The 56218-nt window shown below is 66.5% G+C and carries 55 protein-coding genes and 1 riboswitch (1 of these 56 only partly in view); of the genes, 25 read left to right on the plus strand and 30 right to left on the minus strand.

Going from position 1 to position 56218, the window contains the following annotated elements; all coding sequences use genetic code 11:
• Positions 1-138 precede the first annotated feature (138 nt).
• From OCK02_RS12150 to alr, 3 genes are read right to left on the minus strand one after another with little or no spacing between them, the layout of a single operon-like run.
• Complete coding sequence (locus OCK02_RS12150; RefSeq protein WP_263813279.1) at positions 139-585, minus strand: hypothetical protein; 447 nt, start codon at positions 583-585, stop codon at positions 139-141.
• A gap of 40 nt (positions 586-625) precedes the next feature.
• Positions 626-1876: a D-amino acid dehydrogenase gene (locus OCK02_RS12155; RefSeq protein ID WP_263813280.1), complete on the minus strand. Its 1251-nt coding sequence runs from the start codon at positions 1874-1876 to the stop codon at positions 626-628.
• Between the two features lie 47 nt (positions 1877-1923).
• Entirely contained in the window at positions 1924-3060 is a 1137-nt protein-coding gene (alr, locus tag OCK02_RS12160; RefSeq protein WP_263813281.1) for an alanine racemase, read from the minus strand.
• 124 nt (positions 3061-3184) lie between these two features.
• Here alr and OCK02_RS12165 point away from each other — a divergent pair, with 124 nt between their 5' ends.
• On the plus strand, positions 3185-3646 hold the full coding sequence (locus tag OCK02_RS12165; RefSeq protein WP_230805005.1) for an Lrp/AsnC family transcriptional regulator: 462 nt from the start codon (positions 3185-3187) through the stop codon (positions 3644-3646).
• A 26-nt stretch (positions 3647-3672) separates the two neighbouring features.
• On the opposite strand, the gene OCK02_RS12170 is transcribed toward OCK02_RS12165, so the two are convergent.
• Positions 3673-5466, minus strand: coding sequence for an ABC transporter ATP-binding protein/permease (locus OCK02_RS12170; RefSeq protein WP_263813282.1), 1794 nt, complete (start codon positions 5464-5466; stop codon positions 3673-3675).
• 384 nt (positions 5467-5850) lie between these two features.
• Here OCK02_RS12170 and OCK02_RS12175 point away from each other — a divergent pair, with 384 nt between their 5' ends.
• The 3 genes from OCK02_RS12175 to OCK02_RS12185 all read left to right on the plus strand — a co-directional run bounded on the left by OCK02_RS12175 (position 5851) and on the right by OCK02_RS12185 (position 8533).
• Positions 5851-6702 (plus strand): MetQ/NlpA family lipoprotein, encoded by an 852-nt coding sequence (locus OCK02_RS12175; protein ID WP_263813283.1) that lies wholly within the window; start codon positions 5851-5853, stop codon positions 6700-6702.
• A gap of 87 nt (positions 6703-6789) precedes the next feature.
• A complete protein-coding gene (locus OCK02_RS12180) occupies positions 6790-7896 on the plus strand; it encodes a methionine ABC transporter ATP-binding protein (RefSeq protein WP_263813284.1) in 1107 nt (368 codons plus the stop codon).
• The gene (locus tag OCK02_RS12185; RefSeq protein ID WP_230805013.1) at positions 7877-8533 is read left to right on the plus strand and encodes a methionine ABC transporter permease; all 657 of its coding nucleotides are present in this window, start codon (positions 7877-7879) and stop codon (positions 8531-8533) included. Before OCK02_RS12180 ends, OCK02_RS12185 begins: the two co-directional genes overlap by 20 nt.
• Positions 8534-8567: 34 nt before the next feature.
• On the opposite strand, the gene ccoS is transcribed toward OCK02_RS12185, so the two are convergent.
• Genes ccoS through ccoN form a run of 7 tightly spaced genes read right to left on the minus strand, consistent with a single transcriptional unit; the run spans position 8568 to position 13272 of the window.
• Entirely contained in the window at positions 8568-8750 is a 183-nt protein-coding gene (gene ccoS / locus OCK02_RS12190; RefSeq protein ID WP_263813285.1) for a cbb3-type cytochrome oxidase assembly protein CcoS, read from the minus strand.
• A gap of 46 nt (positions 8751-8796) precedes the next feature.
• Positions 8797-9585: a DUF2189 domain-containing protein gene (locus OCK02_RS12195; protein WP_263813287.1), complete on the minus strand. Its 789-nt coding sequence runs from the start codon at positions 9583-9585 to the stop codon at positions 8797-8799.
• A 40-nt stretch (positions 9586-9625) separates the two neighbouring features.
• Positions 9626-9814: a hypothetical protein gene (locus OCK02_RS12200; RefSeq protein ID WP_230805019.1), complete on the minus strand. Its 189-nt coding sequence runs from the start codon at positions 9812-9814 to the stop codon at positions 9626-9628.
• Positions 9811-10713 (minus strand): cytochrome-c oxidase, cbb3-type subunit III, encoded by a 903-nt coding sequence (ccoP, locus tag OCK02_RS12205; RefSeq protein ID WP_263813288.1) that lies wholly within the window; start codon positions 10711-10713, stop codon positions 9811-9813. Before ccoP ends, OCK02_RS12200 begins: the two co-directional genes overlap by 4 nt.
• Positions 10704-10874: a cbb3-type cytochrome c oxidase subunit 3 gene (locus tag OCK02_RS12210; protein WP_263813289.1), complete on the minus strand. Its 171-nt coding sequence runs from the start codon at positions 10872-10874 to the stop codon at positions 10704-10706. The genes ccoP and OCK02_RS12210 overlap by 10 nt, the downstream gene beginning before the upstream one ends.
• Before the next feature lie 4 nt (positions 10875-10878).
• Positions 10879-11610 (minus strand): cytochrome-c oxidase, cbb3-type subunit II, encoded by a 732-nt coding sequence (gene ccoO, locus OCK02_RS12215; RefSeq protein ID WP_263813290.1) that lies wholly within the window; start codon positions 11608-11610, stop codon positions 10879-10881.
• Positions 11611-11613: 3 nt separating this feature from the next.
• Positions 11614-13272 carry a cytochrome-c oxidase, cbb3-type subunit I gene (gene ccoN, locus OCK02_RS12220; RefSeq protein WP_263813291.1) on the minus strand — a complete coding sequence of 553 codons (1659 nt, stop codon included), beginning with the start codon at positions 13270-13272 and terminating at the stop codon, positions 11614-11616.
• A 320-nt stretch (positions 13273-13592) separates the two neighbouring features.
• Here ccoN and OCK02_RS12225 point away from each other — a divergent pair, with 320 nt between their 5' ends.
• The gene (locus tag OCK02_RS12225) at positions 13593-14165 is read left to right on the plus strand and encodes a DUF1349 domain-containing protein (protein WP_263813292.1); all 573 of its coding nucleotides are present in this window, start codon (positions 13593-13595) and stop codon (positions 14163-14165) included.
• Between the two features lie 39 nt (positions 14166-14204).
• Here the strand turns inward: OCK02_RS12225 and OCK02_RS12230 are convergent, their stop codons facing one another.
• Entirely contained in the window at positions 14205-14642 is a 438-nt protein-coding gene (locus OCK02_RS12230) for an OsmC family protein (RefSeq protein ID WP_412178814.1), read from the minus strand.
• A 202-nt stretch (positions 14643-14844) separates the two neighbouring features.
• Between OCK02_RS12230 and OCK02_RS12235 the strand changes: the two genes are divergently transcribed.
• The 6 genes from OCK02_RS12235 (at position 14845) to OCK02_RS12260 (ending at position 22660) form a co-directional block, all read left to right on the plus strand.
• The gene (locus tag OCK02_RS12235; RefSeq protein ID WP_263813293.1) at positions 14845-16335 is read left to right on the plus strand and encodes a transglycosylase SLT domain-containing protein; all 1491 of its coding nucleotides are present in this window, start codon (positions 14845-14847) and stop codon (positions 16333-16335) included.
• Between the two features lie 127 nt (positions 16336-16462).
• Positions 16463-17023 carry a DUF924 family protein gene (locus OCK02_RS12240; RefSeq protein WP_263813294.1) on the plus strand — a complete coding sequence of 187 codons (561 nt, stop codon included), beginning with the start codon at positions 16463-16465 and terminating at the stop codon, positions 17021-17023.
• Between the two features lie 155 nt (positions 17024-17178).
• Positions 17179-19668 carry a mechanosensitive ion channel family protein gene (locus OCK02_RS12245; protein WP_263813295.1) on the plus strand — a complete coding sequence of 830 codons (2490 nt, stop codon included), beginning with the start codon at positions 17179-17181 and terminating at the stop codon, positions 19666-19668.
• A gap of 129 nt (positions 19669-19797) precedes the next feature.
• Positions 19798-20061 carry a hypothetical protein gene (locus OCK02_RS12250; protein ID WP_263813296.1) on the plus strand — a complete coding sequence of 88 codons (264 nt, stop codon included), beginning with the start codon at positions 19798-19800 and terminating at the stop codon, positions 20059-20061.
• A 331-nt stretch (positions 20062-20392) separates the two neighbouring features.
• A complete protein-coding gene (locus tag OCK02_RS12255; protein ID WP_263813297.1) occupies positions 20393-21220 on the plus strand; it encodes a response regulator in 828 nt (275 codons plus the stop codon).
• Between the two features lie 117 nt (positions 21221-21337).
• Positions 21338-22660 (plus strand): diguanylate cyclase, encoded by a 1323-nt coding sequence (locus tag OCK02_RS12260; protein ID WP_263813298.1) that lies wholly within the window; start codon positions 21338-21340, stop codon positions 22658-22660.
• Positions 22661-22722: 62 nt separating this feature from the next.
• Here the strand turns inward: OCK02_RS12260 and OCK02_RS12265 are convergent, their stop codons facing one another.
• Positions 22723-23736, minus strand: a complete 1014-nt coding sequence (locus tag OCK02_RS12265) for a GlxA family transcriptional regulator (RefSeq protein WP_230805043.1) — start codon at positions 23734-23736, stop codon at positions 22723-22725.
• 287 nt (positions 23737-24023) lie between these two features.
• On the opposite strand from OCK02_RS12265, the gene OCK02_RS12270 reads away from it, so the two are divergent.
• Complete coding sequence (locus OCK02_RS12270) at positions 24024-24620, plus strand: GNAT family N-acetyltransferase (RefSeq protein ID WP_263813299.1); 597 nt, start codon at positions 24024-24026, stop codon at positions 24618-24620.
• Between the two features lie 144 nt (positions 24621-24764).
• On the opposite strand, the gene OCK02_RS12275 is transcribed toward OCK02_RS12270, so the two are convergent.
• Positions 24765-24995: a hypothetical protein gene (locus OCK02_RS12275; RefSeq protein ID WP_263813300.1), complete on the minus strand. Its 231-nt coding sequence runs from the start codon at positions 24993-24995 to the stop codon at positions 24765-24767.
• A 117-nt stretch (positions 24996-25112) separates the two neighbouring features.
• On the opposite strand from OCK02_RS12275, the gene OCK02_RS12280 reads away from it, so the two are divergent.
• Positions 25113-25292 (plus strand): hypothetical protein, encoded by a 180-nt coding sequence (locus tag OCK02_RS12280; protein WP_263813301.1) that lies wholly within the window; start codon positions 25113-25115, stop codon positions 25290-25292.
• Positions 25293-25423: 131 nt separating this feature from the next.
• Entirely contained in the window at positions 25424-26344 is a 921-nt protein-coding gene (locus OCK02_RS12285; protein WP_263813302.1) for a LysR family transcriptional regulator, read from the plus strand.
• A gap of 9 nt (positions 26345-26353) precedes the next feature.
• On the opposite strand, the gene OCK02_RS12290 is transcribed toward OCK02_RS12285, so the two are convergent.
• The 9 genes from OCK02_RS12290 to OCK02_RS12330 all read right to left on the minus strand — a co-directional run bounded on the left by OCK02_RS12290 (position 26354) and on the right by OCK02_RS12330 (position 36694).
• Positions 26354-29098, minus strand: coding sequence for a cation-transporting P-type ATPase (locus OCK02_RS12290; protein WP_263813303.1), 2745 nt, complete (start codon positions 29096-29098; stop codon positions 26354-26356).
• 182 nt (positions 29099-29280) lie between these two features.
• Positions 29281-31320 (minus strand): ASKHA domain-containing protein, encoded by a 2040-nt coding sequence (locus OCK02_RS12295; protein ID WP_263813304.1) that lies wholly within the window; start codon positions 31318-31320, stop codon positions 29281-29283.
• Positions 31321-31516: 196 nt separating this feature from the next.
• A complete protein-coding gene (locus OCK02_RS12300; RefSeq protein WP_263813305.1) occupies positions 31517-31864 on the minus strand; it encodes a hypothetical protein in 348 nt (115 codons plus the stop codon).
• A gap of 5 nt (positions 31865-31869) precedes the next feature.
• The gene (locus OCK02_RS12305) at positions 31870-32835 is read right to left on the minus strand and encodes a methyltetrahydrofolate cobalamin methyltransferase (protein ID WP_263813306.1); all 966 of its coding nucleotides are present in this window, start codon (positions 32833-32835) and stop codon (positions 31870-31872) included.
• Positions 32836-32920: 85 nt separating this feature from the next.
• Positions 32921-34015: a methylenetetrahydrofolate reductase gene (locus OCK02_RS12310; protein ID WP_263813307.1), complete on the minus strand. Its 1095-nt coding sequence runs from the start codon at positions 34013-34015 to the stop codon at positions 32921-32923.
• 3 nt (positions 34016-34018) lie between these two features.
• Positions 34019-34594 (minus strand): methylenetetrahydrofolate reductase C-terminal domain-containing protein, encoded by a 576-nt coding sequence (locus OCK02_RS12315; protein ID WP_230805056.1) that lies wholly within the window; start codon positions 34592-34594, stop codon positions 34019-34021.
• On the minus strand, positions 34587-34889 hold the full coding sequence (locus OCK02_RS12320) for a virulence factor (protein WP_230805057.1): 303 nt from the start codon (positions 34887-34889) through the stop codon (positions 34587-34589). Before OCK02_RS12320 ends, OCK02_RS12315 begins: the two co-directional genes overlap by 8 nt.
• Before the next feature lie 179 nt (positions 34890-35068).
• A complete protein-coding gene (locus tag OCK02_RS12325; protein ID WP_263813308.1) occupies positions 35069-35899 on the minus strand; it encodes a formyl transferase in 831 nt (276 codons plus the stop codon).
• 135 nt (positions 35900-36034) lie between these two features.
• The gene (locus tag OCK02_RS12330; protein WP_263813309.1) at positions 36035-36694 is read right to left on the minus strand and encodes a DUF1638 domain-containing protein; all 660 of its coding nucleotides are present in this window, start codon (positions 36692-36694) and stop codon (positions 36035-36037) included.
• A gap of 17 nt (positions 36695-36711) precedes the next feature.
• Between OCK02_RS12330 and OCK02_RS12335 the strand changes: the two genes are divergently transcribed.
• Positions 36712-36870 (plus strand): entericidin, encoded by a 159-nt coding sequence (locus tag OCK02_RS12335; RefSeq protein WP_183798228.1) that lies wholly within the window; start codon positions 36712-36714, stop codon positions 36868-36870.
• 68 nt (positions 36871-36938) lie between these two features.
• Here OCK02_RS12335 and OCK02_RS12340 read toward each other — a convergent pair whose 3' ends face one another.
• The gene (locus OCK02_RS12340) at positions 36939-37637 is read right to left on the minus strand and encodes a corrinoid protein (RefSeq protein WP_263813310.1); all 699 of its coding nucleotides are present in this window, start codon (positions 37635-37637) and stop codon (positions 36939-36941) included.
• Positions 37638-37942: 305 nt separating this feature from the next.
• Between OCK02_RS12340 and OCK02_RS12345 the strand changes: the two genes are divergently transcribed.
• From OCK02_RS12345 to OCK02_RS12360, 3 genes are all read left to right on the plus strand, one after another.
• A complete protein-coding gene (locus OCK02_RS12345; protein WP_263813311.1) occupies positions 37943-39517 on the plus strand; it encodes a trimethylamine methyltransferase family protein in 1575 nt (524 codons plus the stop codon).
• Between the two features lie 107 nt (positions 39518-39624).
• Positions 39625-40320 (plus strand): ferredoxin, encoded by a 696-nt coding sequence (locus OCK02_RS12350; protein ID WP_263813312.1) that lies wholly within the window; start codon positions 39625-39627, stop codon positions 40318-40320.
• A 273-nt stretch (positions 40321-40593) separates the two neighbouring features.
• A complete protein-coding gene (locus tag OCK02_RS12360) occupies positions 40594-41337 on the plus strand; it encodes a phosphodiester glycosidase family protein (protein ID WP_263813315.1) in 744 nt (247 codons plus the stop codon).
• A 23-nt stretch (positions 41338-41360) separates the two neighbouring features.
• On the opposite strand, the gene OCK02_RS12365 is transcribed toward OCK02_RS12360, so the two are convergent.
• From OCK02_RS12365 to OCK02_RS12390, 6 genes are all read right to left on the minus strand, one after another.
• Complete coding sequence (locus OCK02_RS12365; RefSeq protein WP_263813316.1) at positions 41361-41702, minus strand: hypothetical protein; 342 nt, start codon at positions 41700-41702, stop codon at positions 41361-41363.
• A gap of 274 nt (positions 41703-41976) precedes the next feature.
• On the minus strand, positions 41977-42996 hold the full coding sequence (bmt, locus tag OCK02_RS12370) for a betaine--homocysteine S-methyltransferase (RefSeq protein ID WP_263813318.1): 1020 nt from the start codon (positions 42994-42996) through the stop codon (positions 41977-41979).
• Positions 42997-43343: 347 nt separating this feature from the next.
• Complete coding sequence (locus OCK02_RS12375) at positions 43344-44393, minus strand: quaternary amine ABC transporter ATP-binding protein (protein ID WP_263813319.1); 1050 nt, start codon at positions 44391-44393, stop codon at positions 43344-43346.
• Positions 44386-45294 carry an ABC transporter permease gene (locus OCK02_RS12380; RefSeq protein WP_263813320.1) on the minus strand — a complete coding sequence of 303 codons (909 nt, stop codon included), beginning with the start codon at positions 45292-45294 and terminating at the stop codon, positions 44386-44388. Before OCK02_RS12380 ends, OCK02_RS12375 begins: the two co-directional genes overlap by 8 nt.
• Positions 45295-45558: 264 nt before the next feature.
• Positions 45559-46557, minus strand: a complete 999-nt coding sequence (locus tag OCK02_RS12385; protein ID WP_263813321.1) for an ABC transporter substrate-binding protein — start codon at positions 46555-46557, stop codon at positions 45559-45561.
• A 767-nt stretch (positions 46558-47324) separates the two neighbouring features.
• Positions 47325-47468, minus strand: a complete 144-nt coding sequence (locus tag OCK02_RS12390; RefSeq protein WP_230805081.1) for a hypothetical protein — start codon at positions 47466-47468, stop codon at positions 47325-47327.
• 227 nt (positions 47469-47695) lie between these two features.
• Here OCK02_RS12390 and OCK02_RS12395 point away from each other — a divergent pair, with 227 nt between their 5' ends.
• From OCK02_RS12395 to cobN, 7 genes are all read left to right on the plus strand, one after another.
• Positions 47696-49183, plus strand: coding sequence for a cobyric acid synthase (locus tag OCK02_RS12395; RefSeq protein WP_263813322.1), 1488 nt, complete (start codon positions 47696-47698; stop codon positions 49181-49183).
• A 156-nt stretch (positions 49184-49339) separates the two neighbouring features.
• A complete protein-coding gene (locus OCK02_RS12400; protein WP_263813323.1) occupies positions 49340-51217 on the plus strand; it encodes a peptidoglycan-binding domain-containing protein in 1878 nt (625 codons plus the stop codon).
• 105 nt (positions 51218-51322) lie between these two features.
• Positions 51323-51633: riboswitch (cobalamin riboswitch) on the plus strand.
• A 43-nt stretch (positions 51634-51676) separates the two neighbouring features.
• Positions 51677-51853, plus strand: a complete 177-nt coding sequence (locus OCK02_RS12405) for a CbtB domain-containing protein (protein ID WP_230805088.1) — start codon at positions 51677-51679, stop codon at positions 51851-51853.
• A gap of 12 nt (positions 51854-51865) precedes the next feature.
• Positions 51866-52666 (plus strand): CbtA family protein, encoded by an 801-nt coding sequence (locus OCK02_RS12410; RefSeq protein WP_263813324.1) that lies wholly within the window; start codon positions 51866-51868, stop codon positions 52664-52666.
• On the plus strand, positions 52666-53193 hold the full coding sequence (cobU, locus tag OCK02_RS12415) for a bifunctional adenosylcobinamide kinase/adenosylcobinamide-phosphate guanylyltransferase (RefSeq protein ID WP_263813325.1): 528 nt from the start codon (positions 52666-52668) through the stop codon (positions 53191-53193). The genes OCK02_RS12410 and cobU overlap by 1 nt, the downstream gene beginning before the upstream one ends.
• A gap of 4 nt (positions 53194-53197) precedes the next feature.
• Complete coding sequence (gene cobW / locus OCK02_RS12420) at positions 53198-54250, plus strand: cobalamin biosynthesis protein CobW (protein WP_263813326.1); 1053 nt, start codon at positions 53198-53200, stop codon at positions 54248-54250.
• Positions 54251-54549: 299 nt separating this feature from the next.
• Positions 54550-56218 carry the 5' end (the start) of a cobaltochelatase subunit CobN gene (cobN, locus tag OCK02_RS12425; RefSeq protein ID WP_263813327.1) on the plus strand. Its footprint extends 2687 nt past the window's final position, so 1669 of the gene's 4356 nt are visible here — the first part of the coding sequence; its start codon is at positions 54550-54552; the stop codon falls past the right edge of the window.

Consider the following 56218-nt stretch of genomic DNA (forward strand, 5'->3'; position numbering starts at 1 on the left):
ATGGAGTAAAGACATGAAGAAGCTGATTGCCGTATTGAGTGCGTTTCTGCTGGTCGGTACCGCCGCGCCAGTATCCGCGGTTGCCGATGATCCGGTCGCCCGTTTCCTCGAGAGGATCACCCGCAACAACAAGGCCACCTATGCGAGAGGCGATCGCGACGACGATCGCAAGAGCGGCTGGAACTCGCGGCGCGACAGCAACAGTTCCTCGAACTCGTCACGCAACTCGAATTCCAACTCCAACTCCAACAAGAGTTCGAACTCCAGCTCGAATTCGAACTCCAATTCGAGTTCGAACTCGAACTCCAATTCCAGCTCCAACAAGAGCTCGAATTCCTCGAGCAATTCCAGCTCCAACCGCTCGTCCAACTCTTCGAGCAATTCGAGTTCGAACCGTTCTTCCAACTCCTCCAGCAATTCGAACTCGAACAGTTCGTCGAACTCCTCGAGCAATTCGAGCTCGAACTCTTCGTCGAATTCGTCGAGCGACGATTGACGGTGGTCGCCTGCCTGGCAGCCCGGGAGGGTTGCCCTGCCGTCTCCCACGCTGTCGGGCGCGGGGGGCGGTCTCGCGGTGCCGGTCACCGCGCCGTCCTGGCCGGACGGCCGCGGCCGCTGCTTGCCCTCAGTATCGGGAAAGCCCGAGGTCGGACGTCTCGATGTCCGGCTCGCGGCCGCTAATGAGGTCGGCGAGCACGCGGCCGGAGCCGCAGGCCATGGTCCAGCCGAGGGTGCCGTGGCCGGAATTGACGTAGAGGTTCGGGAAGCGGGTGGCGCCGATGATCGGAGTGCCGTCGGGCGTCATCGGCCGCAGGCCGGACCAGAAGGTGGCCTTGGACTGGTCGCCGGCGCCGCCGAAGAGATCCTCGACGGAATGCGCAAGCGTGGCGCGGCGAGCCTGCGGCAGGTCGTCGCTGAAGCCGGCGATCTCGGCCATGCCGCCGACGCGGATGCGGTCGCCGAGCCTCGTGATGGCGATCTTGTAGGTCTCGTCCATGATGGTGGAGACGGGGGCGCGGCTCTCGTCGACGATCGGCACGGTGATCGAGTAGCCCTTGACCGGATAGATCGGCGCCGTCAGCCCGAGTGGTTTCAGCATCGCCGGCGTGTAGCTGCCGAGCGCCACGACGAAAAGGTCGGACTGGACGAAACCGTCGGCGGTCACGACGCCGGTGATCCGGTCGCCGGTGCGCTTCAGGCCGCGGATGTCGACGCCGTAGCGGAAGGTGACGCCGAGGGCTTCGGCATGGTCCTGCAGGCTGTTGGTGAACTTGAAGCAGTCGCCGGTCTCGTCGTTGGGGAGCCGCAGGCCGCCGACGATCTTCTCTTTCACCCCGGCAAGCCCCGGCTCGGCCTTGACGCAGCCGGTGGGATCCAGCACCTCGTAGGGCACGCCGTCGGCGCGCAACACCTCGACGTCCTTGCCGATGCCGTCGAGCTGCTTCTGCGTGCGGAACAGCTGCAGCGTGCCCTGTGTGCGGTGGTCATAGGCGATGCCGGTCTCCTGCCTGAGCGCGATCAGGCAGTCGCGGCTGTATTCGGCAAGCCGCACCATCCGGCCCTTGTTGGTCGCATAGCGCGCGCTCGTGCAGTTTGCGAGCATCGCCATCATCCAGCGCCAGGTGGCGGCATCCGCCATCGGCCGGATGATCAGCGGCGCGTGCTTCATGAACAGCCACTTGACCGCCTTCTGCGGGATGCCGGGGGCCGCCCAGGGCGAGGCATAGCCCGGCGAGATTTCGCCGGCATTGGCAAAGCTCGTCTCCAGCGCCGGCCCGGGCTGGCGCTCGAGGACGGTCACCTCGTGGCCGGCTCTTGCGAGATAATAGGCGGAGGTCACGCCGATGACACCGGCGCCGAGAATGGTGATCTTCATGCTTGCCCCATCAGATGCGGATGCGTGTGCGGAATGCGGATGCGATGTCAGCGATAGTCGCGGTGATAGCGATCGCCGAGCGAGGTGAGGATCTCGTAGGAGATGGTGCCGGCGTCGGCGGCGATCGCCTCCAGCGTCTGGTGCGGGCCGATCAGTTCCACCAGGCTTCCGAGCTTCAGCGTGCCGGCGGGCAGGGCGCCGATGTCGAGGGTGACGCTGTCCATCGACACGCGCCCGACGATCGGCAGGCGAACGCCGTCGAAATAGGCCGCTCCCCTGTGCCCGAGGCTGCGCGGCAGGCCGTCGGCATAGCCGGCGGCGATCGTCGCAAGCCGGGTCTCTTCCGTCGTCACATGCGCGCCGCCATAGCCGACGCGGGTGCCGGCGGGCACGGTGCGGGTCTGGATCACGCGCACGTCGAGCCGCACCACCGGCTTCATGGGGTTGTCGATCGCATCCGTCGGCATGCCGCCATAGAGGGCGATGCCGGAGCGCGCCAGCGCCCCGTGGAAATCGACGCCGAGGAAGACGCCGCCGGAATTGGCGAAGCAGAGCGGAAGGCCGGGGAAGAGGGCGGAAGCCTGCCTCATGGCGGCGAGCTGGTCGCTGTTCTGGACGTCCCCGGACGCGTCGCCGCTGGCAAGGTGGCTCATCAGAAACAGAAGGTCGAGGCGGTCGCGCAGGGCGTCGTCGGCGGCAAGCGCTGACGCCTCTTCCGGCGGCAGGCCGAGCCGCGACATGCCGGTGTCGACCTGTAGGACGGCGGGCAGGCTATGGCCGCGCATCGCTGCCGTCTGCGCCCAGTTGCGGGCCTGTTCGAGGGAATTGAGGACCGGGACGATCCCGGCATCGGCGCAGCCTTCCTCGGCGCCGGGCTGCAGGCCGTTGAGGACGAAGATGCGGGCGCCGTCGACGAATTGCCGGAGCCGGTGCGCCTCTGCGACATGGGCAACGAAGAAGTCGCGGCAGCCGGCATTGCGGAGCACCGGCGCGACGCGGGCGACGTCGAGGCCGTAGGCGTTCGCCTTGACGACGGTTGCGACCGGCACCGGGGCGGTGCGGGCGCAAAGGTAGCGATAGTTCTCCCGCAGGGCATCGAGGTCGATCGACAGGGTGCCCGGAGCGCCGTCCCGGCCGAGGGCCTCGATGGCGCGATTGATGGTTGCGATGGAATGTGTGTTCACGGCCCTGCTCCAGCTTCCTCCTGAGGCTATTGAAACGATCGGGCACTTTTCTTCGAATTGTCGCTCTGATATTTCAATTCTGGCCATTTTATCGAATTTTATCCGAACGATTGAGAGAAACTGCATGAAGGGCCTGGACGCGATCGACCGCAACATCATCCGGCTCTTGCGGCTGGACGCGCGCATCACCAATGCGAAGCTGGCGCAGGAGGTGGGGCTGTCGCCCTCTGCCTGCCTGCGGCGCATCGGGCTGCTGGAACAATCGGGCGTGATCCGCGGCTATACGGCGCTGATCAGCAGCGCGGAAGGCGAGAGCCCGATCGCGGTGATCATCAACATCACGCTGGAGCGGCAGACGGAGGAACACCTGAACCGCTTCGAGAATGCGGTGCGCCGGCACCCGGAAATCCAGGAGTGCTATCTGATGACCGGCGGATCGGACTATCTGCTGCGGGTGGAGGTGGAAAGTGCAGGCGAATTCGAGAGGATCCACAAGGAGATCCTGGCGAAGCTGCCGGGGGTCCTGCGCATCCATTCGAGCTTTTCCATCCGCAACATCCTGTCGACGCGCCTGCCGCCGCGCTGAGGCGACGGGGGAGGCGCAGGCGGCGTTCAGGCCGTGGTGCCCTCCAGGCTCTTGTCGGGCCGCGCCGCCAGCCGTTCGGCGGGCCTCGTATCCTTGATCAATTGCAGCCTGCGGGAGAACAGGTTTCGTTCCGGGACCGGGCGACCGATGCTGATCACGGTCGCGTCCTCCAGATCGTCCTGGAGAATGGCGAGCACGCGGCGAAGGCATTGCGGCTCCATCGCCTCCAGCACCTCGTCCATCACGATCCAGCGCGGCCGGTGCAGCAGGATGCGGGCAAAGGCCAGCAGGCGCTCGTCGTCGTCGCTCAGTTCCCTGTCCCAGCGGGCCTCGGTATCGAGCATCGGCACCATGCGCTGCAGCCCGACCCTGGAAAGCGCGTCGGCCAGGTCCTCGTCGCTGAAGGTGTTGCCGTGGGGGTAGGACAGGACTTCCCTGAGCTTGCCCGGCGGCATGTAGGGCGTGCGCGGCAGGAAGGTGATCGATTGGTCCTTCGGCAGGCCGACCCGACCGCTGCCGAGCGGCCAGAGCCCCGCCATCGCACGGAACAGCAGCGTCTTGCCGATGCCCGGATCGGCGGTGATCACGACCCGTTCGCCGGCCTTGATCTCGACGTGCGGCTCCTCCAGCCGCGTGCGCCCGCTGGGCGAGACGACGTCGAGCCGGTCGATGGTCATGTGGTTGGCGTCGTTGAGGACGAACTCGATGTGGCCCTCCGCCTCGTTCAGCGCGTCGGTCTCCAGAAGGGCGCTGCGGAAGGCGGTGACGCGGTGCAGGGTTGCGCGCCAGTCGGTGATTGCGCCGATATTGGCGACGAACCAGCGCAGCGACGAATGCACCTGGTTGAAGGCGCCCACCGCCATCATCAGTCCGCCGAAGCTGATGTGCCCCGAGAAATAGACGGGTGCGGCGACGAGGATCGGCGCCACCACCGTGACCCAGCCATAGCTGTCGACCACCCAGGAGAGGTTGATCTGCGCCCGGAAGATGTTGCGCATCGCCGTGAGCACGGAGCCGAGGTCGTTTTCCAGCTTCTGCCGCTCGCCGGTCTCCCCGCCCCCCAGCGAGATGGAATCGATGTGCTCGTTCACCCGCATCATGGTGAAGCGCAGGGCGGCCTCGCGATTGTAGCGCTCGCTGTTGAGCGCGATCAGCGGGCGGCCGACGCGCCAGCTGAGCCAGGAGGCGGAGCCGGCATAGATGATGGCCGCCCATACCATGTAGCCGGGAATGTCGAAGACCCGGCCGCCGATGTGAAACGCGAAACCTTCCGAGAGCGACCACAGGACGCCGACGAAGGAGACGAGAAGGATCGACGACTGCAGCAGGCCGAAGGCGAGGTCGGTGGTCAGGTCGGCGAGGTGTCCGGCGTCCTCCTGCATGCGCTGGTCGGGATTGACGCCGATCGCCCCGGCATTGGCCAGCCGGAAGGCGCGGCGCGGCAGCATCCATTCGCAGATCAGGTCGCGGGTCAGCCCTTCGCGCAGCTTCAGCCGGAAGCGCTGGTTCAGCCATTGCTGGGATATGTTGAGAAGCAGCATGCCGCCGGCAATGGCGGCGAAGATCTGGAGCTGGTGGAAGAAGGCATCGAGATTGCGTCGTTCGATGGCATCATAGAAGGGCTGGTTCCACTGGTTGAGGACGATCTGGCCGAGGGCGGTAAAGACGACCACGAGGAAGCTGCCGGCGGAGATGATGAGCAATGTCTTGAAGACGGGCGAGGCGTGGAAGATGCGCCTGATCACCGCCAGCTGCTTCCAGAGGCTTTCTTCCGCCACCGGCGGGGTGGCGCTGCCGTTCCGTGCGGTGACACTGGCCATCTTGCATTCCTTCCTTGCAGGGGCACGCCGCCCAGACTCGCCTGCGAGGAAGGGGCGGTTCGGATACTGGAACACCGTCGACGGCAAACGGCAAGGCCGGCTGGACGCATCGTTCTGACTTGTGATGACGCATCGTTGTGACTTGTGATGGGGCGAGGGCGACGGCCCGTGCGTTGGCCTTTCATGCGGGCCGCATCCACGAAATCCACCGGAATGGTGGAAAATTCCCTTGAAATCACTTCCGGGCGAAAGCTATTTCCGCAGGCCATCTGCCTAAGAAACGACCGGACGTTGCCTTATGTGTGGGCATTTGCGATCTAACGAAGGCGAAACAAGCGGGCGATCCTCCCAACGGCCCGCACCACCAGCGAAAGCAGGAAGCTCATGACCAACGTCCTCTCCCAAGCCCTCGATCGTCTTCACGTCACCCGCCGCGCCGGGCTGTCGGCGCTCCTCGCCGCCACGGCGGCAGTCTTGCTTTCGTCGGCGATGCCGGGGCCGGCGTCCGCCGAGGACAAGACGACGGTCAAGGTCGGCATCATGAGCGGCGAAGACGAGGACATCTGGCGTGTCGTGGCCGCCGAGGCCGGGAAGAAGGGGCTGACCGTCGAGGTCGTCACCTTCAACGACTATACCCAGCCGAACGAGGCGCTTGAGCGCGGCGAGATCGACGCCAACGCCTTCCAGCACGGGCCGTATCTGGAGAACCAGATCCAGGCGCACGGATACAAGATCGTTGTCGCCGGCTACACCGCCGTCTGGCCGATCGGCGTCTATTCCAAGAAGCTCGCCAGCGTCGCCGACATCGGCGAGGGCGCCGTCATCGGCGTGCCGAACGATCCGTCCAACGAGGGCCGCGCGCTGCTGGTCCTGCAGGACCAGGGCGTGATCAAGCTCAGGGACGGGGCGGGCATCCTGGCGACGATCGCCGACATTGCCGAGAACCCGAAGAAGGTCGAGATCAAGGAACTCGATGCGGGCATCGTCGGCCGCTCGGTGGATGATCTCGATGCCGCCGTCGTCAACACCGACTGGGCGCTGAAGAGCGGCCTGACGGTGGAGAACCGCATCGCCCAGGAGAAGATCGCGGACAATCCCTACCGCAACTTCATCGCCGTGCGCGAGGCCGACCAGAGCGCGCCGTGGGTGAAGACGCTCGTCTCCTCCTACCAGAACGATACGGTCAAGGCGGAATTCGACCGCGTCTACAAGGGCACCGGTACCGCCGCTTATTGACCTGAACCGCCCTTGCGGTTGAACATCCGACGGCCTGCGGCCCGCCCGCGGGCCGTCGTGCCATGCGGATGGCAGAAAGGAATATCTATGTCTTCCCAGACCCTGTCGGCCGGTTCGTCGGCAGAGAGCGGCAACGGCCAGGAAGCCGTCGTCCAGCTGACCGACGTGCGCCGGCATTTCGGCGAGACCCCGGCGATCGACGGCGTATCGCTGACGGTGCGCAAGGGCGAGATTCTCGGCCTGATCGGCCGCAGCGGTGCCGGCAAGTCGACGCTGATCCGTTGCCTGAACGGGCTGGAGCGGCCGGACAGCGGCTCGATCAGGATCGAGGGGCGCGAGATCACCGGCCTGAGCGAGCCGGAGCTGCAGCCGGTGCGCCGCCGCATCGGCATGATCTTCCAGCATTTCAACCTGTTGTCGGCCAAGACGGTCGAGGAGAACGTCGCCCTGCCGCTGAAGATCGGGGGCTGGAACCGGGAGAAGCGGCTGGCGCGGGCGGCCGAGCTTCTCGACCTGGTGGGCCTTTCCGGCAAGGCGAAGAGCTATCCGGCAGCGCTTTCCGGCGGCCAGAAGCAGCGCGTCGGCATTGCCCGCGCGCTCGCAGCCGGCCCGGCATTGCTGCTCTCCGACGAGGCGACCTCGGCGCTCGACCCGGAGACGACGGCGTCGATCCTGGAGCTTCTGAAGGATATCAACGCCAGGCTGGGGCTCACCATCCTGCTCATCACCCACGAAATGGAGGTGATCCGCACGATCGCCGACCGGGTCGCGGTCATCGATGCCGGGGTGATCGTGGAGGAGGGGCCGGTGTGGTCGGTCTTCGCCGATCCGCAGACGGAAACGACGCAGAACCTCCTGGCCGGCGTCCGGCCGGGGCTGCCGCAGTCCGTCGCAACACGGCTCTTGCCCGGGCCGGCCGGTGGCGATACCGGCGAGACGGGTGCCGGCGAGACGATCCTCGGCGTCGATCTTTCGGGGCCGGAGGCGGCCACGCTGCTGTCCGGGCTGTCGTCCGAACTTTCGGGCGGCTTCCGGCTGATCCATGGCGGCATCGACGATATCCAGGGCCAGCCGGTCGCGCGGTTCTTCATCGGTATCCCGTCCACGGCCGGCACTGCTGCGCAGGCCATCGCCTATCTCGAGCGCCGCGGCGCCAAAGTGGAGGTCTTCGGCCATGTCGCCGGTCATGCTTGAGCTGTTCATCCGCTCGTTCTGGGAGACGGTCGTCATGACCGTGGCCTCGGGCGCGATCTCGCTGGTCGCCGGGCTGCCGCTGGGGCTGGCGCTGGTGGCGACCGCCAAGGGCGGGATCGCCGAAAACCGGGCGGTCAACCTCGTCCTCGGCGCGATCGTCAACGGCTTCCGCTCCGTCCCGTTCATCATCCTGCTGGTGGCGCTGATCCCGGTGACGCGGTTCATCGTCGGCACGGCGATCGGCATGTGGGCGGCGATCGTGCCGCTGGCGATCGCGGCGACGCCCTACTTTGCGCGGATCGCCGAGGTCTCCCTGCGCGAAGTCGATCGCGGCCTGATCGAGGCCGTGCGCGCCATGGGCGGCAATCGCTGGACGATCATCCGCGAGGTGCTGGTGCCGGAGGCGTTGCCAAGCCTCGTCGCCGGTTTCACCGTGACGCTGATCACGCTAATCGGCGCGTCCGCCATGGCGGGAGCGATCGGGGCGGGCGGTCTCGGCGACCTGGCGATCCGCTACGGCTACCAGCGCTTCGAGACCACGGTGATGGTGGCCGTCGTGGCCGTGCTGATCGTGCTTGTCTGCCTCATCCAGTGGGTCGGGGACCTTTTGGTGGCGCGGCTGGATCACAAGAACTGACCGAGGATTGCCGGCGCCGCAGGGATACGGCGCGTCAGTGTGTGCCGGATGTGCCCTTGCCCTGCGGCGGGGCGGGGACGTCCTCGTCATAGAGGATGCGTTCGGAGGCGCCGTCCAGATCCTCGTACTGGTTGTTGCGCATCGACCAGAGGAACAGCGCAAGGCCGGCCGTGCCGAGCAGCAGCGAAACCGGGATCAGGTAGTAGAAGGCGCTCATGTCCTTGCCTTTCGCGCGGGGGCGGCGGCCGCTCGCTGTGGGCGTCTCAATCCCGGTCCTTGATCGCCTGGTAGGCATGCCAGGTGGCATGGCCGAGGAGCGGAAAGGTGATGACGAAGCCGAGCATGCCGGTCAGCAGGCTCGCCGCCGTCAGAACCAGAACGATGGCGCCCCAGGTCAGCATGACCGGCAGGTTGTTCCAGGCAAGCGAGATGCTGGTGCCCATGGCGGTGAAGGCGTCGACGTCCCGGTCGACGACCATGGGCACGCCGAAGACGCTGATGGCGAAGGCAAAGGCGGCGAAGAGGGCGCCGACCGCCGTGCCGAAGCCGAGCAGGGCAAGGCCCATCGTGCTGCCGAACAGCATGGGCACCACATGGTCGAGCCCCTGGAACGGCTGCCAGCCGACGAACAGCGCATAGAGGATCACCGCCGCGCGCATCCACAGGAGCATCAGCCCGCACAGGACGGCGCCGACGAAGAGCACGTGCTGGCCGGTGCCGGGCTTCGGGCGGATCATCACCGACAACGAGACGGGCAGGCCCTCCTCGAGCCGGCGGCTCTTTTCGTAGAGCCCGGCGGCCAGGACCGGGCCGACGACGAAGAAGCCGGCCAGCGCTGGGAAGAGCGCATAGTCGTAGCCGAAATAATAGAGGCCGCCGACGATGATGATCGACACGGCCGCCGCGCCCAGCCCGTAGATCAGGCTCGGCAGCGGCTGGGTCCACAGGTCCCGCCAGCCCTGCGCCAGCCAGGCGAAGGCGCGGGACGCGGGCAGATTGCGGTTGCGGTCGACGGCCCTTGCCAGCGGAGGAACGGTTTGTGGCATCCTCATGTCAACTTCCTCCTGCAAGGCCCTGATCGGGCGATCGTCTTCAGCATGACGAGCGGGCGGCGCGATAGGTGCCGGCGGCGTGCGCTTCCGTCTTCAGGTGCGGCACGCAATCGGGCTGGGAGAGCACCGCGACATAGACGAGGTGGGCGTTGGCGACGAGCAGCAGCGCGACGGCCGCACCCGCGAGCGCAAGCGCCACCGTGCGCGGCCGCAAGGCCGGCGCACTCATGTTCCGTCGCCACCAGCGGCATGCTGCTGCTCCCTCAGGTCGGCCACGTAGAGCGCCAGGATCTTGATGTCGAGCGGCGACAGGCGCAGCCCCCAGCTCGGCATATGGCCCTGCCGGCCGCCATAGACCGACTGGTAGACCGCCTCGCGGCCGGAACCGTAGATCCAGAAATGGTCGGTCAGATCCGGCGCGCCAACCTCCTTCAACCCCTTGGCATCCTCGCCGTGGCAGGCGGCGCAGTTCTGCGCGAACAGTTCGCGGCCGGCCTCGATCGCCGCCGTGTTCGCCTCTGTCTGTTCCTCCAGCCCGGACAGCGAGCGGACATAGGTGACGAGTTGCAGGATCGCCGGCCGTTCCAGCACCTGGTCGCGCCCGAAGGCCATCATCTGCGAGACGCGCGTTTCCGGATCGGCGCCGTTGATGCCGACGCGGATGGTCTCGGCGATGGTCGCCGGGTCGTCTCCCCACAGGGTGGGGGCGGCGACGATGTTCGGGTAGCCGCCGTTGCCGCCGCCGCCGACGCCATGGCAGGCGGCGCAATTGTCGCCGAACAGCGTGTGGCCGGTCTCGCGCACGATCGGCATCAGGTCCGCGTCGGCAAGGATGGCCGAATAGTCTTCGCTCTCGATGCGCGCCGCCCAGGCCGCGCGCTCGGCCACGCCCTCGTCCAGGCGCTTCGCCACGGTCTGCTTCTGGTCGATCCCCAGCCAGCCGCCGAAATAGCCGGTGCCGTAGGGCCAGCTCGGCATCAGCAGCGACCAGACCACGCCGAAGAGCGTGAACGCGATCAGGAAGAACCAGACGGGCCTGGGAACCGGCGTGTGCAGTTCCTTGATGCCGTTCCACTCGTGGCCGGTCGTCATGTGCCCGGTGACGGGGTCGCGTTCGCCTACAGCCATGGCCGGTCCTCATCGTCCGATACGACTGATTCCGCTGCCCGGTCGAACTGCTTTTTGTTCGCCGGCCAGAAGGCATAGATCACCACGCCGATCGACATGGCGACGAGATAGAGAAGTCCGAAGGACTTGGAGAAGCCGACGATGGTGTCGTGATCGAACATGGCGCTACTCCACCCTGGCCTGTTCGGCCTGCTTTGCCGCATCCGTCAGCTTTCCGAGGATCTGCAGGTAGGCGACGATGGCATCCATCTCGGTGAGCGTGCCCGGCTTTCCGTCGAACAGGCTGAGATTGGTCGCATCGCCGTATCGCTCGGTCACCCCGGAGGCCTGGCCGCTGTCGGGATTGGCCTGCCCGTAGGCGTCGGCGGTGGCGTTGGCGATCATCTCGTCGGTATAGGGCACGCCGACGGCCCGCATCGCCGCCAGATGCTCGCCGAGGTCGTCGATCTTGAGCGCGTTGCGCAGCAGCCAGCGATAGGCGGGCATCTTCGATTCCGGCACGAGGTCGCGGGGATTGTAGAGATGGGCGACATGCCATTCGTTGGAATATTTCCCGCCGAGGCGGGCGATATCGGGCCCGGTGCGCTTGGAGCCCCAGAGCATCGGGTGGTCGTACTTGGATTCGACCGCCAGCGAATAGGGGCCGTAGCGCTCGACCTCGTCGCGCAGGGTGCGGATCATCTGCGAATGACAGGCATAGCAGCCCTCGCGGATGTAGATGTTGCGGCCGGCGAGCTCGAGCGGGGTGTAGACGCGCATGTCGGGCGCGTCCTCCACCGTCTCGTCGATGGTGAACAGCGGCGCGATCTCGATCAGGCCGCCGATGGAGGCGACGACGATGATTGCGGCCACGAGGCCCATGGCATTGCGTTCGAGCCGGTAGTGGAAATTGAACATCGGCTATTCCCCCGCCTGTGCCCAGGCCCGCGGCGCGGGCGGCTCGACCGGCAGGTCGGAGGCCGCACCCTCGTCGACCGGCGCCGGCAGCGTGATCGTCATCCAGATATTGTAGAAGGCGATGACGATGCCCGTGAGGAACAGCAGTCCGCCGAATGCGCGGGCGATGTAGTACGGGTGCATGGCGACCAGCGTGTCGAGGAAGGAATAGGTGAGCGTGCCGTTCGGGTCATAGGTGCGCCACATCAGCCCCTGGATGATGCCGGAGTTCCACATGGCGAAGACGTAGACGACGGTTCCCGCCAGCGCCAACCAGAAATGGACCTCGACCAGCCGGGCCGAATAGAGCGCCGGCCGTTTCCACATCCACGGAACCAGGGCATAGAGCGAGCCGAAGGTGATCATGGCGACCCAGCCGAGCGCGCCGACATGCACATGGCCCACGGTCCAGTCGGTATAGTGCGAGAGCGAGTTGACGGCGCGGATCGCCATGAACGAGCCCTCGAAGGTGGTGATGCCGTAGAAGATGGCGGCCAGCATCATGAAGCGCAGGACCGCATCGTCGCGCACCTTGTGCCAGGCGCCGTTCAGCGTCAGAAGCGCGTTGCCGGCCGAGGCCCACGACGGGACCAGAAGCACCAGCGAGAAGACCATGCCGAGCGTCTGCACCCAATGGGGCAGGGCGGTGTAGTGCAGGTGGTGGGAGCCCGCCCACATATACATGAAGGTGATGCCCCAGAAGCTGATGATCGACATCCGGTAGGAATAGATCGGCCGCCCGGCGCGCTTCGGCAGGTAGTAATACATCATGCCGAGGAAGCCCGAGGTCAGGAAGAAGGCCACCGCGTTGTGCCCGTACCACCATTGCGTCATCGCATCCTGCACGCCTGAGAACAGCGAGTAGCTCTTGGCGTGGCCGATCGAGACGGGGACGGCGAGGTTGTTGACGATGTGGAGGATGGCGACCACGAGGATGAAGGCCATGTAGTACCAGTTGGCGACGTAGATATGCGGTTCGCGCCGACGCGCCAGGGTGCGGATGTAGATCGCGAAATAGACGACCCAGACGACCACCAGCCACAGGTCGGCATACCATTCCGGTTCGGCATATTCCTTCGACTGGGTCATGCCCATGAGGTAGCCGGTGGCGGCCAGCACGCAGAAGAGATTGTAGCCGAGCAGCACGAACCAGGGGCTCAACTGGTCGGGCAGGCGCGCGCGCGTGGTCCGCTGCAGCACGTGGAAGGAGGTGGCGATCAAAGCGTTGCCGCCGAAGCCGAAGATGACGCCGCTCGTGTGCACCGGGCGCAGCCGGCCGAAGCTCGCCCAGGCGGCGTCGAAGGTCAGGTCCGGCCAGGCAAGCAGGGAGGCCACCCAGACGCCGATCGCCATGGCGATGACGCCCCAGATCAGCGACAGGATGATGCCGACCTTGGTCGGATCGTCGTAATATTCGCGGAAGCGTTCTTCCCAGGGCTCGGGCGCGTCGATGTCGCGCAGCAGCACCACCATCACCGCCATTGCGTAGGCCGCGATGATCCAGCCGTGGACGGCGAACAGGTCGCCACGCCCGACGACCGCCATGGCCACGCCGACGCACATGATCACGACCAGGATGATCGCGGCATAGGTGCGTTCCAAGGCTGTCAGCTGTGCAATCATGCCGTCCCCCGAACGGGGCGATCCGCCTCGCGCCGGATCACCATTCATGGCCTGTAGGATTAAGACTGCGTTGTTACTCAGGTCTTTTACAACCGTGTGAACGGCCGCCGTCCCGGGCGGTCGCTAACATACTGATCGTTGCATGTTCTTCGCCGTTCATCAATCGGATTTGCGGTTTGATAAACCAGAGATTGTGCGGCGTGTTGACGCCTTTTGCCGACCGATTGGCAGGGTCATCGACCGGTGGACATGGATTGCCCCTTGAACGGGCATGCCTCGCCGGGACAGATTGACGTCTGTGAAACGACGGAGAACCGGACATGGAGGCGACGTTTTTCTGGCTGAACGAGCCGAAGGCGTGGAGCGGCGACGCGCGACGCCTTGCCTTGCGCACGGATGGTGCGACCGATTTCTGGCGGAAGACCTTCTATGGCTTCGAGCGCGACAGCGGGCACGCCTTCTTGACGCCGGTCGAGGGCGACTTCACCGCGTCCGTGACCGTTTCCGGGCGCTACGAGGAACTGTACGACCAGGCCGGCCTGATGCTGCGCCTCGACGCGGCGAACTGGATCAAGTGCGGCATCGAGTTCACCGACGGGCTGATGCATTTCAGCGTCGTCGTCACGCGCGGGGTCTCGGACTGGTCGGTCATTCCGCTGCACGGCGTCTCTCCCGAGGCGCCGCTGTCGGTCCGCCTGACCCGGCATGACGATGCGGTGCGGGTCCAGTTCCGGTTCGGCGATACGCCGTGGCAGATGGCGCGGCTATGCCCGTTTCCGGCGGTTTCCGCCTTTGTCGGCGTGACCGCCTGCTCGCCGGAGCGCGAGGGGTTCGAGGCGGTGTTCTCCGATTTCGAGGTCGGGCCACCGATCGCGCGCGCCCTGCACGATTGAGGGAGAGGGGGCGGTGCCGGCCGGTTCCTGTCCCTTGCGTCAGCCCGCCGAGACCGTCGTCGTGATCTGCGGGCTGTGGCGCAGGGTGTTGCTGACCGTGCAGATCTCCTCCGCGATGCCGACGATCTTCTCGCGGGTTTGGGAGTCGATGTCGCCGGTGACGGCGAATGCGATCGTGAATTCCCGGACGCGGTTGGGCCCTTCGCTCGCCTTCTCGCCGGCAACAGATACCGTGATCTCGCCGATACGGCCGAGGACGCCGAGCTGGCTGGCGGCGATGCGCGCGCTCATGGCGAGGCACGACGCCAGTGACGCGTAGAGCAGGTCGATCGGATTGAAGCCGGGCTGGGAGGGGCCGGTGACGATGTCGAGCGCGCCGCCGGTCGCCGAGGTGACATGCGGGAAACCGGTGCGGCCGAGGCTGGCCGTGGCGCCGGTGATCCTGGTCCTGAGTTTCGGTTCGGGCACTGCCGTCATCCCCATCCTCCGCCGTCCGACCGGAGATAGGCGCATCGGCCGACGCTGGCAAGGGGAGGTTCTGGAAGTCCGCCTCTGCCGTGACGGCTGGCGCCGACGGGCCATGTTCCAAATGCGCGATACAGCGTATGATGGTCGCGTTCAGGGTTGCGGTGAGCGGCGCCATGGTGCGCCGACCCGCGGGAACACGGGCGGGGCACAGATGGGGTATGTATTCTTCCGGCGCGTGCGTGCGGCATTTCTGGCGCTTGCCGCGATTTTCCTGCAAACGGGGATGGCGGCCGGCGATACGGCCACGCTCAAGACATCGACCGAGCCACATCTCATAGACTACGACGAGATGGCGAAACGGCAACTCGTGCGCGTGCTGGTGCCGTTCAGCAAGACGATCTATTTCATCGACGCCGGGAAGGAACTGGGCACCGCGGTGGAGTATGGCCGCGCGCTCGAGGAACAGATCAACAAGGGGACGAAGAAGGAGCTCGACCGTGTCCGGGTGATCTTCCTTCCGACGCCGCGCGACAGGCTGCTGGAAGCGCTGGTCCAGGGATATGGCGACATCGTCATGGCCAACCTGACGATCACTGACGAGCGGCTGAAGCTGGTCGATTTCACGGCGCCCCTGTACGGCGATGCCAGGGAAATCCTCGTGACCGGGCCGGGATCGCCTGCGGTGAAGGCCCTCGACGATCTCGGCGGCAGGCGCATCGACGTCCGCGCGAGCAGCAGCTACCACGAGCACCTCGAGGCGTTGAACGCCGCGCGCAAGGCCGCCGGCCGGCCGGAGATCGAGATCGGCGAGGCCGACGAAAACCTCGAGGACGAAGACCTGATGGAGATGGTCAATGCCGGGCTGCTGCCATGGACGATCGTGGATGCGCACAAGGCGGCGATCTGGTCGGGCGTGTTCACCGACCTGACGGTGCGCGACGACATCGTTATCGCGGACGAAGGCCGGATCGCCTGGGCGATCCGCAAGAACAGCCCGCTGCTGAAGGCCAGGCTCGACGCCTTCGTGGCCGACCACAAGATCGGGACCACGTTCGGCAACCTGTTGCGCAACCGGTACTACAAGAGCGACAAGATCGTGCGGCGGGCCTATGCGCCGGCAGACGTCGAGCGCTTCCGGCGGCTGGTCGAGATCTTCCAGCGCCATGGTGACACCTATGCGTTCGACTACCTCATGCTTGCCGCGCAGGGCTACCAGGAATCGCAGCTGGACCAGAGCCGCCGCAGCCCGCGCGGGGCGGTGGGCATCATGCAACTGCTGCCGTCGACGGCGCGCGACAAGGCAATCGGGATCTCCGGCATCGCCGATGATGCGGATCGCAACGTCGAGGCGGGCGCGAAATACCTGCGCCACCTGATCGAAACCTATATCGGGGACGAGGGGCTGGCGCCGACCGACCGGCAGTTGTTCGCCTTCGCCGCCTATAATGCGGGTCCGGGCAATCTGAGGAAGTTCCGCAGGAAGGCCGAAGAGCTCGGTCTCGATCCGGACATCTGGTTCGGCAATGTCGAAAACGCCGCCTCCTCGATCGTCGGCCGAGAGACCGTCCAGTACGTCGCCAACATCTACAAGTACTACATTGCCTACAGGATGCTCTCCGAGCGAACCGAGGACCGGTTGGAGGTGAAGGAGCAGGTCGGCGCGACGACTGCCGGCGCCGGGGCGGGAGAGGCGGCCGAATGACGGCCGCTTTCTCCTGTCACAGGATATGCGCTATGGTCGGATGACGGGCAGGCAACCGTGGCAGGGGCGTCGAAGGGCGGCCTGCCGCAAGCAGCATGGCCGCCCGCAAGGATGGCAGGAGGATGAAATGCGGTCTGACAGCGATGTGGCGGAGCCGGCGGAAGTCGTCGAATTCTGGTGCGAACTCCTGAACCCGGAACACTGGTTCTCGCCGCCGCCACAACTCGACGCCCATATCCGCCTGCGCTTTGCGGCGACGCACCTGGCGCTGTCGCGGCATGTGCCGGATGCCTGGCGGGAGACGCCGGAGGCACGGCTTGCGACCGTGATCGTTCTCGACCAGTTCCCGCGCAACATGTACCGCGGTTCGCCGCTCGCCTTTGCGACCGACTGGATCGCCTTGCGCGAGGCTCGGCTGGCGCTTGCGGCGGGCGCGGACACCAAGGTCGTCTTCGGCCACCGGCACTTCTTCTACCTGCCCTTCGAGCATTCGGAAGAACTGGCCGACCAGGACCGGTCGGTCGCCCTGTTCAAGTCGCTCGGCGACAGGCTCTACCTCGACTATGCGCTGCGCCACCACGCCGTCATCCGCGACTTCGGCCGCTTTCCCCATCGCAACGCCTATCTCGGGCGGGAATCGACCTCGGAGGAACTCGACCACCTCGCCATTCCGGGATCCGGCTTCTGACGAAAATCCTGCCTTCACTTCGCCCGGGTCGCGCAATAATTTGCGCGCCGAATCTCTCGCACCCCCGGGCAAGGCCCCCGGTGCATCAGCCAGACGTTGATTTCGCACGCGATCGTTTCGACCATCGCGGGCACCAGATGTAGCAAGGACCGTCCGTGACGACACTCAAACGCGCCCTTTTCGCCCTGCTCGCGATCGTGCCGCTGCTCCTGCCTGCCATCGCGATCGCGCAGGATCCGGCGCCGGCGGCCGAGGTGTCGACGCCGTCCAATCCGATCGCGGCGGCGAACAAGCGGCTGGAGCAGGCGCGCCAGCAGCTGGCGGACCTGCGCGTCAAGATCGAGGCGGCGCGGGAGAACGGGGTCCGGCTCGGCGAACTCAGGCTGGAGGTCGAGCAACTCGGCCGCTTCGCGCTCGAAGCCTCGGTCTCGACCCGGGAACGCTTCAACCAGATCAAGGCCAGGCTCGACGAGATCGGGCCGGTGCCGGCCGAGGGGCAGCCGGCCGAGTCCGAGGTGATCAAGGAGGAACGCGCCCGGCTTTCGGACGAGCGGGCCGCCATCAACGCGCTCACGGGCAATGCCGAGGAGCTCTCGATCGAGACGACGCAACTGTCGAACGAGATCACCGAAATGCGTCGGACGCTGTTCACCGAGACGCTGCTGGAGCGCACCAAGATCACGCCGGAGGTGCTGGAGGAGGCCATCGGCGCCGGGGCGGACGAAGGGGCGGACCTGCAGCGCACGGTCGGCGGCTGGGCGCGTTTCGTGTGGAATTTCAAGCGGGAATCGCTGCTGGCTGCAATTTCGCTTTCGCTTGTCGTCGGCCTCGTCCTCTATTCCGTCGGCTATCGCCTGGCCGGCCCGATCATCCAGCGCAACAAGATGATCGAGAAGCCGCACTACATCACCCGACTGATGGTCGCCTACTGGTCGATCATGATCCCGACCCTGGCCGTCGGCGCATTCGCGTTCGCGTGCTACTCGCTGCTTTCCAGCTTCAACGTGCTGCGACCGGACATCGCGCCGATGGTCTCGACGCTGTTCGGGGTCTGCGTCGGTCTCTACTTCGTCTCGGCGCTGGCCCGCGCCGTGCTCGCCCCGAACCGGCCGGAATGGCGGCTCGTCAACGTCTCCAACGATGGCGCGCGGCGGCTGGAGCGGTCGATCTTTGCGATGGCGCTCGCCAACTCGCTCGACTATTTCCTCGGCACCGTCAGCGTGGCGCTCGGCTCCGCCGTCGTCCTGACCGTCGCCAAGAGCATGATCGCCTCCATCGTCATCGGCATGATCCTGATCTGGATCTCGTTCATCCGGCCGATGCTGCGCGAGGGCGAGGATCCGGCCACCCGGGGACGGCCATGGCCGCGGACGCTGTCCATGCTGCTGATGCTGACCGGCTTCGGCCTGATCGCCATGGCGGTGATCGGCTATGTCGGGCTGGCGCGGTTCGTCGCCGCCCAGATCGTGGTCACCGGCGCGATCCTGGTGACGATGTATATCGGCATCCTCTCCGGCCGGGCCATCGGCACGCAGGGCGCGTTCGCGCGGACCTATCTCGGCCAGCGCATGGCGGAACGCTACCAGCTGGGCGAGGTGACGCTGGACCAGGCCGGGCTGGCGGCGAGCCTCGGCATCTACCTGATCGTGCTCCTGCTGGGCCTGCCGGGAATCCTGTTGCAGTGGGGATTCCAGCTGGGCGACATCGAGAGCTGGGCCTACCAGATCTTCACCGAGATCCGGGTCGGAAGCATCTCCATCTCGCTCATCGGCATTCTCGCAGGCGTGCTGCTGTTCGCGCTCGGCCTGGTGGTCACACGCTGGTTCCAGCGCTGGCTGGACGGCACCATCATGGTGCGCAGCCATGTCGATCCGGGTGTCCGCAACTCGGTGCGGACGGCGGTCGGCTATGCCGGCGTCGGCCTTGCCGGGCTCATCGGCATCTCGGCGGCGGGCATCAATCTCTCCAGCCTCGCCCTCGTCGCCGGTGCCCTCTCGCTCGGTATCGGTTTCGGCCTGCAGAACATCGTGTCGAACTTCGTCTCCGGGCTGATCCTTCTGGCCGAGCGGCCGTTCAAGGTCGGCGACTGGGTCGTGGCGGGCACGACGGAAGGCTTCGTCAAGCGCATCTCCGTGCGCGCGACCGAGATCGAGACGTTCCAGCGCCAGACGATCATCGTGCCGAACTCGGTCCTGATCAACGGGCAGGTGGGCAACTGGACGCATCGCAACAAGCTCGGCCGCATCGAGATCCCCGTCAGCGTGTTCTCCGGCAACGATCCGCGCCAGGTGACCGAACTGCTGCTGGAGGTGGCGGCGACGCAGCCGGTGCTGCGCAATCCCGAGCCGTCGGTCACGTTCCTCGGCTTTTCGGCGCTCACGCTCGATTTCGAGCTCAGGGCCTTCGTCGCCGACGTGCTGGACGCGGGCGTCATCAAGACGGAAATGCGCACGGCGATCCTGGAGCGCCTGCGCCAGGACGACATCGCGCTGGCGGGGCCGGCGGCTCCGACCGTGCCGGTGACCATGGATCCGGAGAGCGCCCGCCTTCTTGCCGCCATGATCGACAGCGCCAGGGCGGACGTGGCACCCTCGCGGAAGCCGGCGCCGAAGCCGGTCGAGGAGGGGGCCGACGAAACGGGCTGACGGATGATGAATGCCCCATTCACGCCATATTCAGTGTACGCGTCATAAAACCTGTGCAAAGACCCGGGCGTGAGGCTAGACTCCTCACGGGGTTGTAACAGGGGCGGCGTTCGGCGCCGGGCATGGATGATGCGAATGCTTGTAACGATGCTGCTGATGTCGACGACGGTTGCCGCGCCGGCTTTTGCGGCGTCCATCACCAACAAGGATGGCGATTCGGTGGTCGTGACGATCGTCGAGAACGGCAAGCGGACAGAACTGGCGCTGGGTGCCGGAGAGACCGAATCGGTCTGCTCGGCGGGCTGCTTCGTTACGCTGCCGAACGGGGACCGCGTCGCGCTGAACGGCGACGAGACGGTCGAGATCACCGGCGGATCGGCCCTCGTCAAGTAGCTGCCGCAAGCGGGCGGCGGCGCGCCCCGAAACCGGGGCGCCATGCGCCTGCGCAGCGCCCTTCCTGCCCGCCTGTCTCCTGCCGCTGCCGGTCGGCCCCGCCGCTTTTTCGGCCTGTGGCCAGACTTTGTCCGCGCCGTCAATCTTCTGTAAATCATCTGCATGTCGGCGCCTTGCGTCTTAACGCTTTCTCAAAGCGCGCTTCCTATCGTCTCGACGTTGACCGGAGAGTGGATGATCCCTTCGGACGGGACCATGTGCAGGTCCGATGCCGCCGCGCCGAATGGCGACCGCAGGCGGCACGCGAAACCCTCATGTCAGAAGGCATAAGATGTCATTCATCGGTATCTCCGGTATGCAGTACGCTGGCGCGTCGCTTTCCCATCACCGCATCCTGCTCGTCGAGGACTCCAACGTCTTCACCTCCATGATCGGCGCACGGCTGAAGGAGCTGTTCGGCATCCAGGTCGAGCTCTGCCGCGACTTCCTGCAACTGGAGGAGACCTACGAGCGCTCGTCCGATCCGATCACGCTCGCCATCTCCAACATCAACCTGCCGGGCGCCGAGAACGGCGAGGCGCTCAACTACCTGATCGACCTCAGCGTGCCGACGATCGTCTTTACCGGGATGTTCCACCAGCAGACGCGCGACCACCTGATATCGAAGGAGATCGTCGACTACATCATCAAGGACAACGTGTTCGCCGTCGACATGCTGGCCGAATCCGTCTGCCGCTTCCTGACCAACCACGATCACCACGTGCTGATCGTCGACGACAGCCCGACGGCGCGGGCGCTGCTTTCGACCCGGCTGAAGCGCTACAACTTCCGTGTCAGCACCGCCGAGAGCGGGGCTGCGGCGCTCGCCATCCTGCAGGCCAATCCGGATATCGGCCTGATGGTCACCGACTACAACATGCCCGACATCGACGGCTTCGAGCTCACCCGGCGGATCAGGTCGTTCATGGGCTCGCACCAGCTTCGCATCATCGGGGTTTCCTCTTCGACGGACCGGATGCTGTCGGCGCGGTTCCTCAAGGCCGGCGGCAATGATTTCATGCTGCGGCCGTTCATCGACGAGGAGTTCTATTGCCGGATCAACCAGAACCTCGACACGCTGACGCAGATCCGCAAGGCGAACGGACGCAAGGCCGCGTGACAGCGGCCCGCGACGACAGGCTTACGTAAGGTGAGATAGTTTCCGGGAGTTAACCGCTTGGTAAACCCGGAGCGATGTAATGAAAGTGCGTGGGGCGCAGTGGGGAAGGGGTTTGAAGTGGACCGGAATTCGCAACGACAGGCTGCGTTCCTGCGCCATTTCGGCCGGTCCGTCCTGATCGTCGAAGATTCGCGGATGTTCTCCACCGCCTTGCGGTTCCGGCTGGAGACGGAACTCGGGGTCCGGGTCACCCATTGCGGGAACATGGATGCCCTGAGGGCCGCCGTCGAGGCCGGCACGGAGCCGTTCGCCCTTGCCATCGTCGACCTGACCCTGCCGGGCTCGCCCGACTGCGAGGCGCTCGACCTCCTGGTCTCGCGCGGCATCCGGCCGATCGTCTTCAGCGCCTCCTTTGGTCAATCGGTGCGCGAAAGCGCGCTCGCCAAGGGCGCGCTCGACTATGTCATGAAGGACAGCCCCTCGGCCTTGCAGCAGGTGATCGTCGGCGTCGACCGCATCCTTGCGAGCGAACGGACGAAGGTGCTGCTCGTCTCGCCGGAGCCGGGCAGCCTGGCGCTGGAGGCGGCGCTGCTGTCCAGGCAGCGCTTCCAGTTGCAGAAGGCGGAGGGCGCCGAACGGACGCTCGACCTGCTCGACGAAGCTCGCGACACCGACATCGTCCTCCTCGATCTGGACCAGCCGGGCTGCGACGGCGTGCTGTTGCTCGGCGAGATCCGCCGCCACTACTCGCCGATGAGCGTGCGCATCGTCGGCCTCTCGAGCCGGGGGCAGGACGCGACGGGAGCGCGGTTCCTGAAGGCGGGTGGCGACGAGTTCATCCTCCGGCCGTTCTGCGAGGAGGACTTCACCGCGCGGATGCTGCACCTGGCGGCGCTGCACAAGCAGTTCCAGGCGCTGACCCTTCTGGCATCGCGCGACTACCTCACCGATGTCTACAACCGCCGCTATTTCTTCGAGGCCGGGCAGAGGATCGTCAGCCAGGCCATGCGCCGCGGCGCGAAGGCCTCGATCGCGATCGTCGATATCGACCACTTCAAGCGGCTGAACGACACCTACGGCCACGAGGTTGGCGACGTCGTCCTGAAGGCGGTCTCCAAGCGCCTCAAGGCGCGGCTCGGCGGAAACTGCCTGCTGGCCCGGCTGGGCGGCGAGGAGTTCGGCATGATCTTCGACGGGATCGGCGTGGCCGACGCGGTGGCGCGGTGCGACATGCTGCGCGAGGAACTGGCGGCCACCCCGATCGAGGCCGACGGCGAACCGCTGACGATCACCGTTTCGATCGGGGTGGCCGCCATCGAGGGCGACGAGGTCTTCGACAACTATCTGAACGCGGCCGACCAGTTCCTCTACATGGCCAAGCACGCCGGGCGAAACCGGGTGTTCTCCGAGCGCTCGCTGCAGCCGGCGCTGGCGGGCTAGCGCCGGCCCGTCATGGAGGCCGGCTTTCCGCTGTCGGGAACGCTCAGCGTGCCCGGGAGAGCTCAGCGTGCCGCGACTGCGGCCGGAAGCATCAGCTTGCGATCGGCGCGCTCCTGCTGGGGCGAGCGGTTGTAGAGTTCGCGGTAGCACTTGGAGAAGTGCGAGGCGGAGACGAAGCCGCAGGCAACGGCGACCTCGACGACCGGCATCGACGACTGCACCAGCAGGTGGCGGGCGCGGTCGAGGCGGATCTCGAGATAGTAGCGGGCCGGCGAACGCCCCATCTCCTGCCGGAAGAGGCGTTCGATCTGGCGGCGGGAGAGGTCGGCGCTCTCGGCGATCTCCAGCAGCGACAGCGGCTCGGAGAGATTGTTTTCCATCAGTTCGATGATCGAGAGCACCTTGGCGTTCTGCACGCCGAGGCGGGCGCGCAGCGGCAGGCGCTGGCGATCGTGCGGGCCGCGGACGCGGTCGGTCAGGGCCTGCTCGCAGATGCTGTTGACGAGGTTCTCGCCGAAGTCCTGATCGATGAGGTTGAGCATCATGTCGAGCGAGGCGGTGCCGCCGGCGCAGGTATAGATGTTGCCGTCGATCTCGTAGAGGTCGGCATAGACCTCGGCCTGGGGATAGGCCTCGGCGAAGCCCGGCAGGTTCTCCCAGTGGATCGCGCAGCGCTTGCCGGTGAGCAGCCCGGCCTGGGCCAGGACATGCGCGCCGGTACAGAGCGAACCGATGGCCACACCGCGATTATAGGCTTCGCGCAGCCAGGCATTCACCGACTTGTTGCGGAAGTCCTCGACGTAGATGCCCGAACAGACGAGCACCATGGAGGGGCGATTCTCCCCGCCGAGAAACTTGCGCTCGTCGGCCAGCGAAGAATTGACCTCGAGGCCGATGCCGCTGGAAGACAGCACCTGCTGGCCGTCCGTCGACGACAGGCGCCAGCTATAGGCCTCGTAGCCCAGCATGCGGTTGGCGATGCGCAACGCCTCGATCGCGGCCGAGAACGGCAGCATCGAGAAATTGGGCACGAGGAAGAAAACAAGCGAACGCTTTTTGGCTGCTGTCTTGGTCATGGGGAGTTCCGCTCTGGTTTTTCGCAAGCGTCTCCCGAAGCCGGTCGTCTAGCTTGCCTGATTGCGACATTTGCATGGATCGGTGCGACTGTGAAGCCCTGCGTAACCATTCGTGTTCCCGGTGTTTGAGGGTTTTCTCGCAGGAGCGCGGCCTCGCGACGGTCGTGCGACATTTGCGACACGGCATTCTGCTCCGGGGCGGTGGCAGGGGACGGGCCCGAAGTTGCGAAAGACGCTTGAACGGGCCGGCGCAGGCGTTAAGAAAAGACGATACAGAGGAGAAGACGATGCTCGCCGACGGATACTCGAAAGTGGCACCCGGAAAACTGGTGGCGGCGGTCACCTGTCTGGAAATGCTTTCCCCCACGCCGACCGGAAATGCCGCCGAGCCGGATGGGCTGACGCTCGCCCTCGTCCGGGAGCCGGATCTCGACTGGTACCGCGACCTCTATCGGCGGATCGGCACGGACTGGCTGTGGAGTTCGCGGCTGTCGCTTGCCGAGGGCGCGCTGGCGGAGATCCTGCATGATCCGGCCGTGGAAGTGCGCGCGGTGATGGCGGGCGGACGGGCGGAGGGCCTGATGGAGCTCGATTTCCGCGAGGAAGGGCAATGCGAACTGACCTTCTTCGGGCTGACGAAGGCGATGATCGGACGCGGGGCGGGGCGCTGGCTGATGAACCAGGCGATCGAAAACGCGTGGTCGAAGCCGGTTTCACGCTTCTGGGTGCACACCTGCAGCCTCGACAGCCCGCAGGCGCTGGATTTCTACGTGCGCTCCGGCTTCGTGCCCTATGAGCGGATGGTGGAGGTGTTCGACGATCCGCGGCTCGTCGGGATCCTGCCGGCCGATGCCGCGCCGCAGGTACCGATCCTGCGGGGCTGAGCCCTTCGCCTCGGCCGGCACATGGCGTAGCGAAGGCTAAAAAAATCGCCGGACCGAAACCGCCTCGGCGATTTCATGTCCGGCGACAGTGGGTCGTCGTCCTGGGAGATTGCGGCGACGGGGTCATCGCCGGATAGCATTCTCTCATCGCGTCTTCCTGATGACCGAGGCGATGTCGGCTGCTTCGTCGGTGGCCGGAAAACCGATGTCCTTGCGCAGGTCGAACGGGAGGTTTTCCAGTTCGAGCTCCTCGCGATGATGACGCCAGGCGTCTGCAACGCGACCGGCCAAGCGCCGGAACGACGACAGGGTTTCAGCTCCGGACACGCGCCTTGCGAGCGAGCCGTCGTGAAGATGTGAGATGGACGTATGCATTTCGAGGGTCCTTTCGATCTTGGGAGGTTCGAAAGGTCGCGACCTTGATGATCATCATGTCGCGGCCTTATTCATCAATCAATCGAATATATTTGATGCAATGCATCAGATTCCGTCATGGGAACGGCGTCCCGGCCAACCGACGTCGCGCTGCAGTTCCGGCGGCAGCATTTCCATTTCACGCTCGGCGCGGCGGCGAAGGCGGCGGGCCGCCCGGGCATCGAGAAACTGGCGGATATGGAGCGCAAAGCCCCTGCCGACGGCGCGAATGGCGAACGGAGCGGCATCTGCGTGTGATTTGCGGTCTGTCATGACACCCATCCTTTCCGGATCCGGTTTCGTTGGATTGACTATCGCGCCGAAGGGGTGTTCAATCAAACGAAATGAAATGAAGCTATCGATCAGTAATTCTGAATGAGGAGGATGCCATGAACGTGATGCCGAGGCAGCCGCTGCCCTTGCTGGAACTCGACATTCTCAGGACCTTCGTCGCCATCGCCGAGACCGGGAACTTCACCACGGCGGCGGAGACGGTGCACCGGACGCCCTCGGCGGTCTCGATGCAGATCAAGAAGCTGGAGGAGATGCTGGGCTGCACGCTGTTCCGGCGCGACGCCCGCTCGGTCACGCTCACCCACCATGGCGAAGTGCTGCTCTCCTATGCCCGCCGGCTGCTCACGCTCAGCAACGAGGCGGTCTCGCGCTTCATGATGCCGGAGATGAACGGAGTCGTGCGGCTCGGCGCGCCGGACGACGTCGGCGAACTGATCCTGCCGGAGGTGCTGCGCCGGTTTGCCGAGACCTATCCCTCGATCGCCGTCAACGTGTCGATCGAATCGAGCTCCAGCCTGCGCCGCGCCGTCGCCGAGCGGCGGCTGGATCTGGCGATCTTCAATTCGCCGGACAACACCACGCCGGTTCCGGGCGAGATCCTGATGAAGGAGCAACTCGTCTGGGCGGCGAAGAACTGCGGCACCGCGCACACGAAGCATCCGCTGCCCGTGTCGGTCTGGGAGGAGGGGTGCATCTGGCGGGCCCGGGCGCTCGAGGAACTGGCGAGGTCGGGCCGCGAGTTCCGCGTCGCCTATTTCTGCGCCCATCACATGGGCCAGCGCGCGGCAATCCGCGCCGATCTGGCGGTCGCGCCGCTCGCCCGTTTCCTCGTGCAGGACGACATGGTGGCGCTCGGTGAGAAGGACGGGCTGCCCGACCTCGGCCACTACACGATCGGCCTCGTCATCGGCGAGGATGCCGACGCGCCGGTGAAGGCGGTCGCCGACTATGTCCGCGCGGCCTTTGCGCGCTTCGAGCGCAGCCCCAAGGAGTCGCTCCTGCCCGTCGCCTGCTGACGGATCGGATCAGGTGTCGGCGGGACGGAGGGCGCCCATGCGCCGCATCAGCGCCTTCTCCGCCTCCAGCACCAGCATCGTCACGATGCCGATGGCGATGATGAGGACGCCGTCGCCGATCGCGACCGGCGCGCTGTCGAACAGGGCGTGCATGAACGGGGCATAAGTGAAGGCGAGTTGTGCTGCGACGACCACGCCAATCGCGCCCAGCACGGCCGGGGTGCCGAGCACGCCCTTCAGATTGAACGACGTCATGTGCAGATAGCGCACGTTGAAGAGATAGAAGATCTCCATCACCACCAGCGTATTGACCACCATGGTGCGCGCCACCCGCTCGCCCTGGCCCGAGCGCATCGCATATTCGAAGATGCCGAACACGCCGATGGTGAAAAGGATCGAGACGAACAGGATCCGCCATGCGAGGAAGCCGGTCACCAGCGGCGCGTTGCGGCCGCGCGGCGGCCGGCGCATCACGTTCGGTTCGGTCGGCTCGAAGGCCAGCACCAGGCCGAGCGTGACCGTCAGGATCATGTTGATCCAGAGGATCTGGACCGGTGACATCGGCAGGGACAGGCCGAGGAGGATGGCCAGCACCACGCAGATGGTCTCGCCGCCATTGGTGGGGACGGTCCAGGAGATGACCTTGCGGATATTGTCGAAGACGGTCCGGCCCTCGTGGACGGCGGCGACGATCGAGGCGAAGTTGTCGTCGACCAGCACCATTTCCGCCGCCTCCTTGGCCGCTTCGGTGCCCTTGCGGCCCATGGCGATGCCGACGTCGGCCTGCTTCAGCGAGGGCGCGTCGTTGACGCCGTCGCCAGTCATGGCGACGACATGGCCGTTGTTCTGGAGGGCGCGGACGATGCGCAGCTTGTGCTCCGGACTGGTGCGGGCGAAGACGCTGACCGCCTCGACGACCGCGCCGAGTTCGGCATCGGCAACGGCGTCGATCTCCGCGCCCGTCATCGCCTTCGGATCGTCGGCGATGGCGAGTTGGCGGGCAATCGCGGCGGCGGTGTCGACGTGGTCGCCGGTGATCATCTTGACCGCGATGCCGGCGGAGCGGCAGTCGGCCACCGCCGCCATCGCCTCTTCGCGCGGCGGGTCGATGAAACCGACGATGCCGAGGAAGACGAGGCCGGTCTCGACGTCCTCGAAGGTGAGCCGTTCCAGTGCTGCGGGTGCTGTGGCTGCCGCAAGGCCCAGGACCCGCTCGCCATTGGCTGCTGCTGCAGCGATCCGCTTGCGCCAGTAGGCTGCGTCGAGGTCCATCTCCGTTGCGCCGGCATCGCCTCCGGCCTGTCGGGCGCACATGGCGAGCACGCGCTCCGGCGCGCCCTTGACGAAGATGCGGCCGCCGCCGGCGGGATCGCGGTTGAGGGTGGCCATGAAGCGGTGCCGGGCGTCGAAGGGGATCTCGTCGATCCGGGCCCGGTTAGACCGCTCCGCTTCCGGTTGCAGGCCGGCCTTCATGGCGAGCGTTACCAGCGCGCCCTCCATCGGGTCGCCGAGCACGGACCAGCGGCCATCGGCCTCGACCAGTTGCGCGTCGTTGCACAGGAGGGCGGCGCGCACCAGTTCCGTCTCCGACCGGTTCGGCGGCGTATCGCCTTCGCCGATGACGCCCTCCGGGGCATAGCCGGCGCCGGCAACGAGGCTTTCCCGCTCCGACGTGGCGATCCGCCGGGCGGTCATTTCGTTCTTCGTCAGGGTCCCGGTCTTGTCGGAGCAGATCACCGAGACGGCGCCGAGCGTCTCGACGGCGGGCAGGCGGCGGACGACGGCATTGCGCCGGGCCATCCGCCGCACGCCGATCGCAAGCGTGATGGTGATCACCGCCGGCAACCCTTCGGGCACGACGCCGACGGCCAGCGCCACGACGATCATCAGCGCGTCGGCCCAGGGATAGGCGTGGACCAGCATGGCAAACGCCATCAGCGCCGCAGCCGTCGTCATCGCGACAAGGGTGAAGATCCGGCCGAAGCGGTTGATCTGCACGAGCAGCGGGGTTTCCAGCGTCCGGATCCCGCCGATCATCGTCGAGATGCGGCCGATTTCGGTCCCGGCCCCCGTCGCGACGACGATGCCGGTCGCCTGGCCGGTGGCCAGCAGCGTGCCGGAGAAGACCATGGAGTGGCGGTCGCCGAGGGCGGCCTCCGTTGCGGCCGGCCGTTCCTCCTTTTCCGCGGGTACGGATTCGCCGGTCAGGATGGCCTCGTCGACCTTCAGGCTGCGGGCGCGCAGCAGGCGGATATCGGCCGGCGCCTTGTCGCCCGCCTCCATCAGGACGACGTCGCCGGGAACGATGGCACGGGCATCGATGTCATGTTGCCGACCGCCGCGCAGGACGCGGGCATGGGGTGCGATCATGTCGCGGATGGCGTTCAGCGCCTCTTCGGCGCGCCCCTCCTGGATGAAGCCGACGATCGCGTTGACGAGGACGACGCCGACGATGACGGCCGCATCGACGACATGGCCGATGATCGCGGCGACGACGGCGGCCGACAGCAGGAAATAGATCAGGGTGTTGTTGAACTGGGCGAGGAAGCGCAGCAGGGGATGGCGTGGCGGAGGGGCGGGAAGCTGGTTCGGCCCGCAGCGTTCGAGCCGCCGCTTCGCCTCGTCGGCGGAGAGGCCCTCGTCGGAGGTTCCGAGCCGCGCGAGCACCGCATCTGTGGGCAGGGCATGCCAGGCGACCGGCTGCGCGGTCTCGGCGGCCCGGTCTACGTCCGAAACGGCCGTGCGAACGTTCATTCCGGTCCTCCGTGCAAGCTTTCGGGCGGCGGCGTCCGGCAGGAGACGCGGCGCGATATCCCGAGGCCTATCACGAGTATAGCGATCCCCACTTGATGCACGTCAAGCTTGGGCCGATCAGCAATGCGTCATCGGCCGTACGGGGCGGAGCGGATTGCAGGCCGGAAACCGTTCCCGGTGGCCTATTCCCGGCTGCGGCGCCTGCGGCGGCCGCCGCCTTCGCCGCCGTCGTCGGACGGAGCCTTGCGCTCGGGCAGGGTGACGACGGTTGAAAGGTTCGGGAAGGCGTCGACCTTGTTCGGCATCGCCATGGCGTTGACGAAGAGCTGCTGGAAATTGCCCTCCAGCGCCGTCTCGATCTTCTCGATCCGGCTGACGAGATGCTCGATCTCGCGGCGGTGGCCGCGGTTGAGCAATGCCATCAGTGCGCCGGTGCCGGCGGCGTTGCCAACCGCCTTGACCTCGGAAAGGTCGCAGTCGGGGATCAGGCCCAGCACCATGGCGTATTTCGGATCGATGAACGTGCCGAAGGCGCCGGCAAAGCAGATCGTGTCGACATGGTCGATACCCTGCTTCTCCATCAGGAGCTTGATGCCCGCATAGAGCGCCGCCTTGGCGAGCTGGATCGCGCGAATGTCGTTCTGCGTCACCGTGATGCGCGGCTCGCCGTCATGCAACAGGTAGGAGAAGGTGCGGCCGTTCTGGATGATGCGCGGGCTTTTCGCCGCCATCGCGCCGTCGACGACGCCGTCCTCGGAAATGATGCCCGACAGATACATCTCGGCCACGACCTCGATGATCGCCGAGCCGCAGATGCCGGTGACGCCGACGGATGCTGCGGCCTCGGCAAAGCCGTCCTCGTCGGACCACTTGTCGACGCCGATTACCCTGAAGCGCGGCTCCAGCGTCTCGGGGTCGATGCGCACGCGCTCGATCGCACCGGGGGCGGCGCGCTGGCCTGACGAGATCTCGGCGCCCTCGAAGGCGGGCCCCGTGGGGGACGACGCGGCGACGACGCGCTGCCGGTTGCCGAGCACGATCTCGGCATTGGTGCCGACGTCGACGAGCAGCATCATCTTGTCCTGGCGGTGCGGCCCCTCGGCGAGCGTCGCACCGGCAGCGTCCGCGCCGACATGGCCGGCGATGCAGGGCAGGAGATAGACGCGGGCGCCGTGATTGATGGCGAGGTCGATCTCGCGCGACCAGGTGTGGACCGCCCCGGAAACCGCGAGCGCGAACGGCGCCTGGCCGAGTTCGGTCGGATCGATGCCGAGGAACAGGTGGTGCATGATCGGATTGGCGACGAAGACGGCGTCGAGGATGTCGTTCGGATCGACGCCGCCCTCCTTGCAGACCTTGACCGTCAGCTCGTTGATCGCCTGCCGCACGGCTTTCGTCATGGCTTCGCGCCCGTCCGGGTTCATCATCACGTAGGACACGCGGCTCATCAGGTCTTCGCCGAAGCGGATCTGCGGGTTCGACGTGCCCGACGAGGCGACGACACGGCCCGATAGCAGCGACACCAGATGCATGGCGATGGTGGTCGATCCGATGTCGCAGGCTATCCCGTATCCCTCGTTGTGCAGGCCGGGCCACAATGCGATCAGATTCGGGCGCGATCCCTCGATGTCGCGGTGGATCGCGGCGGTTACGCCCCAGTTGCCCTTGCGCAGGATTTTCTGCACCTCCGGCAAGAGATGCTGGGCGACGAGGATGTTCTTGAAACCCCAATCCTTTTCCAGCATCGCATTCAGCCGGTCGAGATCGCCGAGCGGCTTGTGCATGTCGGGCTCGTCGACCTCTACATAGCAGAGCTGGATCGCCGGGTTGCGGTCGAAGGTCCGGTCGGTCGCGGCCTTGCGGATCACCTGGGCATTGACGACGGTATCCTGCGGCACGTCGATGACGAGGTCGCCGAGGATCTGGGCCGAGCAGGAGAGCCGGCGCCCCTCGGGAATGGTGCGAACCTCGGCATAACGCTTTTCCTTCGGCCCGACCGGCGAAATGTGGTCGAGCGAGGAAACGATCTTGTGCTTGGCGAAGCTGCCCTCCTGCACCTCGATCTGACAGCGCCCGCAGGTGGCCCGGCCGCCGCAGACGCTTTCGACATAGACACCGAGCTTGCGGGCGGCGTCGAGGACCGGCGTGCCCACGGGGAAGCGACCGCGCTTGCCCGACGGCATGAACAGGACCAGGGGATCGGTCTGCGCGGCTTCGCTCATGTTGCTCTCGTTCTCGGACGTGCCTTCGTAGCGCATGGTATTCGGTCTTTCATCGGGCCCGCATCGGTCCTGGACCGGCGTTTCACGCAAATGTGCAGACTGCACCGGAATGCAGCCTGATAGTTGTCAAATCCCGACATGGAAAGATCCGCCAGCATCATTTCCGGATGCCATCCCGCCGGCTTGACTGCAAGGTTCAGGATTTCTTCTTCGGCAGGCGTCGGGCGTTGGCGCGCACGCGCTTTCCGTAGGGCTTGAGGGCGGCCGCGGCGATGGCCTCGCCGGCCTTTTCGACCGAGGGGCGGCCGCCGGTCATCATCTTCATCGCCGCACCGAAGGCTGCGCGCGAGATCGCCATGTTGACGGCCACGGCGCTTTCGGCAGTCGCCATCACCTTCTCCGCCACCATGCGGTTCATTTCGGCGGTGTCCTGCGACCTGCCGGTCAGCGCCGCCATCTGCATGTCGTGGATCCGCATCGCCATGACGAAGGGGGCTTCGAACCAGAGCGTGGAGGCATCCTTGCGAAGGCGGCGCGGGGTCATGAGGGTCACTCCCTCGAAGCGCCCGTGCCGGCACGGGCGGCCCGGCCGCCGCGGCGGCCGCCGCCGGCAGTGGGGGCAGGGGATGCCGATGCCGTGGCGCCGGCTTCGACGGGCTTGTGGTCGCGGTAGGTCATGATCCAGTTGGTGCAGTTGGCGTCGGTGCCGTTGAGCACGTTGGCGGCGCGCACGGCCTCCATTTCCTGCGGGCGGCAGGGGTTCATGATGGCGCTCGTCATGCCGGCGCCGATCACCATCGGGATGAAGCCGGCATTGATGCCGTGGCGGTGCGGCAGGCCGAAGGAGATGTTGGAGAGGCCGCAGGTGGTGTTGACCTTCAATTCCTCGCGCAGGCGGCGCAGCAGCGCGAACACCTGCCGTCCGGCGTCGCCGAGCGCGCCGATGGGCATGACGAGCGGGTCGACGACGATGTCCTCCGGCTTGATGCCGTGGTCCAGCGCGCGCTCGACGATCTTCTTGGCGACGGCGAAGCGGACGTCGGGGTCCATCGAGATGCCGGTTTCGTCGTTGGAGATGGCAACGACAGGAACGTCGTATTTCTTGACGAGCGGCAGGATCGCCTCGAGCTTCTCCTCCTCGCCGGTGACCGAGTTGACCAATGGCCGGCCCTTGGCGACCTTGAGGCCGGCCTCGATCGCGGCGGTGACGGAACTGTCGATCGACAGCGGCACGTCGACCAGGCCCTGGACGATCTCCAGCGTCTTGACGAGAAGCGGCGGCTCGGTCTCGTTCGGGTTGACGGCGGTGACGCCCGCATTGACGTCGAGCATGGTGGCGCCGGCCGCGACCTGTTCCAGCGCATCCTTGATGACGGTGTCGAAATTGCCTTCCACCATCTCGGCTGCCAGCTTCTTGCGGCCGGTCGGGTTGATCCGCTCGCCGATGACGCAGAACGGCTGGTCGAAGCCGATGACGATCTCGCGGGTGGCGGAAGCGACGATGGTGCGGGTCATGAAATTTCCTCTGGTGACGTTGGCGACAGGCTATCGCGCGAATTTTCGGGTTACAAGGTGGCGCGCCGCATGACGCCCGCCTCGATCAATGCGGGTGGTGGGCGGCGATTTCGGCCATTTCCTGCTGGTTCTGCTCCTTGCCCTCGCGCACCTCCTCGATACGCTCGGCCACCAGCTGGTCGACCGGGTTCGGCTCGCGCGTCCAGGGCTTGCGACCCTTGAGTACGCCGGATTCGTGGACGATCTCGGCCACGTATTCTTCCTGGCGGTAGGCCATGACGTGGATGCCGGACACGCCCTCGATCTCCTTCACCTCGTTGATGATGTCGATGCAGAGCTGCTTGCCTTCCTTTTTCTGGTCCTGCGCGCCCTCCAGGCGGGCGATGATGCTGTCGGGGATGTGGATGCCGGGCACGTTGGACCGGATCCACTTGGCCGTCCGGGCCGAGGCCATCGGGCCGACGCCGACGAGGATGTAGCATTTCTCGTGCAGGCCGAGGTCGCGGACCTTCTTCATGTATTCGCGGAACATCGGCACGTCGAAGCAGTACTGGCTCTGGACGAACTGGGCGCCGGCCTCGATCTTCTTGGCGAGGCGATAGGGGCGGAAGCCGTAGGGGGGCGCAAAGGGGTTGATGGCGGCGCCGAGGAAGACCTTCGGCGGCGTCGTCAGCTTGCGGCCCGAGAGGAATTTCGCATTGTCGCGCATGATCCGCACCGTCTCGAGCAGCGACATGCAATCGAGGTCGAAGACCGGCTTGGCGCCCGGCTGGTCGCCGGCCTGCACGCCGTCGCCGGTCAGGCACATGATGTTGCACACGCCCATGGCGGCAGCACCCAGCACGTCGCCCTGGATGGCGATGCGGTTCTTGTCGCGGCAGGCGATCTGCATGATCGGCGCATAGCCCATGCGGGTCAGAAGCGCGCAGATGCCGACCGAGGACATGTGGCAGTTGGCGCCCGACGCGTCGACCGCGTTGATGCCGTCCACCCAGCCGTCGAAGATCGCGGCGCGCTCGTAGACGTCTTCCGGATTGGCGCTGTCGGGCGGGTTCAGTTCGGCTGTGACGGCGAATTCGCCGCGCCGGAGCACGCGTTCCAGCCGGCCGAGGGAGGAATGGCCGGGCAGGGGATCGAGCGGCAGGTGGGGGCCGAGCGGGTTTTCGTCGAAATGGGCCATGGATCAGGCGTCCTTTCCGCTCGCAGCTTCGCGGGCCGCCGCGGCCTCGGCGGTGACGCGCAGCCAGGAGGATGTCTCGCGCAGCGACTGGTTCACCGGCTTCTGCACGTTCATGATGGCATTTCCCTTCGCCATGTTCTGCGATCCCTTCCAGGCCTGCACCCAGACGCAGGGCATGTCCGGCTCGACCTCGCAATTGCCGTTGGCCCGCACGCCGCCGCAGGGGCCGTTGCGCAACTGCTTGGGACAGTTCATCGGGCACGACATGCCGGTCGACGACAGAACGCACTGGCCGCACATGCGACAGTCGAACAAAAAGCCCTTCACATGGCGCTCGACGAAGGTGACCGGGCGCTCGACACGCTGGTAGCCGAACAGCCGCCAGAGCGGATCGAGCAGCAGGAAGGCTGCGGCGAAGCGATTGTAGAACCACTCGAAGAAGCGGGAATGACGGACCGCCCAGAGCCGGACCGTGTATTTGTGCCGGGAACGGCGGTTCGGCGAGACCCCGGCCGGCGTATAGGCGCCGGTGGCGGCCTTCTGCGCGGGCGCGGCGTTGCCGGGCTTGGGGTCAGCCATCGTCGCGGCCCCCGGCCTTGACCAGCGCCACCAGCCGTTCGCGATCGTAGGCCGCCTCGAGCTCGGCTGCCGCCTTGTCGGCCTCGGCCTCCAGTTCGTCGGAAACCGGCACCGGATCGGCCTTGCGCCATTCGGCGAGGTAGTCGTCGGTCTCGGCGGCGCCAGTACGCATGGCGCACATGTCGATCGCCTCGGTGAAGCGCAGCGACAGCTCGCGCTTGGCCGTCCTGCGGCCCTGCTTGATGATGACCTGGGCGGGGATGTCGCGCCAATAGACGATGATGCGGTCTGCCATGGTGTAGGTACTCCTCGGTTCCGACAATGCTTGCTGCAAAGCCCGCTGGCTGCGCTCGCCACGACCGGGCATCGCTCAAAAACGACGTGGGATTCGCGCGAGCCTGCTCTGTTTGCGCAAGGGCAAGGACGGCGGGCAGGCGTGCTGCCCGGGACTTTGGCCGGGGCTTCGATCCGGGATCACCAGATCCCGCGCGTCATTCCGGTCCACAGCCAGCTCCAGAGCGTCGGGTGATACCATTGGCGGGACGGCGCCTGCGTCGCCTCCACTGGCCGTAGCGCACCGGCAAGCGCGTCGGTCACGGCGCGGACGGCGATATCGGTGCCGGCCGCGGTCAGGAGCAGCGGATAGGTGTGCAGCGTGTCCCGGCGGGTGGGCGTCACGCGGACCTGGCCGATCACGCCGCCGGTATCGACGCCTGCATCGACCAGGTGGACGGTCGCGCCGAAATTCGCCTCGTCGCCCATCACCCGCGCCCAGTAGCCGCCCTGCTGGCCGCGATACTGCGGATTGATGCCGGCGTGGAAATTGAGCACCGGGCAGGAGATCGCCGCAAGGGTCGAAGGCTTCAGCATCCGGCAACTGACGAGGAAGAGGACGGCCGGTTTCAGCTCGTCGAGCGCGCGACGGAACGCCTCGCTGTTGGCGCTGTCGACAGAGAGGCGGCGCAACGCCGGGTCGGGTCGGGGATCGGCGTCGAATTCGCGGACGATCGCCGCGGCGCGACGGCGGGCGAGCGGCTTGCCGAATTTCGAGGCCACCATCGTCGCCATCTGGCCGAATGCGGTGGCCCAGCCGAGACGGCGCGCCTTCAGGCGCAGCATGTCCTTCTTCGATTCCGGCTTCTCTTCGATGACGACGAGTTCGGAGACGTGCTGTTTCAGGGCATTGATGAGGATTTCCGGGTTCGGGCCGCCCTGGGTGAGGACGACGACCGGTCCCGTCGCGCTGCCTTGCGTTCTGGCCGGCGTCCTGTCCGTCGTCCCGGCCTGTCCATCGATGTCCGTCATGCCTGCCCCGCCGTCCCGGCTCGCCCCGCCGCCAGCCGGCGGGCCCTTGCCGGGCGGACCTTAGCGTCAGGACCTTTTGAATTCGTGCACGCCGTGCGCACGGATTTCACCTTTCACAAGCTGTGAAGGCGGTCGTCAGGTGTCGGTGGAGGAATTCCCGAGCCCGGTCAGGGCCGGAGAGAGGTCGCCGTAGCCGGTGAAGCGGTACTCGTATGCGAGGCCGAGATAGTCGGCCGCCTGCCGTGCTTTCTCCTGCAGGGCCTCGTCCTCGACCTGCGAGAGATAGACGAGCTTGCGGTAGTTGCCGAAGTACATCGGCAACAGTTGCGGATGGCGGTCGAGGCCGAGCGGCTCGACGACGAAGGCCTCGAACTGGCGGGCGAGGAAATCGGTGAGGAAGAAGGAGGTGACGTCGTCGTCGTTGCGCGCAAACGCCTCGTTGCCGGCGAAGAAGGAATAACAGTGCGGGCCTTCGATGCGCCGGACGCCTTCCCGCGCGCAGAGCGCATCGAGCAGCCCGCCGGTGCCGCAGTCGGCATAGCCGACGAAGATCCGTTCGATGCCTTCCGCGCGGGCCTCCGCGATCGCCTGCTCGACGCCCGGGGTGATCTTCTCCGGATAGGCGTGCCAGATGGCGGGCAGACATTGCAGGTCGACATGGTCGAGGCGGTTGGCCTTGCAGATGGCGATCACCTCGCGCGCGATGGCGCCGCAGGCGATCACGCGAACTTTTTCGTCGCTCGCGCGTTGAAGCGGGGAATTGTCGTCCCATACTTCATTTGTGTTCGCATCCATCGAGAGGAACTCCGACCATGACCATCAAGACCCTGTCCAAGATCAGCCTCGTACTCGCAGCGCTCGCGTCGCTTTCCGCCTGCGGCAATACCATCCGCGGGATCGGCCAGGACACGGCCAATACCGTCAACGCCACGGAGGCTGCGGGCAGGGATGTCGCCCGGGCAGCCCAGTAACCGTCGGCATATGAGATCGAGGCGGCGCCTGCGCAAGCGGACGCCGCCTTTTCCTGTCCGCGTTCGGCTCAGGCGCCGGCCATCATGTTGTGCTTGCGCTTCATGAAGTCCTTGGCCGTCTCCACGGCCACGGCCGCATCGCGGCAGTAGGCGTCGGCGCCGACGGCCTTGCCGAATTCCTCGTTCAGCGGCGCGCCGCCGACGAGGACGACGTAGTCGTCGCGCAGGCCCTTTTCCTTCAGCGTGTCGATCACGACCTTCATGTAGGGCATGGTCGTCGTCAAAAGCGCCGACATGCCGAGGATGTCCGGCTGCTCGCGCTCGATTGCTTCGAGGTAGTTCTCGACCGGGTTGTTGATGCCGAGGTCGACGACGTCGAAGCCAGCGCCCTCCATCATCATGCCGACGAGGTTCTTGCCGATGTCGTGGATGTCGCCCTTGACGGTTCCGATCACCATCTTGCCGAGCTTCGGCGCGCCGGTCTCGGCGAGCAGCGGGCGGAGGATGAACATGCCGGCCTTCATCGCGTTGGCCGAGAGCAGAACTTCGGGGACGAAGAGGATGCCGTCGCGGAAATCGATACCGACGATGCGCATACCTTCGACGAGGGCCTGGGTGAGAACGTCGTAGGGCGTCCAGCCGCGTTCCAGCAGGATGTTGGTCCCTTCCTCGATCTCTTCCTTCAGGCCGTCGTAGAGATCGTCGTGCATCTGCTGCACGAGCTCTTCGTCGGAGAGGTCGGCGAGAATGATTTCGTCGTCTGCCATGAGTGTCTCCTCGTCTCCAGTGGCACGGCAGGCACGGGCCGGGCAGTCCAGTGTTAGCGATGTTGCCGTTAAAATCCGATTTCGAAAGCGACGTCGCGCAGAGCAAAAAGCGACGGCGCGAACAGGATCATGGTAACGGCTGAAGACCGGCATTGACAGGGCAAATCAAAGGGGCGACTGGATGCCCGGGCGGTGTCTCCCCTGCGCCAGCCGTTGGCGCATTTCGACCCGTCCCGAGTCGATCGCTTGGTAGCATATGAGCATCAGGCGACGGAGCGCCGTTCAAAACTTGAGGAAATACGGACATGAGTTTGACGACAGAGCAGCCGGAAGGTGAAGGTGGCGGTCGCCGCGCACGCGGCGAAGGACGCGGAGCTGCGGCCCGCCGCGCATCGCGCTCCGGCGGTGGCCCAGGCCCGTCCTTGCCCTACATCACCCGCAAGATCCGCGAGTACGAGGTGCTGGACGAGGAAGGCCTGCAACTGATCGAACGCAATGCCGACACGGTGCTGGAAGAGATCGGCATCGAGTTCCGCGACGACGCCGAGGCGCTCGCGCTGTGGAAGGATGCCGGCTGCGAGATCCGGGGCGAGCGGGTGCATTTCCCCAAGGGCCTCTGCCGCGAACTCCTGAAGACGGCTCCGAAGACCTTTACCTGGCACGCCCGCAATCCGGTGCGCAGCGCCGAGATCGGCGGCAAGGCGACCGTCTTCGCCCCGGTCTACGGCCCTCCCTTCGTACGCGACCTCGAGGGTAACCGCCGCTATGCGACGATCGAGGACTTCCGCAACTTCGTGAAGCTCGCCTACATGGCGCCGTCCATGCATTCGTCGGGCGGCACGGTCTGCGAGCCGGTCGACATCCCGGTGAACAAGCGTCACCTCGACATGGTCTACAGCCACATCAAATATTCCGACAAGCCGTTCATGGGCTCGGTGACCGCGCCCGAGCGCGCCGAGGACACGATCGCCATGGCGAAGCTCGTCTTCGGCGAGGACTTCGTCGAGAAGAACACGGTGACGCTGAACCTGATCAACGCCAACTCGCCGATGGTCTTCGACGAGACCATGGTGGGTGCGCTGAAGGTCTATGCGCGCCACAACCAGGCCTCGGTCGTCTCGCCCTTCATCCTGTCGGGCGCGATGAGCCCGGTCACGGTCGCGGGCACGCTGACGCAGATCCTGGCCGAGGTGCTGGCAGGGGCCGCCTTCACGCAGCTGATCCGGGCCGGTTCGCCGGTGCTGTTCGGCACGTTCGCCGCCTCGATCTCGATGCAGTCGGGCGCGCCGACCTTCGGTACGCCGGAGCCGTCGCTGGTCTCCTATGGTGCCGCCCAGCTTGCCCGCCGTCTCGGCCTGCCGTTCCGTACCGGCGGCTCGCTCTGCGGCTCCAAGGTCCCGGATGCGCAGGCGGCGCACGAGAGCGCCAACACGCTGAACATGACGCTGCTCGCCGGCACCAATTTCGTGCTGCATGCGGCCGGCTGGCTGGAGGGCGGGCTCGTGTCGTCCTACGAGAAGTTCATGATCGACCAGGACCAGCTCGGCATGATGCAGAAGATGGCCGAGGGCATCGATCTCTCCGCCGACGCGCAGGCGCTCGACGCGATCCGCGAGGTCGGTCCCGGCAGCCACTATCTCGGCTGCGCGCATACGCAGGCGAACTTCCAGACCGCCTTCTACCGCTCCCCGCTCGCCGACAACAACTCGTTCGAGCAATGGGAGATCGAGGGCAGCAAGCGCATCGAGGAGCGCGCCAACGCGCTCTGCCGCACCTGGCTCGACCAGTACGAGGCGCCCTATCTGGATCCGGCGATCGACGAGGCGCTGCTGGAGTACATGGCCAAGCGCAAGGATTCGATGCCCGACGCCTTCACCTGAAAGGCTCCCGAACGCGCCAGGGAGCAAGGCGGAGCATCGGCGGTGGCGGACATGATCCAGAAGGAGGTCTGGCGACCGCACTACGAACTGCAGGGGCCGAAGCCGAAATGACGGCGGGACGCCCCACCAGCACAACGATCCGTGCGGCCTTCGAGCCGCACGGTCTTTTTTTGCGCGGTGTCGTGAATTTTGCCGAAGGTGATGCGGCGCCGATCCTTTCCGATGGCGGCCGGGCGGCGAGCGTCGCGCTGATCGGCAATGTCGGAAGCTCGATCTGGCCGCATTTCCGCGCCTGGCAGGACGAGGCGCCGGATGGGGGCGGCAGCGATCCGCTCGATGCGTGGTCGAAGGCGGTGATCGGGCCGCTTGCCGCCGGATTGGGGGCGGGCGTCTTCTTTCCCTCCGACCCGCCCTGGCAGCCGTTCCAGCAATGGGCGATGCGGGCAGAGGGCCTGCGGGCCTCGCCGCTCGGCATCCTGATCCATCCGGTCTACGGGCTCTGGCACGGCTATCGCGCCGCGCTCGGCTTTGCCCATGCGCTCCAAGCCGAAGCCGAGGCCGGGCCGGGGCCGCATCCGTGCGATACCTGCCGCGACCGGCCCTGCCTTAGCCCCTGTCCCGCCGGGGCTGCGACGACTGCGGGCTTCGACGTTCCGGCCTGCCGCGGCCATTTGCGGACCGACGCCGGCCGGGACGGCTGCATGACGGCCGGCTGCCTCGCCCGCGCCGCCTGTCCCATAGGCGAGGGGTATCGCTACTGCGACGATCAACTGCGCTTCCACATGGCGGCGCTTGCGCTGTGATTTGCGACAGCGGCGCGAAGATGCGAGGTTGTTGGGCGATCCAGAGACTGTCATCGGGAGAGAGGACATGACGAGCAGCGGACCGGATCCGCGGAAAAAGGCGGGGCGCTGCCGCCGACGTGGCGCATCTGCGTCGCACGATTCCGCAGGTATAGACCCCCGTTCGCCATTGTTCGCGGCGGAGGCGCGGCGGCAATCGGAGGCCGCGCGGGCCAGCAGTAATGCGGACAATGACCAGGCCTTCGTCGATTCGATCTCGGAGTTCGACAGCCCATGAAGCGCCGCCTGTTCGGCCTCGCGCTCGCCGCCTCGTCGCTCGTGGCGGGCCCGGCTTCCGCGGCCTGCGGGGAGGTTCGCCATCTTGCCGACAGCTACATCGTCTGCAGCTTCGATCCGGCGCGTGAGACGATCCGCGTCTATGGGGTGGCAGAGGGAGCGAAGGAGCCGCTGACCTACTGGACGGTGCGCGACATCCTGCGCGAGGACCGGGAGTTTCTCGTCTTCGGGATGAATGGCGGAATGTATCATCCCGGCTATTCGCCGGTCGGGCTGCTCGTCGAATACGGGCGCGAGCGCCATCCGCTGAACCGTGAGGCGGGCGAGGGGAACTTCTTTCTCAAGCCGAACGGGGTGTTCTTCGTCGGCAAGGGTACGGCGGGCGTGATGGAGACGGAGGCCTTTGCGCGGGCACGACCGGAGGTGCAGTTCGCCACGCAGTCGGGACCGATGCTGGTCGAGGGCGGCCGCATCCATCCGCGCTTCCTGCCGGATAGCGACAGCCTCTACGTGCGCAACGGCGTCGGCATCCTGCCGGACGGACGCGTGGCATTTGCGATCTCGCGCTGGGCCGTGCGCTTCCACGACTTCGCCACGCTCTTTCGCGATGCGCTGGGCTGCCGGGACGCCCTCTTTCTCGACGGCAGCATTTCCAGCCTCTATGCGCCCGAGGTCCGGCGCAACGACCGGTTCTCGCGCATGGGCACGGTGATCGCCGTGGCGGGCGGGCTGCCCTATTGAGGCGGATTCCGGGTGCCGGACGCTCAGGCCTTGGGATAGGCCCTTTCGAGGCCGCCCGAGCGGGTCAGGCCGATGCGGAATGCCTGGTGGGCGGCGTGCTGGCTCGAGCGGGCGGCCTCCATCAGCCGCACCTGCAGCCGTGCGGGGGCCCTATTGCCGAGCCATTCACCGAGCCTTTCCAGCTTCAGCGAATTCAGGAACCGCCCCTCTGCCGCCCTGGCGAGATGGAGATCGAGCCCTGCCAGCAGGTTCTCGTCCTGCTGCGGATTTTCCATGAGCAGGCCGAGGAACGACTGGTCGGCCTCACCGAGCGCGGAAATCTTCTCTGCGATCGTATCCCGGTCGGGAAAGGCGGCTGCGTTCATCGGCACGGTCTCCAGCGAATCTCTGTGGGTATCCCGGATAGTGGAGGGCGAGGGGGCGTGCAAGTTGTGCTGTATGGCGGGCGATGCTCGGCCTGGCTTCAACGGCCCCTCATCCGCCTGCCGGCACCTTCTCCCCGTGAACGGGGAGAAGGGCGGGTGCCGCGGCGTTGTTGATCTGCGATACCGAGCAGAATGTGTCCCCTCTCCCGGCTTGCGGGGAGAGGGTCAGGGCGAGGGGCCACTCTTCCATTGAGAGGGAAGTCGCCGGCGGCGTTCAGCCCCTGCCGCGGCGGCCGCGTTCGCGGGCGGGGGCTGCGGTGCTTTCGCTGGCGGTCTTGTTGCGAAGCGGGCCGATGACGTCGACGATCGCTTCCAGCGTCGGGCGCTGGCGCGGTTCGTGGGCGTCGAGCGCCTGGCGCATGGCGGCGAGGTGCTCGCAGGAGGTGCCGCAGCAGCCGCCGATGATGCGGGCGCCGGCGTCGCGGGCGAGCCTTGCATATTCGGCCATCAGCGGCGGCGTGCCGGAATAGTGGATCTCGGCGCCGCGATATTCCGGGATGCCGCAATTGCCCTTGACGACGATGGTCGCGGACGGATCGGCGCCGGTCATGTCGAGCAGCGAGGAGAGGATGTCGGAGGCGCCGACGCCGCAATTGGCGCCGACGGCGAGCGGGCCCGTGCCGATGTCGCCGGCAACGCCGTGGATGTCCTTCGGATGCAGGCCCATCATCGTCTTGCCGGCGGTGTCGAACGAGCCGGTATAGACGAAGGGCAGGCCGACCTTGACGGCGGCCTCGGCGGCAGCGCGGATCTCTTCGGGCGACGACATGGTCTCGATCCAGGCGACGTCGGCGCCGCCGGCCTTCAGGCCCTCGATCTGCTCGGCGAAGGCTGCGACGGCGTCTTCGTAGGTCAGCGCGCCGAGCGGCACCAGCAATTCGCCGGTCGGGCCGACGGAACCGGCGACGATCACCTTGCGCGGTGCCTTCTCGGCGACGGCGAGGGCGATCTCGGCGGCCTTCTTGTTGAGGTCGAAGACGCGGTCCTGCGCATGGTGCAGTTTCAGCCGGTGACGCGTGCCGCCGAAGGTGTTGGTCAGGATGATGTCGGCGCCGGCGTCGACGAAGTCCTGGTGCAGCTTCGTGATGTTGTCGGGCTTCGCCTCGTTCCAGAGTTCCGGGGCCTCGCCGGCCTCCAGGCCCATGGCGAACAGCGAGGTGCCGGTGGCACCGTCGGCGAGCAGAAAGGGCTTTTCGGCGAGCAGCGCTGCGAGCGCGTTGTTTTCGGTCGTCATCGGTTCAACTTTCCCGTCCGTCCCCGGACCGGCGGGCGGTCGAAGGCACATTGTCATGTCGGCGTGAGGCTATGCTTGCATCCAGATATAAAGATTTCTTTATGTCCGCGCAAGCAAGGAAGGCGGCGATGGGGTGCAGCCCGCAGGAAGGACGCCGGGGGCCGCCGGCGGTGTCATCGCATAGGGCGCACGCCCTCCGACCCGACGGCCCTCTTGCCGACAGGCGAGAGACGACCCGCCGCACCCGCCTGGTCCACCGACGCTGACGCGTGATCCGGCGGTCGCCGGAGGCTTGCGGGGCCTTCCAGACCCCGCAAGCCCATGCCCCGAGGCGTCTCTGCGGGTGTTCAGGCCGCCTGCTGCGCCTCGCCGTGGCCGGTCGGCGTCACCATGGCCGCGATGATCGTGTCGAGGGCGAGCGTGCCGGCGGGCCGGCCGGCCTCGTCGACCACGTGGGCGACGGACTGGTCCGCCGTGGTCATCGCGCGGGCCGCGGCTTCCAGCACGGTGCCCATCGCGATCGGCATGCCTTCCGGATTGCCGGAGAGCGGCTTCATGATCGTCTCGACATTGATGACGCGGCCACGATTCACTTCCTTGACGAAGGCAGTGATGTAGTCGTCGGCCGGATTCAGCACGATCTCCTGGCCGGTGCCCTGCTGGACGACGCGGCCGTCGCGCAGGATGGCGATCTTGTCGCCCAGACGCAGCGCCTCGTCGAGGTCGTGGGTGATGAAGACGACGGTCTTCTTCAGTTCCTTCTGCAGGTCGAGCAGGACCGTTTGCATGTCGACGCGGATCAGCGGGTCGAGCGCCGAATAGGCCTCGTCCATCAACAGGATCTCGGCGTCGTTGGTCAGCGCGCGGGCAAGGCCGACGCGCTGCTGCATGCCGCCGGAAAGCTGGTTCGGGTAGTGGTTCTCGAAACCGGAAAGGCCGACGCGGTCGATCCAGTAGCGTGCGCGCTTTTCGCTTTCGGCAGCGGGAATGCCCTGGATCTCCAGCCCGTAGACGGTGTTTTCGACCACCGTGCGGTGCGGCAGGAGCGCGAACTTCTGGAACACCATTGCCGTCTTGTGGCGGCGGAATTCGCGCAGGTCGCGCTCGTTCATGCGACAGACGTCGACCCCGTCGTAGAGCACTTCGCCGGAGGTCGGCTCGATCAGCCGGTTGATGTGGCGGATCAGGGTCGACTTGCCCGAGCCCGACAGGCCCATGACCACCATGACGCCGCCGGCCGGCATGGCGATGTTGATGTCCTGCAGGCCGAGTACGTGGCCATACTCTGCATTCAGGTCGGTCTTCGACAGGCCGGACTTGACCTGGTCGATGTAATCCGCGCCGCGCGGGCCGAAGATCTTGTACAGGTTTCTGACTTCGATGGCGTGACTAGCCATGGATTACCTCCGAATGCTTCTGCAGGCGCTTGCCAAAGGCCTGGCTGGTACGGTCGAAAATGATGGCGATCGCGACGAGTGCGAAGCCGTTGAGGAAGCCGACGGTGAAGAACTGGTTGTTGATGGCGCCGAGGACGTTCTTGCCGAGCCCGCCGACGCCCACCATCGAGGCGACGACGACCATGGCCAGCGACATCATGATCGTCTGGTTGATGCCGGCCATGATGGTCGGCAGTGCGAGCGGGATCTGGACGTTCTTCAGCTTCTGCCAGCCCGAGGAACCGAAGGCGTCGGCCGCTTCCAGCACCTCCTTGTCGACCAGGCGGATGCCGAGATTGGTGAGCCGGATCATCGGCGGGACGGCGTAGATGACGACGGCGATCATGCCCGGCACCTTGCCGATGCCGAAGATCATGACGACGGGGATGAGGTAGACGAAGCTCGGCATCGTCTGCATCACGTCGAGGACGGGATTGACGGTGGCCTGCACCCGGTCGAAGCGTGCCATCAGGATGCCGATCGGGATTCCGAGCAGGACCGCGAAGATCGTGCAGACGGTGGTCATCGCCAGCGTCACCATCGCGTCGTTCCAAAGGCCGAACAGGCCGATGAAGTACATGGCGAGCGCGGTGCCGATCGTGACCTTCACGCTGCGGCTGCCAAGATAGACGATCACCAGCATCACGATCAGGATGATCGGCCAGGGCGAGGTGACGAACAGGCGCTCCAGATAGTTCAGGAACACCTGCAACGGTTGCACGGCGGTGTCGATGATGTCGCTGTAGGAGCGCACGAAGGCCTTGAAGCCGTCGTCGATCGTCTTGCGTCCCGCGCGGATCGTCGAGTCGCTGAGCGCCGGAAACTTGCAAAGCATCGCCGGCAAGTAGTCGCACAGTGCCATATCAATCCCCTTGTTCCGCCGGTTGCGCTTCCCGCCGATCGCACCAGGGCACAACCTTCCTCGGGATTGTTCTTGTGCTTATGCGCACCGGCTTTTCGTTATCCTTGTCTTTTTCACACGAAGCGGCGCATCGGCCTGTGCTGTTTGCGACCTTGCTTTTTCTCCGGTCGCAATTGCGGGCAGCATCCGCGCAGCCGGTCTTCCACCTGCAGCGACGAAAAAGGGCCGCCAGCATTCGCCGTCGGCCCTCCGTCATAGAGCAGGTCAGAGGGACGCCTTGACCTTCTCGGCGACCTCCGGAGAAACCCACTTGGTCCACATCTCGGGGTAGGTCTCCAGGAAATACTTGGCGGCGTCCTCGTTCGTGCCCTGGTTGTCGCCCATCCAGGCGAGAACCTTGCCGACCGTCTGGTTGTCCCACTGGCGCGTCTTCATGTAGTCCATGGTGACGCCGGCCTTGTCGGCGAAGGCCTTGGTCACGACGGTGTAGACGTCGGAGACCGGATAGGCGTTGACCTTGGGGCTCGGGCAGTCGGGGATCGCGGTGCAGGCGTCCCATTCCTTCTTGTCGTGTTCGACGCCGAAGGAGAGCTTGGTCATCTCGTATTTGCCGAGAATGGCCGTGGGCGCCCAGTAGTAGCCGAGCCAGCCGGTCTTCTTCTCGAAGGCGTTGGCGATCGAGCCGTCCAGGCCGGCGGCCGAACCGGTGTCGACGAGGTCGAAGCCGGCATCCTTGGCGTTCAGCGCGTTATAGAGGTTGGCGGTGGACACCTGGCAGTTCCAGCCGGACGGGCAGTTGTGCACCGCGGCCCTGGACGGGTCTTCGGGAGCCGGGAAGAGTTCGGGATGCTTGAGCGCGTCCTGCACCGACTTGATGTCGGGGTGGGCGTCGGCAAGGAACTTCGGGATCCACCAGCCCTCGACGCCGCCTTCCGACAGCAGCGGTGCGGCCTGGATCAGGCGGCCTTCGGCGATTGCCGCGTCGAGCGAGGTGCGGACCGAATTGACCCAGAATTCGGGGGCGACGTCGGGTTCGCCCTTCTCGTTCATGGAGGTGAAGGTGGGCATGGTGTCGCCGGTGACGAGCGTCACCGTGCAGCCGTAGCCGTTTTCGAGGATGATCTTGTCGACATAGGCGGCGACGCCGGCCGAAGCCCAGTTCATCTCGGCGATCGATACGCTGCCGCAATCGGCAGCCTGCGCCGTACCTGCACCGGCATAGAGGCCGGCGGCGAGGACGGTTGAAGCGAGCAGCTTCTTCATGATCTTCTTATCTCCCAGTCTGAAGGCAGCAATTCATCCGGGGCGTGTCAGGGCACTGCAACACCTGGCTGCCCGATCGATTACGTTCGGCAGGCAGGGGCGAAGAACCGCGTCAGGCACGTCGATCCCCTGCGTGCAGCGACACTGGTTCTTGATGGCCGGCGGCGGAACCTGTCGCCGCGAGAGCCCTATTTCGTCGCTGGAGGCAGCGTAAGGATTCCGACAAGGAAATCAACCGCCGAGGCGGGATGGAGGGCCGTTCGTGGCCTGCCGCGGCCCATGCGGATGCCGCAATTGCGGCAGAACTGCGGCCGATGATTGAGCTTTTGCTCACGGCTGGGCATCGTTGATATTCCTGCGGTCGCAAGCGGATATGCCGGTCGCCGGATCGGGGCGAGGGCTGTCCTGAATACGGCGCAGACAGATTTCATAAAAATTTCTTCGCCGGAGCTCCAAAAACGCGCAAATTGCGTCTTGTCAGGCTCACGATAACGATCCGGTAACGATGTCAGGCTATCAATCGGCGTGCGGCAGGCATTGTTCCTGCCGGTCCCCGGGATCAGGTAGTGCGTACCGGGGTCGATCTTCCGCCGGTGCGTTCATCCGGTGTCGTCCGCGTTTCGGACCGGCCGTGGAACGTCCGCTGGGCGATCCGCGGCCTTTTCGCGTTGCTGCTGTCCCGTCTTCGTCCAGGCAAAGAAAAACGCCCCCGCTTGCGCAAAGGGGCGCCGGTCATTTGTTCTGTCAGCAGTCCCGGGGCGACGGCCTCAGCCGACGTTGCGCGTCCGCACGATGCTGAGCGGGCCGAGGGGCGCATCGGCGACGAGGTTGCGCACGCGCGACTGGCGCTCGGGAGCCTTGCCGTTCCAGGCGATCTGAACGAAATTGGGCTTGCTGAAGATGAACAGCATGGTCTTTGTCCTTGGGGTTTCCGGCAGCGGTATTTTCCGCTGCTCCGATAGCTGCGATATAGGCCCTGACGGAAACGGAATCGCGATCGCCGCCGCCATCGAGTGTCGCAAACGGGACATGCATATTAGCACTTTTGTCGCAGGGCGCCGGGCCGCCGCCCGATTGCGTCGGCATCGCGGCGCTTTCAGGGCTTTGCGGTGCTCCGGCGCGATGCTAGGGAAGGGGCATGACGCGAAAAATCATGCTGCAGGGAACCGGCTCCGATGTCGGAAAAACGGTACTGGTCGCAGGGCTCTGCCGGATCGCCTCCAATCGCGGGCTGAGGGTGCGGCCGTTCAAGCCGCAGAACATGTCGAACAACGCGGCCGTTTCCGATGACGGCGGCGAGATCGGGCGGGCGCAGTGGCTGCAGGCGATGGCGGCGCGCACGCCTTCGTCGGTGCACATGAATCCGGTGCTGCTGAAGCCGCAATCCGACACCGGCAGCCAGATCATCGTGCAGGGCCGGGTGTTCGGCCAGGCGAAGGGGCGTGACTACCAGGCGCTCAAGCCACGGTTGATGGACGCGGTGATGGATAGCTTCGAAAGCGTCTGCGCCGGCGCCGATCTCGTCGTGGTCGAGGGGGCCGGTTCGCCGACCGAGATCAACCTGCGCGCCGGCGACATCGCCAACATGGGCTTTGCCACGCGGGCGAACGTTCCGGTCGTGCTCGTCGGCGATATCGACCGCGGCGGGGTGATCGCCTCGCTGGTCGGCACGAAGGCGATCCTGCCGCCGGAAGACCGGGCGATGGTGTCGGGCTACCTGATCAACAAGTTTCGCGGCGACGTCACCCTGTTCGACGACGGGATTGCGGCGATCGGGCAGCATACCGGCTGGCCGTGCCTCGGCGTCGTGCCCTGGCTGAAGCACGCCCGGCAACTGCCGCCGGAAGATTCGGTGGTGCTGGAACGGCTGGCTTCCGGCCGGCCCGGAGCACTGAAAGTGGCGGTGCCGGTGCTGCCGCGCATCGCCAATTTCGACGATCTCGACCCGCTGGCGCAGGAGCCGGACGTCGAGCTCGTCTTCGTCCGCCCCGGCGAGCGGCTGCCGGCCGATGCCGGCCTCGTCATTCTGCCGGGCTCGAAGGCCACCATCGCCGACCTGAAGGATTTCCGCGCGCAGGGGTGGGACCATGATCTCGCCCGGCATCACCGGCGCGGCGGACGCATCATCGGCATCTGCGGCGGCTACCAGATGCTCGGCCGGTCCGTGCGCGATCCGCTCGGCATCGAGGGTGGCGAGCGCGCGGTCGACGGGCTCGGCCTGCTCGACGTCGAGACCGAGATGGCGCCGGAGAAGACGGTGCGCAACAGCCGCGCGCGGTCGCTCAGCTACGACGTGCCGCTGGAAGGCTACGAGATCCATCTCGGCAGGACCACCGGCCCCGACTGCGCTCGTCCACCCATTATGATCGACGGCAGGGCGGACGGGGCGACCTCGGCGGACGGCCGGGTGTTCGGCACATACCTGCACGGCTTCATGGCGAGCGACGCCTTCCGCAGCCGGCTGCTTGCGGAGTTCGGGATCGCCGGCGGCGGCTTCGACTACCGGGGTGCTGTGGACGCGGCACTCGACGGCGTGGCCGTCGAACTCGAAGCCGTGCTGGATCACGCGTGGCTTTCGCGGCTGATGGAAAGTGATCGGACCATCCCGATTAATCGCGGCGGCTGAGACGTTTTCCGGGCGGATGGCGAAGCCGTTTCGTCATCTTCGTCGGTTAAGGTTACCACCAAAGTTGCGCCAGAATCCGATGCAAAGACCTTGAGTGGCATCGCCCTGCCGCTATCTGACGGGGGGATGCCGCATGCGATCGAAAGGGAATGTCGAATGACCAGTGGCCGTTTTGCGAAACTCGGATGGGCGGGGCTGATCGGGCTTGCGATCGCGGGCGGACCGGCCGTGCAGGCGGCCGAGACGAAGCCGGCCGTCAGCGCCAGCAAGCGCTGGGAGACCGAGTTTTCCCTTTGGCAGAAGGTTTCCTCCGGCAGCGATCCGGCAGGCTACGAGGCCTATCTGAAGGACTATCCGAACGGCACCTTCGCCTCGATGGCCCGGCTCCGGCTGGCCGAACTGAACGCCAGGGGCGTTGCCAGCACCGCTGGCGCAGACGACGGCAAGCCGCAGGATTCTGCAGCCACCGACGCCGGCGCCGCCTCGGAGAAGGAAAAGGCGGCGGCCGCCCGCAAGGCCGACGAGGCCGCGCGGCTGAAGGCCGAGCAGGAGGCCAGGATCGCCGCGGAGAAGCAGCGGGCGGAAGAGGAGCGGCTGGCCGCCGAGGCCGAGGCGAAGCGCGTGGCAGAGGCCGAGCGGCAGCGCAAGGAAGAACAGGCGCGCGCGGAGGCCGAGGCGAAGCGGGTTGCCGCGGCGAAGGCCGAAGCGGAACGGCAGCGGGCCGAGGCCGAGCGCAAGCGCGCCGAGGAGGCGGCCGAGGCTGAAAGGCTCAAGGCGGAGCAGCAGGCCAAGGCCGAGCAGGCCCGGCTGAAGGCGGAAGAGGAAGCGAGGGCTGCGGCCGAAGCGAAGGCGCGCGCCGATGCGGCCGCTGCCGCGCAGGCCAGGGCCGAGGCGGAGCAGGTGGCTGCGGAGGCTGAACGCGAGCGCGCAATCGCCGCTGCGGAAGCCGAGAAGGCGAAGGCCGAGGAGGAAGCCCGGGCGACTGCGGAAGCACAGGCCAGGGAAACACAGGCTAGGGAAGCGCAGGCGAGGGCGGATGCCGCCGCCGAGAAAGCCACGGCGGCGACTGAGGCCGAGCGCGCGCGAGCCGAACAGCAGGCGGCCCAGCCGTCCGCCGCGCCGCCGGTCGCCGAGGGCAGCGTTGCCGACGCGCTCGACACCGAGGCGCTGCCGACCGACGGCGAGAATGCGATCGCGAGCCCTGCGGCCGATCCCGACGGCGGCCCGGCAACGGACGGCGCCGCGGATGCGGTCGCAGCCGCACCGGCCGGCGGGGGCATGGATGGGGACGAAGCCGGGGACGGGGAGGCCGAGCGGCTGGCCCGTCGCGAGGACAACAGCTGGAGCCGCGCGGTGCTGAACGGCCGGCCGCAGGCTTTCGAGAACTACCTGCGCGAATTCCCGCAGGGCCGCTTTGCCGATGAGGCGCGCCAGCGCCTTGCCGCGCTGGAAAAGGGCGGCAAGGCCACAGGCGGCGAAGAGCCCGCAGGCGACGTCGCCGCGCGGGAGCCGGCCATCAACGCTCCCGCCGCAACGGCTGCGCCGCTCGGCGCCGGGACGGAGCCGCTCGTTCGCCAGACGCAGCCTGCGCCTTCGCAGCAGCCGAAGGTCTTCCAGACGCCTTCGGACGTGCGCGAGGCCTATCTCGATCCGGCCGCACGTGCCCAGTCGCAGCGCTGGCTGAACGCGCTCGGCTACGGCACCGGCGGGGCGGACGGCGTATACGGTCCGCGCACGCGGGCGGCGATCGCCTCCTGGCAGCGCTCGGCCGGCTATGCCGGCGACGGCTACCTGACGCGCAAGCAGTATCGCGAATTGCGCCAGTCGGCGCGCTTCGCCGAGGCCCGCAGCCGCGAATACGTCGATCGCCAGCGCGCCCGCCGCGACCGCTACTACAATGACGGCTACGGTGTCTACGAAGGCCCGGTCGACGGCTACTACCGCGAAGGTCCGGTCGGCGGCGTCTACGAGGGGCCGGTCGGGGGCGGCTACGGCCCCGGCAGCGACCTGACGATCAGCGGGCCGGGCTACTGAGCGGCCAGCGGAACTGAACGAACAGCCGCCGCGACGACGCATTCGGCGCGGCGGACGCCGTTTCCTGCCAATTGACTTCCGGTGCCTGCAGGCATAATCATCGCCACTATTGGAAGGTGCGTCGGTCCAGTGATGGACGGACGCTTAAATGGGAACGTGACGGGGTGGACCCAATCAGGGCGCTCCAATCACGGCCGACCCCGCGACTGTAGAGTGGCGAGGCCAATCCAGCCGGTTTGATCAACCGGCAAAGCCACTGGGTGGCGGCATGATGAACCGGGGTCTGGACGCCTCTATGTCTACGAATCGTCCGCCTTTCATGTCGCGCATCACCCGGGAAGGCGAGGGTGGGCCGCAGGCGCAATTCGCGCCCGACGCCGCGAGCCAGGAGACCTGCCGGCCAATGAGGGCATCGTGCCCGACCTGGGGATTTTCCCCGTTGCCAGCACGGAGGTTGTCATGGCTGCGTCTAACGTTTCTTCTGTTTCCCTTTCTCTCAACGATCGTCTCTATGCCGGTCTCGTAGCGCTTCTGCTCGGCGGATTCCTGGTGTTCGGCGCAGGCCTCGCCAATTCGTCCGTCCTGCACGACACCGCGCACGACACCCGCCACTCCTATGGCTTTCCCTGCCACTAAGGAGCAGATGTCATGATCGTCAAATATCTCCTGGCCGCCCTGGTGGCCGGGCTGTTCTCCGGCGCCCTGATGACGGTCGCCCAGGAGGCGCGCGTCATTCCGCTGATCCTGCATGCCGAGGAATTCGAGGGCGGCGACGAAGAGCCTGCCGCCCCCGGCGCCGAGGTCCAGCCGGACGCGTCGCACGAGCATTCCGCGCTCGGCATCGGCGCTACGATGTCGGAGGTGGCCGCCTATTTCTCGCCCATCTCGGTGGCCCATGCCCATGAGGGCGAGCACGAGGACGGCGGCATCATGTTCGGCATGAGCCGCTTCTCCGGCACGCTGCTCGCAAACCTCGTCACCGGCGCGGGTTTCGCGCTGCTGCTGGCGGGCGTGAGCCTTGTGACCGGCAATGCGATCACGGTCGCCAACGGGGTGCTGTGGGGCGCTGCCGGCTGGCTTGCCGTGCATCTCCTGCCGGCCATCGGCCTGCCACCGGAGCTTCCGGGCTTCCCGGCCGCCGACCTAAGCGACAGGCAGGTCTGGTGGGTGGCGACAGTCGTGCTTTCGGCCGTGGGGCTCTACCTGCTGATCCTGAAGGATGGGATTGCGGCGAAGGTCGCGGGCATCGTCCTGATCGGGGCCCCGCAGGTCTACGGCGCGCCGCAGCCTGCCGACATCGCCAGCAACGTGCCGGCCGTGCTCGGGGCGGAGTTCGCCGTGGCGGCGCTCGCCACCACGCTGTTCTTCTGGGTCGTGCTCGGGCTTTCGCTCGGCTTCGCCAACGAGAAGATCGGCGTTTCCGAAAAGGTCGCAGCAAAGGCAGCCTGATGAAAACGACATCGCCCGGAGCCGTCCTGGTTCTGGGCGGTGCGCGTTCCGGAAAATCCGCATTCGCCGAGAGGCTGGCCGCCGAGAGCGGCCTGTCCAGGCACTATATCGCCACCGGCCGCGCCTGGGACGAGGAGATGCGCGCGCGCATCGACCAGCACAAGGCCCAACGCGGCAGCCATGGCTGGGTGACGCACGAGGAGCCGCTGGCGCTGCCGGAGCGCATCAAAGACACGGCGCGCGAGGACCGGGTGCTGCTCATCGATTGCCTGACGCTGTGGGTGACGAACCTGATGCTCGAAAAGCACGACATGGCGGCCGCCTTCGACGATCTCGCGGCCTCCATCGTCACCGCACCCGGCCGCCTCGTGTTCGTCTCCAACGAGGTCGGGCTGGGGATCGTTCCGGACAACCAGATGGCGCGCGAATTCCGCGACCACGCCGGCAGGCTGCACCAGCAGGTGGCGCAGCTTGCCTCCGAAGTCTATCTTGTCGCGGCAGGCCTGCCGCTGAAAATGAAGGGTTGAGCCCATGCTCCAGCAAAAGATCCCCGCCACCGTCATCACCGGCTTTCTCGGCGCGGGCAAGACGACGATGATCCGCAACCTGCTGCAGAACGCGAACGGCAAGCGGATCGCGCTGATCATCAACGAATTCGGCGACCTCGGCGTCGACGGCGACGTGCTGAAGGGCTGCGGCGCGGAGGCCTGCAGCGAGGACGACATCATCGAACTCACCAACGGCTGCATCTGCTGCACCGTCGCCGACGATTTCATTCCGACCATGTCGAAGCTTCTGGAGCGCGACAACCGCCCCGATCACATCGTCATCGAGACCTCGGGCCTGGCGCTGCCGCAGCCGCTCGTCGCCGCCTTCAACTGGCCGGAGATCAAGACGCAGGTGACGGTCGACGGCGTCATCACCGTCGTCGACAGCGCCGCGGTCGCCGCCGGCCGTTTCGCCGACGACCACCACCGGGTGGATGCGCTGCGCGTCGAGGACGAGAACCTCGACCACGAGAGCCCGCTGGAGGAACTGTTCGAGGACCAGTTGACGGCGGCGGACCTGATCGTTCTGAACAAGACCGACCTGATCGATGCCGCCGGGTTGAAGACGGTGCGCGACGAGGTGGCCTCCCGAACTGCCCGCAAGCCGGCGATGATCGAGGCGAGGAACGGCGACGTCGCCGCCGCCGTGCTCCTTGGCCTCGGCGTCGGCACCGAGGACGATATCAAGAACCGCAAGTCGCATCATGAGCTGGAGCACGAGAATGGCGAGGAACACGACCACGACGAGTTCGACAGCTTCGTCGTCGAACTCGGCCCGGTCGCCGATCCGGCCGGTTTCGTGGAGCGGCTGAAGGGCGTCATCGCCGAGCATGACGTGCTGCGCGTCAAGGGTTTCGCCGACGTTCCGGGCAAGCCGATGCGGCTTCTGGTCCAGGCTGTCGGCAGCCGGATCGACCAGTATTTCGAGCGCGCCTGGGCGCCCGGCGAGACCCGTGGCACCCGCCTCGTCGTCATCGGTTTGCACGACATGGACGAGCAGGCCGTGCGTACGGCGATCGCTGCAGCCGCGGGCTGAGCCGCCGTGTCTGCTGAACAGGGCTATCGCCGGAACCAGGCTCGGCGACGGGCTGCTCCTTCTTCTCTCCGGCGGAGAGAAGTGCCGAGCGGATGCGAGGCGATGAGGGGGGCTCGGGGTACGCCCTGGCGCCTCGCGCCACCCCCTCATCCGGCGCTGCGAGCCCTCTTCTCCCCGATGGGGAGAAGAGGGCGTTCGCTGCGCCTGCGGCAACTCAAACGCGATAACCTTGTCTGTGGGGGAGAGGGGCTGCAGACGAGAGGTGGGTGTAACCTGCCGCGCCGAAGCGGAGAGCCGTCATGCATCTGCTGCTAGCCCAGAAGGGTACCATCGCCGATGGCAAGGAGGCGATCGATCTCGGCCAGTCGCCGGGCGACGTCCTGTTCCTGTCGGCGGCCGATACGGAACTGGCTTCGATCGCCGCCGCCCATCGCGGCCGGCAGGCGCGGGCCCGGCTGAGGCTCGCAAGTCTCGCCTCGCTCACTCATCCGATGTCGGTGGATACCTATGTCGAGCGCACGGCGCGGCATGCAAAGCTCATCGTCGTGCGGGCGCTCGGCGGCGCCAGCTATTTCCGCTACGTGCTGGAGGCGCTCCATGCCACGGCGGTGGCACACGGCGTCGCCATCGTGGCGCTGCCCGGCGACGACCGGCCGGACGAGGGACTGGCGCCGTTCAACCGGATCGCGGACGAGGACCGGCTGCAGCTTTGGGCCTATCTCACGGAGGGGGGCGCGGAGAACGCCGCCCGCTTCCTCGCCTATGCCGATGCGCTCGTCTTCGGCGGCGACAAGCCCGAGGCACCGGCGCCGCTGGAAAAGGCCGGCATCTGGTGGCCGGGGCGGGGCGTGGTCGATTTCGCGACGTGGAACAAGGTTTGCCTTTCACCCCGTGAACGGGGAGAGGGGGCGGAAGCGGCAGAGACAGAGCAAGGCTCCCCTTCGCCCCGCCTGCGGGGAGAAGGTGCCCGAAGGGCGGATGAGGGGCATTCGGACGCGATCGTTTCGACCCCGGCACCCCCCTCTGTCCTGCCGGACATCTCCCCCTCAGGGGGGGAGATCGGCGAGCCGCTGCCCGCATCGCCCCTATCCGAAGCCGCGTTCGCGGCAAGCGACGCTGCGTTTGTGGCTGGACGCGCGCACCATCCGATCTCCCCTCCCGAGGGGGAGATGCCCGGCAGGGCAGAGGGGGGTAATTTCGCGCAGCCGAGTGCTGCGGCGGGGCGCGTAGCTCCGGGCGTGGCCTCCGACCCCTCGACCGTCGCCATCTGCTTCTACCGCGCCTATGTCCAGAGCGGTGAGACGCGGCCGGTGGAGCTTCTGATCGAGGCGCTGGCGGCCGAGGGCGTGCGGGCGCTGCCGGTCTTCGTCTCCAGCCTCAAGGATCCGGCTTCGATCGAGATCGTGCGGACGGCGTTTGCCGCCGCGCGGCCGGAGGCGGTGCTCAACGCGACGAGCTTCGCCGTCTCCGCACCCGGTAGCAACCGCAGGCCGACGGTGCTGGACGAGGCCGGCGCGCAGGTGTTGCAGGTGATCTTTTCCGGTTCCTCCCGCGAGGCCTGGCAGGCGTCGGGCCAGGGCCTGACGGCGCGCGACCTCGGCATGAACGTGTCGCTGCCGGAGGTGGACGGCCGGATACTGGCGCGGGCCGTCTCGTTCAAGGCGGCCGCCCGCTGGGACGCCGAGGTCGAGACGAACATCGTCAGTCTCGAACCGGTCGAGGACCGGATCCGCTTTTCGGCCCGGCTGGCGGCCAACTGGGCGCGGCTGCGGCGGGCAGGGGCTGGCGAGCGCCGCGTCGCGCTGGTGATGGCGAACTATCCGAACCGTGACGGCCGGCTCGGCAACGGCGTCGGGCTGGACACGCCGGCGGGCACGCTCGAGATCCTGCGAAAGATGAAGGCGGACGGCTATGCGGTCGCCGACCTGCCTGCCGACGGCGATGCGCTGATCGCGCACCTGATGGCGG

Source organism: Rhizobium sp. TRM96647, assembly GCF_025780115.1.
Taxonomy (GTDB): domain Bacteria; phylum Pseudomonadota; class Alphaproteobacteria; order Rhizobiales; family Rhizobiaceae; genus Mycoplana.

Bases quoted from the DNA above. Each gene is read 5' to 3' on its own strand.
- OCK02_RS12155 (WP_263813280.1), bottom strand. From the start codon at position 1,876: ATGAAGATCACCATTCTCGGCGCCGGTGTCATCGGCGTGACCTCCGCC.
- OCK02_RS12165 (WP_230805005.1), top strand. From the start codon at position 3,185: ATGAAGGGCCTGGACGCGATCGACCGCAACATCATCCGGCTCTTGCGG.
- OCK02_RS12170 (WP_263813282.1), bottom strand. From the start codon at position 5,466: ATGGCCAGTGTCACCGCACGGAACGGCAGCGCCACCCCGCCGGTGGCG.
- OCK02_RS12175 (WP_263813283.1), top strand. From the start codon at position 5,851: ATGACCAACGTCCTCTCCCAAGCCCTCGATCGTCTTCACGTCACCCGC.
- OCK02_RS12180 (WP_263813284.1), top strand. From the start codon at position 6,790: ATGTCTTCCCAGACCCTGTCGGCCGGTTCGTCGGCAGAGAGCGGCAAC.
- OCK02_RS12185 (WP_230805013.1), top strand. From the start codon at position 7,877: ATGTCGCCGGTCATGCTTGAGCTGTTCATCCGCTCGTTCTGGGAGACG.
- ccoS (WP_263813285.1), bottom strand. From the start codon at position 8,750: ATGAGCGCCTTCTACTACCTGATCCCGGTTTCGCTGCTGCTCGGCACG.
- OCK02_RS12195 (WP_263813287.1), bottom strand. From the start codon at position 9,585: ATGAGGATGCCACAAACCGTTCCTCCGCTGGCAAGGGCCGTCGACCGC.
- OCK02_RS12200 (WP_230805019.1), bottom strand. From the start codon at position 9,814: ATGAGTGCGCCGGCCTTGCGGCCGCGCACGGTGGCGCTTGCGCTCGCG.
- ccoP (WP_263813288.1), bottom strand. From the start codon at position 10,713: ATGGCTGTAGGCGAACGCGACCCCGTCACCGGGCACATGACGACCGGC.
- OCK02_RS12210 (WP_263813289.1), bottom strand. From the start codon at position 10,874: ATGTTCGATCACGACACCATCGTCGGCTTCTCCAAGTCCTTCGGACTT.
- ccoO (WP_263813290.1), bottom strand. From the start codon at position 11,610: ATGTTCAATTTCCACTACCGGCTCGAACGCAATGCCATGGGCCTCGTG.
- ccoN (WP_263813291.1), bottom strand. From the start codon at position 13,272: ATGATTGCACAGCTGACAGCCTTGGAACGCACCTATGCCGCGATCATC.
- OCK02_RS12225 (WP_263813292.1), top strand. From the start codon at position 13,593: ATGGAGGCGACGTTTTTCTGGCTGAACGAGCCGAAGGCGTGGAGCGGC.
- OCK02_RS12230 (WP_412178814.1), bottom strand. From the start codon at position 14,642: ATGACGGCAGTGCCCGAACCGAAACTCAGGACCAGGATCACCGGCGCC.
- OCK02_RS12235 (WP_263813293.1), top strand. From the start codon at position 14,845: ATGGGGTATGTATTCTTCCGGCGCGTGCGTGCGGCATTTCTGGCGCTT.
- OCK02_RS12240 (WP_263813294.1), top strand. From the start codon at position 16,463: ATGCGGTCTGACAGCGATGTGGCGGAGCCGGCGGAAGTCGTCGAATTC.
- OCK02_RS12250 (WP_263813296.1), top strand. From the start codon at position 19,798: ATGCGAATGCTTGTAACGATGCTGCTGATGTCGACGACGGTTGCCGCG.
- OCK02_RS12255 (WP_263813297.1), top strand. From the start codon at position 20,393: ATGTCATTCATCGGTATCTCCGGTATGCAGTACGCTGGCGCGTCGCTT.
- OCK02_RS12265 (WP_230805043.1), bottom strand. From the start codon at position 23,736: ATGACCAAGACAGCAGCCAAAAAGCGTTCGCTTGTTTTCTTCCTCGTG.
- OCK02_RS12270 (WP_263813299.1), top strand. From the start codon at position 24,024: ATGCTCGCCGACGGATACTCGAAAGTGGCACCCGGAAAACTGGTGGCG.
- OCK02_RS12275 (WP_263813300.1), bottom strand. From the start codon at position 24,995: ATGCATACGTCCATCTCACATCTTCACGACGGCTCGCTCGCAAGGCGC.
- OCK02_RS12280 (WP_263813301.1), top strand. From the start codon at position 25,113: ATGGGAACGGCGTCCCGGCCAACCGACGTCGCGCTGCAGTTCCGGCGG.
- OCK02_RS12285 (WP_263813302.1), top strand. From the start codon at position 25,424: ATGAACGTGATGCCGAGGCAGCCGCTGCCCTTGCTGGAACTCGACATT.
- OCK02_RS12290 (WP_263813303.1), bottom strand. From the start codon at position 29,098: ATGAACGTTCGCACGGCCGTTTCGGACGTAGACCGGGCCGCCGAGACC.
- OCK02_RS12295 (WP_263813304.1), bottom strand. From the start codon at position 31,320: ATGAGCGAAGCCGCGCAGACCGATCCCCTGGTCCTGTTCATGCCGTCG.
- OCK02_RS12300 (WP_263813305.1), bottom strand. From the start codon at position 31,864: ATGACCCCGCGCCGCCTTCGCAAGGATGCCTCCACGCTCTGGTTCGAA.
- OCK02_RS12305 (WP_263813306.1), bottom strand. From the start codon at position 32,835: ATGACCCGCACCATCGTCGCTTCCGCCACCCGCGAGATCGTCATCGGC.
- OCK02_RS12310 (WP_263813307.1), bottom strand. From the start codon at position 34,015: ATGGCCCATTTCGACGAAAACCCGCTCGGCCCCCACCTGCCGCTCGAT.
- OCK02_RS12315 (WP_230805056.1), bottom strand. From the start codon at position 34,594: ATGGCTGACCCCAAGCCCGGCAACGCCGCGCCCGCGCAGAAGGCCGCC.
- OCK02_RS12320 (WP_230805057.1), bottom strand. From the start codon at position 34,889: ATGGCAGACCGCATCATCGTCTATTGGCGCGACATCCCCGCCCAGGTC.
- OCK02_RS12325 (WP_263813308.1), bottom strand. From the start codon at position 35,899: ATGACGGACATCGATGGACAGGCCGGGACGACGGACAGGACGCCGGCC.
- OCK02_RS12330 (WP_263813309.1), bottom strand. From the start codon at position 36,694: ATGGATGCGAACACAAATGAAGTATGGGACGACAATTCCCCGCTTCAA.
- OCK02_RS12335 (WP_183798228.1), top strand. From the start codon at position 36,712: ATGACCATCAAGACCCTGTCCAAGATCAGCCTCGTACTCGCAGCGCTC.
- OCK02_RS12340 (WP_263813310.1), bottom strand. From the start codon at position 37,637: ATGGCAGACGACGAAATCATTCTCGCCGACCTCTCCGACGAAGAGCTC.
- OCK02_RS12345 (WP_263813311.1), top strand. From the start codon at position 37,943: ATGAGTTTGACGACAGAGCAGCCGGAAGGTGAAGGTGGCGGTCGCCGC.
- OCK02_RS12350 (WP_263813312.1), top strand. From the start codon at position 39,625: ATGACGGCGGGACGCCCCACCAGCACAACGATCCGTGCGGCCTTCGAG.
- OCK02_RS12360 (WP_263813315.1), top strand. From the start codon at position 40,594: ATGAAGCGCCGCCTGTTCGGCCTCGCGCTCGCCGCCTCGTCGCTCGTG.
- OCK02_RS12365 (WP_263813316.1), bottom strand. From the start codon at position 41,702: ATGAACGCAGCCGCCTTTCCCGACCGGGATACGATCGCAGAGAAGATT.
- bmt (WP_263813318.1), bottom strand. From the start codon at position 42,996: ATGACGACCGAAAACAACGCGCTCGCAGCGCTGCTCGCCGAAAAGCCC.
- OCK02_RS12375 (WP_263813319.1), bottom strand. From the start codon at position 44,393: ATGGCTAGTCACGCCATCGAAGTCAGAAACCTGTACAAGATCTTCGGC.
- OCK02_RS12380 (WP_263813320.1), bottom strand. From the start codon at position 45,294: ATGGCACTGTGCGACTACTTGCCGGCGATGCTTTGCAAGTTTCCGGCG.
- OCK02_RS12385 (WP_263813321.1), bottom strand. From the start codon at position 46,557: ATGAAGAAGCTGCTCGCTTCAACCGTCCTCGCCGCCGGCCTCTATGCC.
- OCK02_RS12390 (WP_230805081.1), bottom strand. From the start codon at position 47,468: ATGCTGTTCATCTTCAGCAAGCCCAATTTCGTTCAGATCGCCTGGAAC.
- OCK02_RS12395 (WP_263813322.1), top strand. From the start codon at position 47,696: ATGACGCGAAAAATCATGCTGCAGGGAACCGGCTCCGATGTCGGAAAA.
- OCK02_RS12400 (WP_263813323.1), top strand. From the start codon at position 49,340: ATGACCAGTGGCCGTTTTGCGAAACTCGGATGGGCGGGGCTGATCGGG.
- OCK02_RS12405 (WP_230805088.1), top strand. From the start codon at position 51,677: ATGGCTGCGTCTAACGTTTCTTCTGTTTCCCTTTCTCTCAACGATCGT.
- OCK02_RS12410 (WP_263813324.1), top strand. From the start codon at position 51,866: ATGATCGTCAAATATCTCCTGGCCGCCCTGGTGGCCGGGCTGTTCTCC.
- cobU (WP_263813325.1), top strand. From the start codon at position 52,666: ATGAAAACGACATCGCCCGGAGCCGTCCTGGTTCTGGGCGGTGCGCGT.
- cobW (WP_263813326.1), top strand. From the start codon at position 53,198: ATGCTCCAGCAAAAGATCCCCGCCACCGTCATCACCGGCTTTCTCGGC.